The sequence below is a fragment of the Brevundimonas sp. CEF1 genome, assembly GCF_051353055.1.
Lineage (GTDB): Bacteria > Pseudomonadota > Alphaproteobacteria > Caulobacterales > Caulobacteraceae > Brevundimonas.
On sequence record NZ_CP195593.1, the window covers coordinates 74468 to 129721 of the forward strand.

Here is a 55254-nt window from a genome sequence, read left to right on the forward strand (position 1 = left end):
CACCTTCCGCATGCCGCGCAAGGACGCCTTCACCGTGACCATCACGCGCGAGGGCTATGTGGCGCAGACCCATTCGATCGAGAGCGGCATGTCCGGCGGCGGCGGGGCGGCTCTGGCCGGAAACATCCTGGTCGGCGGGCTGATCGGCGCGGGCGTGGACGCCACCTCGGGCGCTCTGAACGATCTGACGCCGAACCCGCTGATCGTGACGCTGGAAGCCGAAGGTGCGGCGACGGCCCAAGCCGCCGCTCCCGCCGCTCCCGCTCCGCAGGCCCAGCCGTGAGCCGCGCCGTCGTGATCCGTCGCGCCGCCGTCGTCGCCGTTTCCCTGGGGCTGCTGTCGCTGGGCGCCTGCGCCTCGGCCGCCCGTCCCGAGGCCATGACCGTCCTGCCGTCGAGCGTGACCGCGGCCAAGGCCGGCGACGTCGGCTATCAGGCGGTGAAGATCGTCAATGTCTCGGGCGGCACCGAGACCAACCCCCTGCTGTGGTCCGAGGTCGCCAGCGGCGACTTCCGTCAGGCCCTGGAAGCCTCGCTCAAGGCGACGGGTTATCTAGGCGCGACGGACAGCGCGCCCCTGTCGCTGACGGCGGCCATGCTTGAACTGAAGCAGCCCCTGGCCGGCCTGGACCTGTCGGTGACCAGCCGTGTGCGCTACTCGGTGACCGACGCCTCGGGGCGCCTGGTGTTCGACGAGACGGTGGCGGCGACCGGCACCGCCAAGATGGGCGAGTCCCTGATGGCCACCGAACGTTTGCGCCTCGCCAACGAGTACGCCATCCGCGAGAACATCAAGGCCTTCATCGAACGCTTCCGCGCTCACGTCGCGCGCTGATCGGTCGAAACGGCAGGCAGGGGGCGGGACGGGCGCAGGCCGGTTCCGCCCTTTTGTTTAGCGGCCGATCAGTCCAGCCAGCTGGGCGCCCTGGAAGGCGGCGAGGAAGAGCAACAGGAAGCCGACCGCATAGGCCAACACCTTGCGCGGCACCTTCTTGACGATCAGCCCCGCGAAGGGGGCGGCGATCAGTCCGCCGACCACCAGGCCCGCCACGGCGGCGAAATGGTTCTCCAGCGCCCCGGCCTCTTCCCAGTGGCCCGTCACGAGAGCCCAGACGAAGGTGGCCGAGATGGCGACGGTCAGGAAGAATTCGGCGGTGTTGACCGTGCCGATGGCCTTGCGCGGATCGTGACCGGCGCCGACCATGGTCGAAGACACGGTCGGCCCCCAACCGCCGCCGCCCACGGCGTCGAGGAAGCCGCCGACCACGCCCAGCGGGGCGGTGATCCAGGCGGGCAGATGGCGATGCGGCACGTCATGCCCCGCGCGCCACAGAATCCAGGCGCCGATCAGAGCCAGGTAGCCGATGATGAAGGGCTTGATGATCGCGCCGTCGATTCCGGTCAGGACATAGGCCCCCAGCACCCCGCCGATCACGCCCGCGATGGCCAGCGGCAGGAACAGCCGCCACTCGACATTCCTGTGCCAGGCGTGGCTGCCCGCCGAAGCGGCGGTGGTGAAGACCTCGGCCGCATGGACGCTGGCCGAGGCCGTGGCCGGCGGCACGCCGAAGGCCAGCAGAACCGAGGATGAGATGACGCCATAGGCCATGCCCAGGGCGCCATCGACCGCCTGGGCCAGGACGCCCACCAGCAGGAACAGGAAAAAGGTGTCCATTCAGCCCTCAGCCTTGCTTCGCATCAGGCGCATTGCGCGGCCGTCTTGGCAATGGCCGCGCATCGCTTTTGGGCGCCGGCTCCCGGACGGATCAGGCCGCGGGCTCCAGGCGCGCCAGGGCGTCCAGCACGTCGCGTCCCGTATAGGGCTTGATGACCATTGCGGCGGCCAGTTCGGCATTGGCGGCGGCCGCACTGACGTCGCCCGACAGGAAGATGACCGGGGTGCCCCAGCGCGCCTTCAGGTTGCGGGCCAGATCGACGCCTGTGGCTTCGCCCGACAGGTTGATGTCCAGCAGGGCCGCGTCGATGGGGTGCAGGGCGGTGGCGGCCTCAGCGGCCTCGGCGCTGTGGAAAGGGCCGACGATCCGGTGTCCGGCGGCGTCCAGCGCCTCGGTCAGGGCGGCGGCGGCCTCGGCGTCGTCCTCGACCAGAAGCACGGTCAGGGGCTCGACCTGCGGCGCGGCGTCGGGCGTGGCGGCCGGGGCCTGACGCACCAGGACGGCGCGCAGATAGGGCCAGAGTTCGGCGGCGGGGCGGTTGGCGTCCAGGTCGAAGATCTTGGCCAGAGCCTTCAGCTCGGTCTCGGCCTCGGCGGACACGGCGGCGTCAGGACGCTCCAAAAGTCCGTCGTAGAGGGCGCAAAGCCGCGCCACATTGGCGTCCGCCCCGACGCTGGAATCCGCGTTTCCATCGAACATGCCTGTCTCCTGTCAGTTTCAGCCCAGGTGGAGCTAGGGTGTTTGCAGTTGCGAAGAAACCGACCTGACGGGCTTGTGACGACTGTTCACAATCGCTCCATCTGTGCGTGTTCGGGCCTTTTCATCGACAGGGAGCGGTCCGGCGGGTAAGGCTCCGCGCTCGATTTTTCCTTCGAAGGACGCTCCCTTGCGACTGCCCCAGGCCCGGCTCGATCAGGTGCTCGACCGCTTCCATCAGGTGGAGGCCCGCATGGGCGCGGCGTCGGACGGCGCCGAGATCGTGCGTCTGTCGAAGGAGCACGCCGAGATGAAGCCCGTGGCCGACGCGGTGCAGACCCTGGCGCGCGCTCGCGCCGAGGTCGAGGACCTGCAGGCCATGGCCTCGGACCCGGAAATGGCCGCCATGGCCGCCGACGAACTGGAGACCCTGAACGCGCGTCTGCCCGAGCTGGAACGCGAGGTCGCCCTGCTGTTGGCCCCGCGCGATGCTGACGAAAACGCCTCGGCCGTGCTGGAAGTGCGCGCCGGCACCGGCGGGGACGAGGCGGCCATCTTCGCCGGCGACCTGTTCCGCATGTATTCGCGCTACGCCTCCTCGCGCGGCTGGCGGGTCGAGGTCGACAGCGCCACCGAGGGCGAAGCCGGCGGCTACAAGGAAATCATCGCCACCGTCACCGGCGAGGGCGTGTTCGGGCGGCTGAAGTTCGAAAGCGGCGTTCACCGCGTCCAGCGGGTTCCGGCGACCGAGACCCAGGGGCGCATCCACACCTCGGCCGCCACCGTCGCGGTCCTGCCCGAGGTCGAGGACGTGGAGATCGAGATCCACGACAAGGACATCCGCATCGACACCTTCCGGGCCTCGGGCTCGGGCGGCCAGCACGTCAACAAGACCGACTCGGCGGTGCGCATCACCCACTTCCCGACCGGGATCGTCGTGACCTCGTCGGAGAAGTCGCAGCACGTCAACCGCGACAAAGCGATGAAGAATCTGCGGGTGCGCCTTTACGACATGCAGCGCCAGATGAAGGACACGGCCCGTTCCGACGCGCGCAAGTCGCAGGTCGGTTCCGGCGATCGGTCCGAGCGCATCCGCACCTACAACTATCCGCAAGGGCGGGTCAGCGATCACCGCATCAACCTGACCCTGCACAGCCTTCCCCAGATCATGGAAGGCGACATCGATCCCCTGCTGAACGCCCTGATCGCCGAGGATCAGGCCGCGCGCCTGGCCGATCTGGAAGCCGAGTTCAGCTAAGCCTCTAGCGGCGTTTGATACGCCGCTTCAGCACCCGGTCTCCCAGGGCCTCGGCGTATTTCAGGGTAAAGGCCAGGGCCGCCGGATTGCCGCGGCGGGGGCCGACGGAGTCCGCCATGACCGCGCCGCGTTCGCCGATCGGCCGCGGCTTGCCCGTGGTGGTGTCCCGCGCCGTCTGGTGCTCGATCTCGGCGTTTAGGCGGGCGCCCATCAGGATCACCTGCACCGAGAACCAGGTCCACAGCAGGAAGCCCATGGCCGCCGCCAGGGGGCCGTAGGAATCGGTGCGCACGAAGTTGCTCAGGAACCAGCTGAACAGGAAGGAGACCAGCAGGCTCAGCGCCGCCGCGAACAGGGCGCCCGGCGTCAGCCAGCGCCAGCGCGCCCGCGCTCGGCACGGCCCGATGCGATAGATCAGGGCCAGGGCCGCCACATAGCCGAGATAGAGCAGGGGCCAGCGCAGGGGCGCCAGATGCGCCCATTCCTCTTCCAGGCCGAAGACGGACAGGACCACGGGCACGCCGACCACCAGGGCCGAGCTGAGCAGCACCGCCAGCAGACCCGAGACGGTGACCCCCATGCACAGCAGGTTGTAGGTCAGGATATTGCGCCGCTCGACCTCGTGATAGGCGAGGTTCAGCCCATAGAAGAGGGTCTTCACCCCGCCGTTGGCCGCCATCAGCGACAGGGCCAGGGTCCAGACCAGGGTGAAGGTCAGCTGCCCAGTCGAGCCGCCCGCCAGACGGGTCATCTCGGCCCCCAGGAATTGGGCCACGTTCGAGGGCAGGACCTCGTAGAGGAAGCTCAGCTGGTTCCAGGCGTCGGCCGGATCGGCGAACAGGCCATAGATGGTGACGAAGGCGCCGAGCGTCGGGAACAGGGCCAGCAGCATGAAGAAGGTCACGCCCCCGGCGACGAAGCCGACCCGGTCGCCGAAATAACCCATGCCCGTTCGCCAGGCGATGTCGGTCCAGCCCTTGCGTGGAATGCGGGTCGGATGCTGCGCCAGCCGCCCGCGTCCGGGCTCCTCGGCGTCATAGTCCTCGGGCGTGGGGTCGCGCGGGGGCAGGGGCTCGGGGCGTTTGGGCCTCAACTCGACGCCGTACTTATGACCCTGGGTATAGAGCAGGTGCGCCGCCGTGGCCCCGGCCGCCAGCCCGCCCGCCGCCGCGCCCAGATAGCGCCAGACCGCGCCGCCGCCATCGCGCCGACGTGGCGCGCGTTTCAGAAGGTTCTGCATCCCCATCCGCCCCTCAACGGCCACGCTCCGACTGCGTTCCGTCTTGAAATCGCCCGCAGCAAGGGCCAATCAGCGATCATGTCCGAAAACGCTCCCGCCGCCCCGACCCTGCTCACCGCCTGGAAGGGCGCGCAAGCCCAGTTCAAAGCCGCCGGCATCGACAGCCCGTCGATCGACGCCCGCCTGCTGCTGGAGGCCGCGACCGGCGCGGGCCGCGTCGACATTCTGACCGACCCCTACCGCGTCATCGACGCCGACAAGTTCGCTGCTATGGAGGCCATGGTCGCGCGTCGCCTGAAGCGCGAGCCGGTGTCGCGCATCCTGGGCAGGAAGGGCTTCTGGAAGATCATGCTGAACGTCACCCCCGACGTGCTCAGCCCGCGCCCGGACACCGAGACCCTGCTGGACGTGATTGTCCGCACCTATGCGCCGCAGCGCGCCTTCGACTTCATCGATCTGGGCACCGGCTCGGGCGCCATCCTGCTGGCGACCCTGATGGAGCGTCCTGGCGCGCGCGGCGTCGGCACAGACATCTCGACCGAGGCCCTCGCCGTGGCGCGCGAGAACGCGGCCAACCTGGATCTGAACGACCGCTGCACCTTCATCCGCACCGAGTGGGCCGCCGGATTCGCCGACGACAGCTTCGACCTGGTGGTGTCCAACCCGCCCTATATCCCCACCGCCGACATCGCCGGTCTGGACCCGGAAGTGCGCGAACATGATCCGCATCTGGCGCTGGACGGCGGCCCGGACGGCCTGCAGCCCTATCGCGACCTGGCCCCCGAGATCGCGCGCATCCTGCGGCCCGAAGGCGTCTTCGCCGTCGAAATCGGCTGGGATCAGGGCGAGGCGGTCAAGGCCCTGTTCGAGGCGGCGGGCTTCACCGGCGTCAAGGTGGTCAAGGACCTGGGCGAGCGCGACCGCGTCGTCACCAACGGCCCTGACCCGCGCGTCGATCCGATCCCTGAGGCCTGATCCGGGTCGCAAGGGCCGCGCAACAAAAGCCTTGGAAACCGCTTCGTCGCGCGCTAAGTCCTTTCTTGTCTCCCACTCAAACGCATCCTTTTCGGGCAGGTTTGCTCGCTCAAGCGCGTCTGGGCCAGTGACGGTCGGGCCGGTCGGCCCGGCGGACCACAGGGCGGCGAACGGTTTTCCGAGCACATCGATACGGGGATTGGCCCCGACCGAACGGAACGACGAACTGGGTCCTGCCCGTCCTTGAACGACGGCGGCCCGCACCAGCACGGTAAGCTCCGATGAGAGATTTCAAGGGCATGAAGCGTCAGCGCGGACGCAACCGGAAGCCCGGCGGCGGCGGCAACAACGCCAATGCGACCAACCCGAACCGGTCGTGGGATTCGCAAGGCCCTGAGAACATCAAGGTCCGCGGCAACGCCCAGACCGTCTATGAGCGCTACATGCAGCTGGCGCGCGACGCCTCGGCCGCCGGCGACCGCGTCCTGGCCGAGAACTACACCCAGCACGCTGAACACTATTTCCGCGTCCTGCGCGCCCTGCAGCCGCAGCGCCCGGTGAGCGAGATCGCCCAGCGCGAACTGGCCGGTCAGGGCTTCGACATCGACTTCGAGGACGAGTCGGGCGCCCAGGCCGCCGCCATCATCGCCGCCGCCCAGGCTGAACAACAGAAGGCCGAGGACGACGCCCGTCGTCAGGCCGAGCGCGCCGAACGCGACGCCAATCGCGACCGTGACCGCGACTACAACCGGGACCGCGACAACAATCGTGATCGTGATCGCGAACCGCGCGCCGAACGTGAACCGCGTGAGCCGCGCGCCGACGACCGCGAGCCCCGCGCCGAGGGCGACCGCGAAGGCGGCCGCCGCGAAACCCGCCGCGAGCGCTGGGAGCGTCGCCGCGAAGAACGCAACCGCCGCTTCGAGGCTGGCGAGGCCACGCCCGAGGACGAAGCTCGCGCCCTGGCCGAGGCTGAATACGTCCCCGACGCCGCCGCCGAACCGGCCGCTGGCGAGCCCGCGCCTGTCGCCGAAGAGGCCGAGGCCCGTCCGGCCCGCGCCCCGCGCCGTCCGCGCGCCGAACGCGTCCCGGCCGAAGCGCCCGCCGACAGCGACGTCAGCGACGGCATGGGCCTGCCCGGCTTCCTGACCCGTCCCTCGACGCCGGCTGCGGACGAGGCCGAGGTTTCGGAAGAGGCGCCGGCGCCCAAGCGTCGCGCCCCGCGTCGCAAGGTCGAACCCGCCGCCGACGAGGGCTGATCCTCGACGCGCAACTTTAGCGCGTATATTTACATAACCGCAATCTATAGGCGTCATTCTCGAGGCATCGGGAGGACGTGCGATGGAACTCGTTCTGGTGGTGGTCGCTCTGGCCTTGTCCGGCTGCTGGGCGGGGATAAGGCTCGCGATCAGGGCCAGGCGCGAGGCGGCGACCCTGCGGCGGCTGAACGCCACCCTGGAGGCGCGGACTGAGCAGCGCGCGCGCGAGCTACAGACCGCCCTGACCGTCGCCGAGGGCCAGGCCGCCCAGGTCGAGGCGGCGCACCGGGCCAAGACCGAGTTCCTGGCCAGCATGAGCCACGAACTGCGCACCCCGCTGAACGCCGTCATCGGTTTTTCCGACCTGATGCGCCTGAACGAGGCGCACGAGCCCCTGACCCATCGCCAGCATCAGGCCCTGGAGCAGATCCGCGCCGCCGGCGCCCGGCTGCTGACCCTGGTCGACGAGGTGCTGAACCTGGCCGACATCGAGGGCGGGCGTTTGGCTCTGAACGTGGAGCGCGTCGATCCCCTGCTGGTGGCGCGACAGGTCTGCGAGACCCTGCGTCCCATGGCCGAGGCGGCGGGGATCGAACTGCGCGAGCCGCCGCCTGTCGCCGGCCTGGCGGCCCTGGCCGATCGCGAGCGCCTGCGGCAGGTGCTGACCGCCCTGGTCGCCAACGCCGTCAAATACAATCGCCCCGGCGGCGTGGTGCTGATCGAGGCGCGTCAGTCGGCCGAGGGGGTCAGCCTCAGTGTTCATGACACCGGGCCGGGCCTGCCCGCCGCGCACATGGACGGCCTGTTCCAGCCCTTCAATCGCCTCGGCCGCGAAGCTTCGGAGGTCCCGGGCGCGGGTCTGGGCCTGGCCGTGGCGCGGCGTCTGATCGAGGCCATGGGCGGACAGTTGGGCGGCGACAGTCGCGAGGGCGAAGGGGCGGTTTTCACCGTCCGCCTGCCGGCCGCGACCGAGGCGCCGCGCACCGTGACCGCATCCTTCGCGCCGAGGGTGACCCTGCCTGACGCCACCCTGCTCTATGTCGAGGACAATCCGTCCAACATCGCCCTGATGCGCCATGTGATCACGGCCCTGGGCGGGATGCGGCTGCATGTCGCCGAAACGGGGCCGGAGGGGCTGGCCCTGGCGCGCGACCTGAGGCCCGACGTCGTCATCCTGGACATCAACCTGCCGGGCATCGACGGGTTCGAGGTCAAGGCGCGGCTGGCCGAAGACCCGCTGACGCGCGGCCTTCCCGTCCTGGCCCTGTCTGCGAGCGCCGCCTTCGCCGACATCCGGCGCGGACGCGAGGCGGGCTTCCTCGAATACCTGACCAAGCCCCTGCAGATCCCGGCCCTGGCCCAGGCCCTGTCGCGGGCGCTGACGTCGGATGTCGAGGCTCCAGACGCATGCGGAGACGCCGACGCGGACGCCGCCTGACGCGGTCGGGCGAACGGTGTCGCCGCCCGCCGGGGTTGACGCGGCGCGCCGGTAGGGCTTCCTAGGGGCGAGGGGCTTTTTCGACCCTGTGTGAGGGAGAGCCCATGTCACGCTCGTCGGCCGGTATTTCGCGATCCAAGGCGAGGGGGCCTCGCGCCCTGATCCCGAGTCTGTTGGCGACGGCCCTGCTGGCGAGTTGCGCGACCACGCCTCCGCCGCCGCCCCCTCCGCCGCCGTCTGTGCCGGATGCGCCGAGCGGCGCCGTTCTCAGCGACTGGCGCGGGGTCATCACCGCTTCCGACCGTGATCGTTACCAGCGCCGCGACGCCGCCTGGACCCTGGCCCTGCAGCAGGCCAGGCGTCAGCCTGGCTCGGGCGACCTGTCCGCGCTCGGGGATCTGATCGTTCCCGGCGCGGCGCGGCCCTCGGTGACGCCGCCGGTCGGCGCCTATCGCTGCCGCACCATCAAGCTGGGGTCGCAGGGCGGCGAAGAGGGGCTGGGCTATGTGGTCTACGGCTGGTTCGCCTGCCGTATCGAACAGACCGCCGGCGGCCTGAAATTCTCCAAGCTGACGGGGTCCCAGCGGCCGAGCGGTTTGCTGTATCCCGAGAACGACCGCCACATGGTCTTCCTCGGTTCGATGGCCCTGGCTTCCGAACCCGCCGCCCGCGCCTATGGTCGGCGACCCGATCGCGACATGGTCGGCGTGGTCGAGCGCATCGGCGAACAGCGCTGGCGTCTGGCCATTCCCTGGCCCGCGAACGAGTCCAATCTGGACCTGATCGAGCTGGTTCCGGCCGCGCGCTGAGGCCGAGCGTCGCCCCTTGACCGGGGCTGCAGGCGGCGTCCACCCTGAAGCCTGTTCAGAATTCAGGGGAGGCGCGCATGCGCGGCATTGGTTTCACTATCGGTTCGATCATCGCCATCGGCGTCCTGATCGCCGTCGTCCTGGTCGGCTTCCCGACCTACAACGTCTATTCCAAGCAGATGGCGGGCAAGGCGGCCTACGAAGAGGCGGTGCAGAACCGCCGCATCCGCGTGCTGGAGGCCCAGGCCGCCCTGGACTCGGCCAAGCTGACCGCCGCCGCCGAGATCGAGCGCGCCAAGGGCGCCAACGAGGCCAACCGCATCATGGCCGAGGCCCTGGGCGGCCCCGAGGCCTATCTGCGCTGGTCCTACATCAACATGCTGCAGGAAACCGCCGGCAAGGAAGGCCGCCAGACCATCTACATCCCGACCGAGGCGGGGATGCCGATCCTGGAAGCGGGTCAACGTCCGGCGCGCTGACCTGAGCCCTTCTCCCCTTGTGGGAGAAGGTGGCCCGTCAGGGCCGGATGAGGGGTCTTGCGACGGTGGATGAGGGTGATGTGGCTGCTCGCCAGAAACCCCTCATCCGTCTCGCTTCGCGAGCCACCTTCTCCCACAAGGGGAGAAGGGTTAGGGCGTTCAGACCCGCGTCAGCCGCAGGTCCTGGTAGTCGTAGCTGAAGTCGATGTCCGGCGAGACGCCCTTGACCGTCGCCGTCGCGGGCTTGGCCGTGGCGATGCTGAAGGTGATGAAGGCGTCTTCCTCGCGCTTGTCGGGGAAGCGGGTGCGGAAGGTCTCGCCGTCATAGGGCTCCAGCCAGCCCTTCAGCGCCGGGGTGTGGGTGAAGCTGAGCCACAGGCCGGTCTTCCTGTTGCGCCCGCGTCCCTCGGTCTTCTGCTCGATGGTGATGTCGCCGTACCAGGGGTCGCGCCAGGTGCCGACATAGGCGTCCAGCGGCATGGAGGGCGGGGCGCCCGCCGCCTGCTTGGCGTCGATCTCGACGGCAGCCTTCAGCGACTTCTCGGTCCCCTCGGCCTCGCGCTTCTTGGAGTCGGCGATCCAGTCGACGTCGACCTGGTTCATGGCGATGTCCGACAGGCCCGAGCGCAGGGCGCGCAGCAGGAAGCTCTCTTCGGCGTTGGTGAAGACCGAGAAGCCGATCTTGCGGCCGGGGATCAGGACGGTGGAGGAAATGCCGCCCGGCGAGCCGCCGCCGTGGGTGGCCAGTCGCTCGCCGCGATAGTCCTGCACCTGCAGGCCCATGGCGTAGGTCGAGGCCACGGCGCGGTTGGGCAGTTCCGCCGTCGGCCCGTTCGACGACGAGACGATGATGTTGGGCTTGTACATCTCCTTGGCGGCGGCTTCGGAGAAGAGGCGCGAGCCGTCGGCCAGTCTGCCGTCGTTCAGACGCACGGCGATCCACTTGGCCCAGTCCGTCGCGCTGGCGCAGATGCCGCCCGCCGCCGCCGCCGAATCCCAGTTCCACACCTCGGCGATGGAGGCCGCGATCTGGGTCATCGGTCCTTGCAGCCGCAGCGGCGGCCCGACGCGGGCGTGGGGCAGAGCGGACTTGGCCGGATCGGCCAGACGCGCCAGAGGCACGCTCTCGCTCATGCCCACCTTGTCGAAGATGCGGGTCTGGACGAAATCCTCCCACGACAGGCCGGACACCTTTTCGATGACCGCGCCCGCGACCACGAACATCAGGTTGCAGTAGTGGTAATCCTCGCGGAAGCCGTCCTCGATCGGCACGAAGGCGGCCTGCGCCAGAACCTCGGCGCGCGTCCGGTCGCTGTTGGGCCAGAACAGCAGATCGCCGGCGCCCAGGCCGAAACCGGCGCGGTGGCTCAGTGTATCGCGCACGGTGATGCGCTCGCCCACCATCGGGTCCGACAGGGTGAAGCCGGGCAGGTAGGTGCGGATCGGCTCGTCCCACTTCACCTTGCCCTCATCGACCAGGATGGCCAGGCAGGCGGCGGTGACGTTCTTGGAGTTCGACGCGATGGCGAACAGGGTGTGTTCGTCGGCGGGCTCATTCTTGCCCTGACGGCGTACGCCGTAGCCCTTGGCCAGCACCGTCTTGCCGTCGCGCACCAGGGCCAGGGACACGGCGGGCTGCTCGGGCCAGGCGGCCATGCAGCGTTGCACCCAGGCGTCGGCGGCGGCGGCGATCTCCTCATCCGAGCGCGCGTCGGCGCGGGTCTGGGCCAGGGCCAGGCCGGGCAGGGCGGCGCTGGTCGTGGCGACGGCGGAGGAAATCAACGCCGCGCGGCGCGACAGGCGGATGGACATGGGCAGACTCCCGAAAACTGAACGGCGACGCTAGCGCCGCCGCTCCGCCGGGCCAAGTGCCTAGGCCGCCAGCCGCCACCTCTGCAGGTGGTCCAGCACGTCGGCGACGATCTGCGTGCGGGTGAAGCCGGTCAGGTCGCGCGGCCGGCTGCCGTCTCCGGTCTGGGCCGTCATCCGCCATTCCAGGGCGCGGCGTCCCTCGGGCGCCTCCAGCGCCGTCAGGGCCGGCAAGGGGCGCGAACGGGCGCCGATGCGATAGAGGAAGTCGCGGCCGTTGGCGTGCTCGACCACCAGCCAGACCCCGTTCTCGTCGGCCTCGACGCGACTGTGGTCCACCCCTTCATTGGACAGGGCGTCGCGCACCTCGACCAGGGCGGGGGCGGCCTGGCGCTCGATCTGACGGGCGATGTCCTTGCGACTGGCAGGCGAGAAGATGCGCTTCAGCCGTTCGCCGATCGGCGGGGCCTCGGTCTCGAGCGCCTCGCCCCTGAGGTCGGCGTTCATCTGCCGCGCCAGACCGAAACAGGCCAGGATCATGATGACGGCGAAGGGCAGGGCCGCCACCAGGGTCGCCGCCTGCAGGGCGCCCAGGCCGCCCGCGAGCAGCAGCAGGGCCGCCGCCAGACCTTGCAGCACGCACCAGTAGATCCTCTGCCAGCGCGGGGTGTCCTCGGCCCCGCCCGAGGCCAGGGTGTCGATCACCAGCGACCCCGAATCCGCCGAGGTGACGAAGAAGACCGCCACCAGGGCGATGGCCAGGAGCGAGGTGACGGCCGTGCCCGGCAGGTATTCGAAGAAGTGGAACAGGGCCGTCGACAGGTCGGTCTGGACCGCCTCCGAAATGGCTCCTGCCGCCACACCGAGGTCCAGGCTCATGGCCGAATTGCCGAAGACCGTCATCCACAGGAAGGTGAAGGCCGACGGGACCAGCAGCACGCCGATCAGGAACTCCCGCACCGTGCGCCCGCGCGAAATGCGGGCGATGAACATGCCCACGAAGGGCGACCAGGCGATCCACCAGGCCCAGTAGAACAGGGTCCAGTCCGCCATCCAGGCGCGCGGCTCATAGGCGTAGAGGGTGAAGGTGCGCACGAAGAAGTGGTCCAGATAGAGGCCGAAATTCTGCACATAGGCCCGCAGCAGGAAGAGGGTCGGCCCCGCGACCAGGACGAACAGCATCAGGCAGACGGCCAGGGCCAGGTTCAGTTCCGACAGCCGTCGCACCCCCTTGTCCACCCCGGTCAGGACCGAGATCGTCGCCGCGCCCATGACCACGGCGATCAGCCCGACCTGCATGATGACGTTGCTGGGCAGGCCAAAGACATAGTGCAGCCCCGAGTTCATCTGGGCCACGCCCAACCCCAGGGAGGTGGCTATACCGAACAGGGTGCCGCAGATGGCGAAGATGTCGACCGCATCGCCCAGCCAGCCATTCACCCGCTTGCCCAGCAGGGGATAGAGGCTGGAGCGCATGGTCAGGGGCAGGCCCTTGCGGTGGGCGAAATAGGCGAGGCTCAGCCCCACCACGGCGTAGATGGCCCAGGCGTGGACGCCCCAGTGGGTATAGGTGATGACCATGGCCTCGCGCGCGGCCGTCAAGGTGCCGGGCTGGGCCTCGGGCGGAGCGATATAGTGCTGCACCGGCTCGGCCACGGCGAAATACATCAGGCCGATGCCCATGCCTGCCGCGAACAGCATCGCCAGCCACGAGACATAGGGGAAGTCCGGCTCGGCGTCGTCCGGTCCCAGCTTCAGCCGCCCGGTGGGCCCCACCGCCAATACGGTCACGAACAGCAGAAAGCCGGCCACGGAAGCCACGTAGAACCAGCCGAAGGTGTCGATCACCCAGGCCTGGGCCGCGCCGAATATGAGGCCGGAGGTCGAGGGCGCGATCAGGGCGAGGAGAAGCAGGGCGCCCGCGATGGCGCTGGCCCCCCAGAAGACGCGGGGGTTCATCTTGGTCGTCAGCATGGGCCCCCAACGCAAGGCTACGCTTGAGGTTCCATCGGGTCGCCCCTTGCGTGTCCGATGGGCCACACCCACCTCGGTTTGACACAACTCAAGGCGTTGCTTCGCAGAAGGACGCCTTGTGGGTTTTCCGCCTTCCGAGGGGACTGCACACGATGAATCTCGACCTCTATTCCGACCGCGCCAAACAGGCCGTCCAATCCGCCCAGTCGCTGGCCCTGGCGCGCCGCCACCAGCAGTTCGCGCCCGAACACCTGCTGAAGGTGCTGCTTGAGGAACGCGACGGTCTGGCCCGCAAGTTGATCGATCAGGCCGGCGGCGATCCGTCCGCCGTCGAACTGGTGACCGAGGGCCTGCTGAAGAAGCGGCCCCAGGTCGAGGGCGGCTCGGGCCAGCTCTATCTGGACGGAGACACCGCGCGCGTCTTCAGCGCCGCCGAGCAAGCATCCAAATCGGCCGGGGACGCCTTCGTCACCACCGAACGCCTGCTGGCCGCTATCGCCAAGGAGGGCGGGGCCGCCGCCGAGGCTCTGAAGTCCGCTGGCGTCACAGCCAAGAAACTCGATGAAGCCGTCACTGAGATGCGTAAGGGCAAGACCGCTGACAACGCCTCGGCCGAGGACAGCTACGACGCCCTGAAACGCTACGCCCGCGACCTGACCGAGGCCGCGCGCGACGGCAAGGTCGACCCGGTCATCGGCCGCGACGAGGAAATCCGCCGCACCATCCAGGTCCTGGCCCGCCGCACCAAGAACAACCCCGTCCTGATCGGCGAGCCCGGCGTCGGCAAGACCGCCATCGTCGAAGGTCTCGCCTTGAGGATCGTCAACGGCGACGTGCCCGAAAGCCTGAAGGACAAGAAGGTCCTGTCGCTCGACATGGGCGCGCTGATCGCCGGGGCGAAGTATCGCGGCGAGTTCGAGGAACGTCTGAAAGCCGTGCTGAACGAGGTGGCCGCCGCCGAGGGCGGCATCGTGCTCTTCATCGATGAGATGCACACTCTGGTCGGCGCGGGCAAGGGCGACGGGGCGATGGACGCCTCCAACCTGCTGAAGCCTGCGCTGGCGCGCGGCGAGTTGCACTGCGTCGGCGCCACCACGCTGGATGAGTACCGCAAGCACGTCGAGAAGGACGCGGCCCTGGCCCGTCGCTTCCAGCCGGTCTTCGTCGCCGAACCGACCGTCGAGGACACGGTGTCCATCCTGCGCGGCCTGAAGGAGAAGTACGAGGTCCACCACGGGGTGCGCATCAGCGACAGCGCCATCGTCGCCGCCGCCACCTTGTCGAACCGCTACATCACCGACCGCTTCCTGCCGGACAAGGCCATCGACCTGATCGACGAGGCCGCCAGCCGCGTCCGCATGGCCGTCGATTCCAAGCCCGAGGCTCTGGACGAAATCGACCGCCGTCTGGTCCAGCTCAAGATCGAGCGCGAGGCCCTGAAGAAGGAGAGCGACAGCGCCTCGCAGCAGCGTCTGGAGAAGCTGGAGGACGAGATCGCCGACCTCGAAGGTCAGTCCGACGACATGACCGCCCGCTGGAAGTCCGAGAAGGACAAGGTGGGGCAGGGGGCGCAACTGCGCGAGACCCTGGACCGCCTGCGCGCCGAACTGGCCGCCGCCCAGCGCGCCGGTGATCTGGGCCGCGCCTCAGAGATCGCCTATGGCCAGATCCCGCAGTTGGAGAAGCAACTCGCGGACTCCGAATCCCCGGCGGCGGTCGCCGCCCCGCTGACGCCCGAGGTCGTCGACGCCGAGCAGATCGCCGCCGTGGTCAGCCGCTGGACCGGCGTGCCCGTCGACAAGATGCTGGAAGGCGAGCGCGAGAAGCTGCTCAAGATGGAGGAAGAACTGGGCCGCCGCGTGGTGGGTCAGGACGAGGCGCTGGAAGCCGTGTCCGACGCCGTCCGCCGCGCCCGCGCCGGTCTGAACGATCCCAACAAGCCGCTGGGCAGCTTCCTCTTCCTCGGCCCGACCGGCGTGGGCAAGACCGAGCTGACCAAGGCGCTCGCCGGCTATCTGTTCGACGACGACAACGCCATCACCCGCATCGACATGTCCGAATACATGGAGAAACACTCGGTCAGCCGTCTGATCGGCGCCCCTCCGGGCTATGTCGGCTATGACGAGGGCGGCGCCCTGACCGAGGCCGTGCGTCGTCGCCCCTATCAGGTCATCCTGTTCGACGAGGTCGAAAAGGCCCACCCCGACGTCTTCAACGTGCTTCTGCAGGTGCTGGACGACGGCCGTCTCACTGACGGGCAAGGAAGGACCATCGACTTCAAGAACACCCTGATCATCATGACCTCCAACCTGGGCAGCCAGTATCTGGCCGACCAGCCCGAGGGCGAGGACGTCGAGGCGGTTCGCCCTCTGGTCATGGAACAGGTCCGCGCCCACTTCCGGCCCGAGTTCCTGAACCGCATCGACGAGATCATCCTGTTCCACCGCCTCGGCCGCGAACAGATGGGCGGCATCGTCCGCATCCAGCTGGCGCGTCTGGAGAAGCTGATGGCCGACCGTCGCCTGACCCTGGCCCTGGACGACAGCGCCCTGACCTGGCTCGCCGACAAGGGCTACGACCCGGTCTACGGCGCCCGCCCGCTCAAGCGCGTCATCCAGAAGGAACTGGTCGACCCCATGGCGAAGAAGCTGCTGGCCGGCGAGATCGAGGACGGCAGCGTGGTGGCCGTGTCAGCCGGCGCCGACGGGCTGGAGATCGGGAAGGCGCGGGTGCATTAAGAACAATGAGAACCGTTACCTACACCATATTCCTTTCTCGACCGTCTGATGTCGAGAGCCACGTCGAAACCGTCAAGCAGGCGGTTGCAGACATCAATCTGGTTTCCGCACCTCTTGGTGCGCGATTTGACCTGTTTGACTGGAGAGAGAATGCAACGCCGGGCTTAGATGTGGAGCCTCAGGCGCGCGTAAATATTCAGTCTGAAAATCACGATGCTTTTATTGCTCTTGTCGGTGCGACATTAGGGACGCCAACGATAAATTATGAATCTGGAACCGTAGAGGAGATAGAGAGAACGATCAGTAAGGCCGAGGATTCTGTTTTTGGCGGAAATTCGGTGTCAATTTTGTTTAAAGATGTATCTTTAAACATAAATTCTGATCTTGATCAGGCCAAAAAGGTTCAAGCTCTTAGGTCAAGTTTGGGTCCTAGGGGAATTTTGTACAGAACTTTTGGCAATGATGACGACCTTAGGGATGTTGTTTTTAGGTGTCTTGGTGTCTTACTTTCAGGTCACGTAAGCATGCAGGCTGAGAATTTACCTGCGCCTAAAGTTGTTTCTAAAGTCGATGTGACTAGTTCGAATGTGGGTGTAAATCATTCTGCCGTAGATGATGCCGAAGAGTTGGGAATATTAGATTATTCACAGATAATTTCGGACAGAATAGAATCTGCGACGAATGCTTCTCTCTCTATATCTGAGGCAATGAAGGTGCTGACGTCTGCTACGTCAAAAGCCACCGACGAAATCTCGATTGCTACGAATATGGAGGATCAGTCAGCCAAGAAGAAAATAATAAATGATGTGGCTGACGCTATAAATATATGCGCCGATAATTTTGAACGGAGCGGCGATCAAGTTCACGTTGAATTTCGACGTGCTCTAGATGCGATTAGAGAGTTGATTGACATTCAAATGTCAGACATGAGCGGTGAGCACTTTGATAGTGAAATTGCTATAGTTTATGAAATGACAAAATCTCTTGATCCAACTATTACTGAAACAATGTCTCAAACAAAGAATTTTGGAGAGATGATAGCTAGTTTACCTAGGCTTACAAAGGAGCTAAATTCATCCAAAAGGAGATTGCAACGTAGTATTGAGTCATTGGTTGCCGGTCTTGCTGTTGTTAGGTCTGAAAATAATGCCTTGAATGAATATGCCGCTTCGAGGATTAGTGCTGGAACCTCGGAAAAGGTGGCTCTGGGCAACTAGGGCTAGCGTGACCTCCGGGTGACTGAGCCTCACCCCAGCACCGGCATCACCTCCACTCCGTCGCAGACGAAGATGCTCATGTGCGGGTGGCCCTCGAACAGGCGGGCCGCCGCTTGGTGGCTGTCGGCGCGCACCACCATGAAGACGGTCAGCAGGTTGACCATGTCCGTCACGGCGCCGTCGTCGCTGATGCGTTTGGTCGGGCCCAGCGGGCCGCCCTGATAGACGATGGAGTCGCGGTGCGCCTCTTCCCAGGCGGCGACGGCGGCCACGCCGATGCGGGCCGTCTCGGCCTGCTGGGCCTCGCTCATGGCGCGCCAGGCCCGCCATTTGGGGCCGGTCTTGTCGCTGGTGAAGACGGCCAGGTAATGGGTCTCGGCGCTCATCGAAGCCTCCCGTTTGCGGGAGGGTCGGACTTTCGCCCGGAGAGGGCAAGCGGGGCCGGTTCCTTCTCCCCTTGCGGGAGAAGGTGGCGACCGCAGGCCGACGGATGAGGGGTTTCGCTGCCGGTTGAGAGACCCCTCATCCGACCTCGCGACGCTCGGCCACCTTCTCCCGCAAGGGGAGAAGGAAGTTTTGCGCTCAAGGAGCGAGCGACCGCGTCGCGAGCGATAGCGCCCTTAAATATGAATGGCGTGGCCCAGGGCCCGCAGGCTGGCCTCGTGGAAGGCTTCGCCCAGGGTCGGGTGGACGTGGATGGTTCCGGCCACGTCTTCCAGAACGGCGCCCATTTCCAGCATCTGGGCGAAGCTGTTGGACATCTCGGAGACGTGCTGGCCGACGGCCTGGATGCCCAGGATGCGGTGGTCGGTCTTGGAGGCGATGACGCGGACGAAGCCGCCGTCCTCGCCGGCCTCGATGGCCAGGGCGCGGCCGATGGCGGCGAAGGGGAAGACGGACTGGATCACGTCGTCACGGCCCTCGACGTCCTGCGGACCGAGGCCCGCCGAGACGATTTCCGGCTCGGTGAAACAGACGGCGGCGATGGTGACGGGATCGAAAATACGGTCATGGCCGGCGATGATTTCCGCGACGACCTCGCCCTGGCTTGATCCCTTATGCGCCAGCATGGGTTCGCCGGTCAGGTCGCCGACGGCCCAGACGTTCTTCATGCTGGTGGCGCAGCGGTTGTCGATCTTCACGAACGGGCCGTCCATGGCGACGCCCATGGTCTCCAGACCCCAGCCCTGGGTGCGCGGACGACGGCCGACGGTGACCAGCACCTTGTCGGCGTCCAGCTGCATCGGATTGCCGTCCTTGTCGGTGACGTTCAGCTTGCCGTCGCCGAAACCACCCGCGCGGGCGCCGAGGAAGAGCTCGACGCCATGCTTCTCAAGCCACTTTTGAACCGGGTCGGTCAGGGCCTTGTCGTAGAGGGGCAGCAGGCGGTCGGCCATCTCGACGATGGCCACCTCGGCGCCCAGCTTGCGGAAGGCGATGCCCAGTTCCAGGCCGATATAGCCGCCGCCGACGACGACCAGCTTCTTCGGCACGTCCGGCAAGGACAGGGCCTCGGTCGAGGAGATGACGTCGCCGCCAAACGGCAGGAAGGGCAGTTCGACCGGCTCCGACCCCGTGGCCAGGATGACGTGTTCGGCGGTGATGAGAATGGGGCCGTCGGCGGTCTCGACGCGGCAGGTCTTGGCGTCGGTGAACTCGGCCCAGCCCTTGATCACCTTGACCTTGGCCTTCTTCAGCAGGGCGGCGACGCCCGCGTTCAGCTTCTTGACGATGCCGTCCTTCCACGCGACCGTCTTCGACAGGTCGATGGACGGGCTTGATGCCGTGATGCCCAGCGTGCCGTCGCCGGAGGCCTTGAGCACCGTCTCATACTTGCTCGCGGCGTGGATGATGGCCTTGGACGGAATGCAGCCGACGTTCAGGCAGGTCCCGCCCAGGCCGTCGCCGCCGTCCACCAGCACGGTGTCCAGGCCCAGCTGGCCGCAACGGATGCCCGCCACATAGCCGCCGGTCCCGGCGCCGATGATCAGGACTTTGGTTTTCAGGGTCTGGGTCATTAAGTGCTCACACGGGAGGATGCGATATGGAACCAAGCGAACAAGTTAAGAAACTTATGGCTGACGGCTGGAGCCGGTATAGCGAGTTCATTCTCGGCCTAGGCGGCTTGCAAGGCGAGGTTCTTGCAGCTCATCTTGCGATTGAAGCTGAAATTGAGCTGGGGCTGCGTAGAATGCTCCATCATCCCGATCGCGCCCTTACAGACGCAGGGTACATGTCGAAGTTGAGACTGCTGCAAGCTGTCTGGCCAGCATCAGATCCGATCAACGGAGCGCACTTCAGCTTCATGATCCTTCTCAACAAGGCGCGCAACTCAATCGCTCATGTCGGCATGAGAGAAAACTTCCCTTCAGCCTTCGAAAAGTTAGCTCGCTGCGCAAGCTCAGAGCTCAAAAACGATGGCGACTGGGTTGGCGAGCCGTCGGAGGCTCTCCGGGGTGCCACAATGAGGGTGTGTGGCTACCTCACCGGTCTTACGTCGGGGCCAGATGGTGAACCGATAAAGTTGTCTTTTATCACCCCATCCACAACGTCGCTGGATGCTCCAGCAACCCCTTGATGCGCGCCACGAAGACCGCCGCGTCATGGCCGTCGACGATGCGGTGGTCGAAGCTGGAGGACAGGTTCATCATCTTGCGCACGACCATCTGGCCGTCCTTGACCACCACGCGTTCGGCGATCTTGTTCGGGCCGACGATGGCGACCTCCGGGTGGTTGATGATGGGGGTGTGAACCACGCCGCCCAGCGTCCCCAGCGAGGTGATGGTGATGGTCGAGCCAGACAGTTCCTCGCGCTTGGCCGAGCCGTCCTTGGCCGCGCCCGAGACGCGGGCGATTTCCAGGGCGGTGGCGTAGGGGTCCAGCGCCTCGGCGTGGCGGACGACCGGCACCATCAGGCCGTTCGGCGTCTGGGCGGCGATGCCCAGGTGGACCGGGGCGTGCGTCGTCAGCACCCCGGCCTCGTCGTCATAGTGGCTGTTGATCGTCGGCTGGTCGCGCAGGGCGACGACGATGGCGCGGGCGATGAAGGGCAGGACGTTCAGCTTGGGCTGGTCCTTGGCCTTGGTCGCGTTGAGGTGAGCGCGCAGCTCTTCCACCGCCGTCATGTCGATTTCCTCGACATAGGTGATGTGCGGGATGCGACGCACGCTCTCGGCCATCTTCTCCGCGATCTTGCGGCGCAGGCCGATGATCTTGGTCTCGGTGGTCCCCTCGGCGCGGGCATAGGTCGAAGACGCCGTGCCGCCGGTCGCGACGGGCAGGCTGCCCCCGCGCGCGACGAAGGCGTCCAGGTCTTCATGCTGGATGCGGCCAGCGGGGCCCGAGCCCGGCACGAAGGCCAGGTCGACGCCCAGATCGCGAGCGCGGTTGCGCACGGCGGGTGAGGCCAGGGCGCGCTCGCCCGGCTGGCGGCCGGTCATGGCGGGGACGGGCTTGGCGTCCGCCTTGGGCGCGGCGACCGGAGCGGCCTTGGCGACCGGCGCAGGCGCGGCCTTCTCGGCCTTGGCGACGGGCGCAGCGGCGGCAGCGGGAGCCGCGGCGACATTGCCCTTGCCCTCGACCTTGAAGCTGACCAGAGGCCCGCCGACGGGGACCTGTTGGCCGGGCTCGCCGTGCAGGGCGACGACCACGCCGTTGATCGGGCTGGTGATCTCGACCGTGGCCTTGTCGGTCATGATGTCGGCGAGGATCTGATCCTCCTCGACCGTATCGCCGACCTTGACGTGCCAGCCGACCAACTCGGCCTCGGCGGTGCCCTCGCCCACGTCCGGCAGCTTGAAGACGTAGTTGGCGCCGGCCGCCGTCGGGGCGCTGGCCTGGGCGGCCTCGACCTTCGGCGCTTCAGCGACGACGGGCGCGGGCTCGGATTTGGCGACCACAGGGGCCGGCGTCGGCTCGGCGTCGGACGCATTGCCCGCGCCCTCGACCTCGAACTCGACCAGCGGGCCGCGCACCGGCACCATCTCGCCGGCCTGACCGTGGATGGCGAGCACCTTGCCGCTGACCGGGGCGGTGATTTCCACCGTGGCCTTGTCGGTCATGACGTCGGCGACGATCTGGTCTTCCTCGACCATGTCGCCGACCGCGACGTGCCAGGCGACCAGTTCGGCCTCGGCGGTGCCTTCGCCCACGTCGGGCAGTTTGAAGACGAAACGACCCATATCAACGGCCTCCCGACATGACGGCTTTCAGGGCGTCGGCCACGCGTTGCGGGCCGGGGAAGTATTCCCACTCGAAGGCGTGCGGGTAGGGGGTGTCCCAGCCGGTCACGCGCGCGATGGGCGCTTCCAGATGATAGAAGCAGCGTTCCTGAACCAGGGCCGACAGCTCGCCGCCGAAGCCCGAGGTTTTTGGCGCCTCATGCACGATGACGCAGCGGCCGGTCTTCTTGACGCTGGCTTCGATGGTCTCGATGTCCAGCGGCACCAGGGTGCGCAGGTCGATGACTTCGGCGTCCACGCCGGCGTGCTCGGCGCCGGCCAGAGCGACCCAGACCATGGTGCCATAGGCCAGGATGGTGACGTCATTGCCTTCGCGCATGACGCGGGCCTTGCCGATCGGTTCGACATACTTGCCGGTCGGAACCTGGGCCAGCTCCTGGGTCTTCCACGGCGAAACCGGCTTTTCGTGCCAGCCGTCGAAGGGGCCGTTGTAGAGGCGCTTCGGCTCGAAGAAGACGACCGGATCGTCGTCCTCGATGGCGGCGGTCAGCAGGCCCTTGGCGTCATAGGGGTTCGACGGAATGACGACCTTCAGACCCGCGATGTGGGTGAAGAGGGCTTCGGGCGACTGGCTGTGCGTCTGGCCGCCGAAGATGCCGCCGCCGTAGGGGCTGCGGATGGTGATCGGCGAGGTGAACTGACCGCCCGAGCGGTAGCGCATCTTGGCCGCCTCGGAGACGATCTGGTCATAGGCCGGATAGATGTAGTCGGCGAACTGGATCTCGACGACCGGGCGCAGGCCATAGGCGCCCATGCCGATGGCGGCGGCGACGATGCCGCATTCCGAAATCGGGGCGTCGAAGCTGCGGGTCAGGCCGTGCTTCTGCTGCAACTGGTCGGTGACGCGGAAGACGCCGCCGAAATAGCCCGCGTCCTCGCCGAACGACAGGACGTTCGGGTCCTCCGCCATCTTGACGTCGATGGCCGAGTTCAGGGCCTGAATCATGTTCATGGGAACAGTGGTCATGGTCAGACTCCGACCTCGCGGCGCTGTTCGATCAGGCGCCAGTCCTCGGTCGCATAGACCTCTTCAAACATGGTCTTCACGCTGGGGCGCGATTGGCCGAGCGTGCCGATGGCCTCGGATTCCTTGCCGGCTGCGCGGACCTGTTCGACGGCGTCCTTTTCGGCCTCGACCTGTTGCTCGTCCGACCATTCGCCGAGGGCGATCAGGTGCTGCTTCAGGCGCTCGATCGGATCGCCCAGCGGCCACTTCTCGGCCTCGTCGCCGGGGCGGTAGCGGCTGGGGTCGTCAGAGGTCGAGTGCGGGGCGCCGCGATAGGTGAACAGCTCGATCACGGTGGCGCCCTGGTTGGTGCGGGCGCGCTCCTCGGCCCACTGGGTCGCGGCCCAGACGGCCAGGAAGTCGTTGCCGTCGACGCGCAGGGCCGGCAGGCCGTAGCCGATGGCCTTGGCGGCGAAGGTGGTGTCCAGACCCCCGGCGATGCCCATGAAGGACGAGATGGCCCACTGGTTGTTGACCACGTTCAGGATGACCGGGGCGCGGTAGACCGAGGCGAACGTCAGCGCGTTGTGGAAGTCGCCTTCCGCCGTGGCGCCGTCGCCGATCCAGCTGATGGCGATCTTGTCGTCGCCCTTGTAGGCGCTGGCCATGGCCCAACCCACGGCCTGCGGCACCTGGGTGCCCAGGTTGCCCGAGATGGTGAAGAAGCCGTAGTCCTTGGCCGAGTACATGATCGGCAGCTGGCGGCCTTTGATCGGGTCTTCGGCGTTGGAATAGATCTGGTTCATCATGGTCGCCAGCGGATAGCCGCGCGCGATCAGAAGGCCCTGCTGGCGATAGGTGGGGAAGCCCATGTCCTCGCGGCTCAGGATCATGCCCTGAGCCACCGCGATGGCCTCTTCGCCGGTGCACTTCATGTAGAAGCTGGTCTTGCCCTGGCGGTGGGCGCGGTGCATCCGCTCGTCAAAGGCGCGCGTCAGGATCATGGCCTTCAGGCCGCGACGCATGACCTCGGGGTCCAGCTTGGGGTCCCACGGGCCGACGGCCTTACCCTCGTCGTCCAGAACGCGCACCAGACGGAAGGCGTGGTCGCGCATCTCATAGGGGGCGGTCGACACCTCGGGCCGGCTCACGGCGCCGGCGGGATCGAACTGCAGGTGGCTGAAATCAGGCGCATCGCCCGGACGACCCGAGGGCTCCGGCACGCGCAGCGACAGGGTGGGGGTGTTCTTCATCATGCGTCCCGTCCGGTTGATCCGTCCGCGTTTCCTCTGTGAAGAGGGCATAGCATGGCGTGTGTCTGTTGGCTTTCCTAAAAATACCCTTGCCAAATGCTGATTTGGGGTATTTTATTGCGCCAAATCCCCTTTTGGAGAAACGCCTTTGGCCGATGAACTTGATCCTATCGACGCCCGCATCCTCGACATCCTGCAGCAGGACGCCGGATTGTCGGTCGCCGAGGTCGCCGATCGCGTCGGCCTGTCGGCCTCGCCCTGCTGGCGCCGGATCAAGAGACTGGAGGACTCTGGCCTGATACGCAAGCGGGTCACGCTTCTGGACGCCGGTCTGCTGGGTCTGGACTTCGAAGTCTACGCCATCGTCAAGCTCAGTCTGCCCTCGCGCGAGAACCTCGACATCTTCGAAAAGGCCGTGTCCGAATGGCCCGAAGTGGTGCAGTGCGCCACCATCACGGGGCGCGAGGACTATGTCCTGCGGATCATCACCTCGGACATGCACGCCTTCGACCAGTTCCTGCGCGACAAGCTGCTGACCCTGGGCATCGTCTCCGACTGCGCCAGCCACATCGTCACGCGCGGCGTCAAAAACGTCACCACCCTGCCGCTGGGCATCATCACGCCGCACGTCGGCTAGGACCACCACGAACAAGAAGAGGCGGCCATGATCGACCTGGTGATCGACGCGCGTCGCAAAGACCTCGGCGGGTTCGAGGTCGGGCGTGTCCTGCCCTTTCATTTGCGGCCGATGGTCGGCCCCTTCATCTTCCTGGACCAGATGGGGCCGGCCGAGTTCGCACCCGGCGCCGACGCCATCAATGTGCGGCCGCACCCGCACATCGGCCTGTCGACCCTGACCTATCTGTTCGAGGGCGAGATCATGCACCGGGACAATCTGGGCTATACCCAGCCTATCCGTCCCGGCGAGGTGAACTGGATGACCGCCGGTTCCGGCATCGTCCATTCCGAACGCACCGACCCGCTGAAGAAGGCGCAGGGCGGGCGGATGCACGGCATGCAGGCCTGGGTGGCCCTGCCGACCGAGAAGGAAGAGATAGCGCCTTCCTTCACCCACCTGGGCGAGGACGCCCAGCCCACCTATGAGAATAACGGCCTGTTCGCGCGTCTGGTGGCGGGCGAGGCCTTCGGCGCCAAGGCCGGCACCCCGGTCGAATCCCCGCTCTTCTACGTCCACTGGGACATGGCCGAGGGCGTCCGCGCCGTCCCGCCCCCGCCGCGCGCCAAGGGCGGCTACAGCGAACGCGCCCTGTTCGTGGCCAAGGGCGCGATCGAGGTCGACGACCGGACCTTCGTTGAGGGCCAGATGATCGTCCTGTCGGCCAAGGCCGAGCCGACCGTCACCGCCTTGCAGCCCTCCAGCGTCATGGTCCTCGGCGGCGAGCCGGTCGGCGAGCGCCTGATCTGGTGGAACTTCGTCTCCTCGTCGCAAGAACGCATGGACCAGGCCAAGGCCGACTGGAAGGCGGGCCGGATGAGCCTGCCCGCCGAGGACGCGCTGGAGTTCATCCCCCTGCCGGACGAGACGGCCTAGGCTGTGAGAATGCAGGCTCCGTCACCCTTTTCCTTTCAGGTGACGGGGCCGGACGGCCTGTGTTCGTTCCGCTTTCGACCCCTGGATGAATGGGACGGAGAATTCGCCGTGAGCATGGCGGGACGCACGATGACTTGGCGTGTCCTGACCATTGATCGTGAACCTGACGACGGGCTGAGCTTCAGCGGCATGACGGAGGGCGGCGTTTCTCTTTGGGGTGAAGATTTCTGGTTCGTCATTCGTGCGACGTCGGGCGCCGTCGCAGTCAGCTATTGGCGCGATCAGATCTGCTGGCGAACGGATGTTGCTGATCCGCTTTGAGGACGCTTGAGGCCTTGGATGACGGTGATTCCGCGCAGCCTTCGCGGCTGTTCTCATAGCCCGCGCAGGAACGTCACCAGAGGCGCGCTGACCTCGTCCGCCCGTTCCTGCTGCAGCCAGTGACCGGCGCCGGGCAGGACGATCTGGCCGCGCAGGTCGGTCAGCCAGTCCTTCTGCGCCGCCTCGTGCGGGCCGGCGTAGTGGCGGACGGGGTCGCGGTCGCCGACCATGAAGAGCGAAGGCTGGCGGATTGTCTGGCCTTGCAGGAAGGCGGTCAGGCTCCAGTTGCGGTCCAGGCAGCGATACCAGTCCAGCGGCCCCTTGAAGCCTGAGGTGGTGAAGGCGGCGACGTATTCATCGAAGTGCGCCTCGCTCATCCACGGCGGCAGGGTCGCCTGGTCGGAGATGCTCTCGAGGAGGGATACGCCCTCGGGCATGAAGCCGGTCGACTGGTCGGCCGGGGCGGTGGCGCCGTCGTAGGACCAGAACATCTTCCTCAGGGCCGTGGCCGGATCGGCGTCCAGTTCGACATGGGCCTCGGGCGACTGGAAGCGGTTGATGTAGAGGTCGCCCAAGCCTGCGCGTTTCGTGATCGCCGCCATCGCCGCCGTCGGAGCTCCCTTGGGGCGGCGCGGCTGGAAGGGCACGGATAGACCGGCCACGGCGCGGAAGACGTCGGGCCGCATCAGGGCGCAGTGCCAGGCCACGGCCGCGCCCCAGTCATGGCCGACGACCACGGCCTCGGTCTCGCCGAGCGCGCGGACCAGATCGACCATGTCGCCAACCAGATGCAGGATCGTATGGTCCTCTTGATCGGCGGGTTTGTCGGTCCCGCCATAGCCGCGCATGTCGGGGGCGACGGAGTGGAAACCGGCCTCGGCCAGGGCCTGAACCTGCGCCCGCCAACTGATCCCCAGTTCGGGAAAACCGTGCAGCAGCAGGACCAGGGGGCCTTCTCCGGCCTCCAGCACCTGTTGCGTCAGGCCGTCGGTGGCGATGCGGCGGGTCTGCATGGGCGGTCCTCCCTTTGAAACGAGCCTATCGCGTTTTTGCTCTCTGGCGAGAGCGTTCCCGTTCCGTTTCGCGGCGCGGGGCGCTATGGATCAGGCGTGACCGACGTCTCCGCCCCTTCCACCGTCCAGCCTGCGACTGCGTTCGCGGCGGACCTGCCGCCCGCCCTGGCCACCCCGCCGGGCGCAGGCGCGGTGTGCGACGCGGCGGGCGCCAGGAAGATCGGGCGCGGCGCAGCCGAAGGCGTCTTTCTGGGCGGCGCCGTCATGGTCGCCCACGCCAGCCTGACCGCGCGCCGTCTGGGCCTCAGCCCACCGCCGCGCTCCACCGAGATGCTGGACGTGCCGGAGCTCTACGCCTTCGTGCGGCCCGCCCGGTTCTGCGCCCCGTCGCCGTCGGGACTGGCGCTCGCTCTGGGACGCACCGAGCCGAAGGGGGCCGAGGCTCAGGCCCAGGCCCTGCGCGACGCCGCCGCCGACCTGCTCAACGAACTGACCGACCCGGCCTATCCGGGACGCGAGGACGCCTACACCCTGGCCGGGACGCTGGACCGGGCGGGCTGGTCCTGGGGTTCGCGCGTGCTGACCGCGCTTCAGGCCGGGCCCCTGCGCGATCGGCGCGAGCGCGGCACGGGTCTGGACGTCTGGTCGCGCCTCGCCGAATGGGAGGACGAGGCCCCGCGCGGCGAGGCCGGGTCGGCGCCCGTCGATTCTGAAAGCGCCCGCATTCGTCTGGACAAGCTGTTGCAGGCCTCGGGGCTGGACGAGACCCGTCCGGCCCAGTCCGACTACGCCGCCGAGGCCGCCTACGCCTTTTCGCCGCGCAACGAGGAGGGCCGCCCGCGCGTCCTTCTGGCCGAGGCGGGCACCGGCACGGGCAAGACCCTGGGCTATCTGGCCCCCGCCAGCCTGTGGGCCGAGCGCAATTCGGGCGCGGCCTGGGTCTCGACCTATACCCGCGCCCTGCAACGCCAGATCGACCGCGAAAGCCGCGCCCTGTGGCCCGACGAGGCCGAGCGCCGCAAGAAGACGGTGGTGCGCAAGGGGCGCGAAAACTACCTCTGCCTGCTGAATCTGCAGGACATGATGCAGGCGGCCCAACTGGGCAACGGCGACCTGATCGGCATGGGTCTGGCCAGCCGTTGGGCCGCGCACAGCCGCGACGGCGACATGACCGGCGGCGACTATCCCGGCTGGCTGCCCGGCCTCTATGCGACCGCGCCCAGCCATCAGGCCAGCCCGGCCAATCTGGTCGACCGGCGCGGCGAATGCGTCCACGCCGCCTGTCCGCACTATCGACTTTGCTTCGTCGAGAAGACCATCCGCGCCAGCCGCCGGGCCGATCTGGTCGTGGCCAACCACGCCCTGGTCATGACCCAGGCCGCCTTCGACGGGGCCCGCTCGGCGCGCGGCCTGAAGCAGGACGGCGAGACGGCGGCGCTGAAGCGCATCGTCTTTGACGAGGGCCACCACCTGTTCGACGCCGCCGACAGCGCCTTCTCCGCCGCCCTGTCGGGTCAGGAAGCCGCCGAGCTGCGCCGCTGGATCAGAGGGCCCGAGGGACGCGGTCGTCGCGGGCGGGGGCTGGAACAGCGTCTGGGCGACCTGTGCGCCGACAACGAGGCCGCCGCCAAGGCCCTGAAGGACGCCATGATCGCCGCCGCCGCCCTGCCGGGCGAAGGCGTCTCGGGCCGCATCGCCCCCGCGTCCGGCGAGATCAATCCCATCGGCCCGATCGAGGCCTTCCTCGTCGCCGCCCTGGAGCAGTTGCGCGCCCGCAGTCAGGAAGCCGGCGGGAGCGAGTTCGGCATGGAATGCGCCCTGCGCCCGGCCACCGAGCCGGTGCTCGAGGCCGCCCGCGCCGCCGCCCGCGCCATCGCCGCCGTCGAGGCGCCGCTTCTGGCCCTGTCGCGTCACCTCGAGGACATTCTGGACGAGGAGGCCGCCGAGCTGGACGGCGCCGCCCGCGCCCGCATCGAGGGCGCGCTGCGCGGCATGGACCGGCGCGCGCGCATGACCCTGCCCGGCTGGCGCTCCATGCTGGCGGCGCTCGAAGAGGGCGGCGACGAACCCGACCCTGATTTTGTGGACTGGCTCAGCGCCGAGGCCGCCTTCGGCCGCATCCACGACGTCGCCCTGCGCCGCCACTGGATCGACCCCACCGTGCCGCTGGAAGCCGCCGTCGTCATGCCCGCCCACGGCGTGCTGGTGACCAGCGCCACCCTGTCGGACCCCGCCGCCGAGGACCCCTTCCAACTGGCCCGGATGCGGACCGGTGCGGCGCGCCTGATCGAACCGGCGCGGACGTTGAAGGTGGAGAGCCCCTTCGACTACGCCGCCAACAGCCGCATCATCGTCGTCAACGACCTGATGAAGGACGATCCGCGCCAGATTGCGGCGGCCATGCGCGAGCTGTTTCTGGCGGCGGGCGGCGGGGGGCTGGGCCTGTTCACCGCCATCCGCCGGTTGAAGACCGTCTATGAGCGGCTGGGGCCGGACCTGGCCAAGGCGGGCGTGCCGCTCTACGCCCAGCACGTCGATCCGCTCGAAGTTGGGGCTCTGGTGGACGTGTTCCGCGCCGAACAGGACAGCTGCCTGCTCGGCACTGACGCCGTGCGCGACGGGGTGGACGTGCCGGGCCGGTCCCTGCGGGTTCTCGCCTTCGACCGCGTGCCCTGGCCGCGCCCCGACCTGCTGCACAAGGCGCGGCGCGAGCGCTTCGGCGGCAAGACCTATGACGACGCCCTGGCGCGCGGCCGCATCGCCCAAGCCTTTGGCCGCCTGATCCGCCGCGCCGACGACAAGGGGGTCTTCCTGATGTTGGACGCCGCCTGTCCGACGCGCCTGTTCGCCAGCCTGCCGCCCGGCACGGAGGTCCAGCGCATGGGGCTGGCTGATGCGGTGGAGTTGACCAAGAGCTTCCTCAATCCCGAGGCGAGCTGAAGCCTCCGCCTCTCTTCCTTCCGTCATCCTCCGGCGAGCGGAGCGAGACCGGGGGACCCAGCGGCGCCGAAGGCGATCTTTAACGCGAGCGCGGTGCGTGGGTTTTTCACCCTCCGGGCGCCGCTGGGTCCCCCGGTCAGCGCCGCTGCGCGGCTTGCCGGAGGATGACGAAAGAGTAGGGCCCGGCTATGCACCTGCGCCTTTCACTGGCATCGGTAAGCCATGTCCAAGACCACCCCCGCGACCGTCGCCCTGACCCAGGCCGGCGTCGCGTTCGACCTCTTCCCCTACGACTACGACCCCGACGCCCCGCGCGTGGGCCTGCAGGCGGCCGAGGCGCTCGGCTGGGCGCCGGAGCAGGTGTTCAAGACCCTGATGACCCTGGTGGACGGAAAAGCCGCCTGCGTCATCGTCCCGTCCGACTGCGAGGTCAGCATGAAGAAGCTGGCTGCGGTCCTCGGGGCCAAGTCGGCGCAGATGATGAAGCCCGCCGACGCCGAGCGTCTGACGGGCTACAAGGTCGGCGGCGTCAGCCCCTTCGGCCAGAGGAAGGCCGTGCCGACCGTGATGGACGAGACGGCGATCCTGTTCGACCGCATCCTGATCAACGGCGGCCAGCGCGGCCTGCTGCTGGGCCTGACGCCCGACGAGGCGGCGCGGGCGGCCAGCGCGAAACTGGCCGACCTGACGGCGTAAGCCTTACCCTTCGAAGGTCACAACCACGCTGTCGGCCGAGCGGTCGGCCTCGCCGTGGAAGACCGCCTCGATATTGTTGCCGTCCGGGTCCAGCAGGAAGGCGGCGTAGTAGCCGGGGTGATAGGGCCGCTCGCCCGGCGCGCCGTTGTCGGTCCCGCCCGCCTCTAGGCCCGCCGTGTGGAAGGCCTCGACCATGGCGCGGTCCTTGGCCTGGAAGGCCAGATGACAGCGGCCGGTCGGAGCGCCCTGCGCCGCTACGCTGTCCACGGCCGAGACGAACAGTTCGTCGGCCCAGAAGAAGCGTTCGGCCTCTCCGCCGATCGGCACGCCGAGCGCCTCAAGCACTGCGCCGTAGAAGCGGCGGCTGGCCTCAAGGTCGGGCGTCACCAGTTGCAGGTGGTCGATCAGCCGGCCGCGGTGAATCTGCTGGGTCTCCATGGACCTGGTCTCCTGTCGGGTTGTGTTTCGAACGGGCGGCAGACTGGCCCGTTCCTGCTGACAGGGCGTGTCAGCAGCCGCGCGCCCTGCTAAACCGCGCCCATGACCGACGCATCCGCTCAACCTGTCCGCCACAGCCGCAAGGGACTGCTCGTCCCCTTCGCCATCGTCTTCGTCGGCCTGGCCCTGTGGACTGGCTGGTGGTTCGTCCTGACCCAGCAGATCGAGAAGAGGCTGGAAGGTCGCATCGCCCGGCTGGAGCAGTCGGGCTGGACCGTGAGGCATGCGGGCGTGACCACGACCGGCTGGCCGCTGCGGGCGCGGGTGGCGATGAAGCATGTCGATGTCATCGCCCCCTCGGGCCATGCCGTCGCCGCGCCCGAGATCGTGGCCGAGGCCAATGCCTATAATCCGACCAAGTGGGTCATCGCCGCGCCGGACGGTCTGGTCATGACGCGCGGCGCCAAGGGCAAGACCGCGGTGCGGGCCGAGGCCATTCGCATGAGCATCCACGGCCTGACCCAGCGCTGGCCCAATGTGGCGGTCGAACTGGCCAAGCCGGTCTTCACCGCCCTGCCGGACGCCGAGCCCTTCCCCCTGTCCAAGGCCGGTCTGGTTCAGTTCTACATGCGGCCCCACGTGGCCGGCTCGAACGCGCCGACCGACGACGTCGACGTCCTGTTCCGTCTGGTCGATGGCGAGGGCCGTCCCAATGGGCCTGTCGAGGGCCTGACACAGTCCGGCAAGCTGAACGCCCAGGTCGAGGCCGTGGTCGAGAAGGCCAGCGCCCTGAAGGGGGCCGACGCGCATGGCCTGCTGTCGGCCTGGACCGCCGCCGGCGGCCGCTTCATCGACATGAAGGGCGAGCTGGGCGCGGGTGAAAGCAAGACCTTCCTGTCCAGCCCGGCCCTGTCGGCGGACGACAAGGGGCGTCTGGAGGGCGAGGTCTTCCTGCGCGCCGAGAAGCCTCTGGCCGCTATCGTCGGTCTGGCCGGGGCTACTCAGGGCGGATCGGTGGATCGCGCCGCCGCCGCCCGCGCCGCCGCGGCCACGCCGCAGGGCGGGAGCGGCGATCAGGGACAGGGCGTCGATCTGGTGCTGAACTTCAAGGGCGGACGCACCTATCTGGGGCCCTTTGCCCTGGCCCCGGCGCCCCAGCTGTTCTGATGCTGGTCGAGCCGCCCGAGGACGCGGAACGTCTGGCCCTGGACCGCGCCCTGATCGCGGCGGCGCGGGCGCGCATCGCCGCCGGAGCGCGCGGTTCCGCCGACGCCGACGCCATCGCCCTGCGTGAGATCCTGGCCGAGATCCCGGCGACGGAACGTCCGGCCCTGCGCGCCGTGCTGGGCCGCATCGAGGCCGCGACTGGCCCAGCCCTGGCTGTCTGCGGGCCTCTGTCGCAGGCCCTGGCCGCCAACCGCTGGGGTCTGATCGGACGTCCGATGGCCGAGCCGGATCAGGCGCTGGCCACCGCGCGGCAAGGCGGGCGCGCCTTGATCGATCTCGGCGCCCGGCCCTGGTGGGGGCGGCTTCTGGCCCTGCCCATGCTCAAGGTCATCGCCGCCCTGCCGGACGATGCGGCGGGCGTCCCGCGCGCCCTGCTGGTCTCGACCGAGGCCCCAGGCCCGACCGGCGACGACCGCACCTTCTGGGTCACCGACAGCCCCCTGCCTGACGCCCGCATCGTCGGCGCCCTGGGCGAGGCGGGGCTGATCGCCGCGCCCCTGACGGCGGGCGGCGGCTTGAAGCTGTTTACCCTGACAGGCTATGTGCAGGCCGAGGACGGGCGGTTGTTCGACGCCCCCGGCCAGATGAGCGGCGTCATCGGCGCCGCCCCCGTTTACTGACCACTTCGAGGATGACGCCCATGACCGACGCGACCAAAACCGCGCCCGCCCCCAAGCCCGGCATCCTCGACATCGCCCCCTATGTGGGCGGCAAGGGCGCCATCGCCGGCTTCGCCGAGCCGATGAAGCTGTCGTCGAACGAGAACGCCCTGGGCGCCGGAGAAAAGGCGCGCGAGGCCTATGCCGCCGCGCTCAAGAACATCCACGTCTATCCCGACGGCCGCGCCACCAAGCTGCGCGAGGCCGTGGCCGCCCATCACGGTCTGGAGCCCGAGCGCCTGATCTTCGGCAACGGCTCGGACGAGGTCTTCGCCCTGCTGAACCAGGCTTATCTGAGCGCGGGCGACAACATCGTCACCGGCCAATACGGCTTCCTCGCCTACCGCATCTCGGCCAAGGCCTGCGGCGCCGAGGTCAAGCTGGCGGCCGAGCCGAACATGAAGGCCGAGGTCGAGGCCATCCTCGAGCAGGTCGATGAGCGGACCAAGATCGTCTACGTCTCCAACCCGTCGAACCCGACCGGCAGCTGGAACGCGGGCGAGGAAATCCGCCGCCTGCACGCCGCCCTGCCGGCCCACATCATCCTGGTGGTGGACGAGGCCTATGCCGAGTTCGTGGTCGAGCCGGACTGGGAGACCAGTTTCGGTCTGGCCCGCGAGGCGTCGAACATCGTCGTCACCCGCACCTTCTCCAAGATCCACGGCCTGGGCGGCCTGCGCATCGGCTTCGGCTACGCCCCGCTGGCCGTCGAGCAGGCGGTGGACCGCATCCGCCTGCCGTTCAACGTCTCGGTGCCGGGTCTGGACGCCGCCACCGCCGCCCTGTCGGACGAGGCGCACCAGAAGGCCTCGCGCGATCTGGTGCTGGACTGGCGCCCGCGCATGACCCAGGCCATCCGCGGCTTCGGCTTCGAGGTCTTCCCTTCGGCGGGCAACTTCGTCCTGGTGCGGTTCGCGGACGACAAGCGCAACGCCGCCGCCGCCAACGACTATCTGAACTCCAAGGGCATCATCGTGCGCCCGGTCGGCGGCTATGGCCTGCCCGACTGCCTGCGCATCACCATCGGCACGGAAGACCAGAACCGCGCCGTGATCGACGCCCTCAGCGAGTTTGCCGCCAGCTGATCCGGCGGGGCGTCAGTCGCCGCTGTTGAAGCGGACGACCCCGATCAGGCCCGCGCGCCAGACGTGGTCGTCCTTCAGCAGGGGGCTGTCCTTGATGTCGCCCAGGCGCTGTTCGTAGTTGACGAAGGCGCCCATGCCGAAGCGGTCGCCGATCGGCATGGCCAGCAGGGCGGCGGCCCCGGCGCCGGCCGCGCCGCCAGACGGCTCAAAGGCGGTGAAGCCGCTGCCCGGAACCGCCTCCGGAGCGATGCCGAAATAGCGTTTGGCCCGCGCGTCGTCGAAGGCGCGACCATAGGCCATGACCTGCAGCAGGCCGACGGGCGTCACGCGCTGGTGGCCGACCGAGGCCATGTATTCCATGCCCGCGTCATCGCCGGTGGCGTCATGCTGGATGCGGCCGCCGACCACGATGTTCCCCGGCAGGCGTTTGTAGGCGTAGACGGCCGCGTCGGCGCCCAGGTCGGGGCGATCCAGGGTCGAGCCTTCGATATCGCCGGCGGCGAAGCGCGGGCGCAGTTGCACCCCGGCGTGGAAACCGTCGCGCTTGATCGCGTTCCAGCCCAGGCCGTCCAGCCCGTTGGCATAGACCACGTCGCGATAGGAGGCCGAGCCCCAGGCGGTGAAGTTGAACTGATCGCTCTTGCTGCCCGTGGCGCTGAAACCGCGCACCACGCCGCCGCCGATGTCGACCTTCCACGTCTTGGCCGCCTCGACCGCCTCATAGGGCTGGGCCTGGGCCAGGGCGGAGGCGGCGGGCAGAGCGACGAAGGCGGCCGCGGCCAGAGGAAGGGTCAGGGCGGCGAAACGGCGGACGGCGCTTGAAGGCATGAAGAGATCGCAGGTCAACGGCTGATGATATCGCCGTCCTGCAGAGCCTAGATTTTGGGCGGCAACAAGGCGCTGGAGGCCGTTTCGATGCGGTTTTCCAGTTCAGCCATGAACTCGGCGCGCTTCAGACCCGCCGGGATGGGCGGCAGGAACTCGAAGACGATGGTGCCCGGATAGCGCTTGAAACCGTGGGCGGGCCAGTGAACGCCCGAGTTGGTGGCGACGGGCCAGCAGGGGCTGTCGAGGTCGCGATACAGGGCGGCGATGCCGGGTTTGTAGTCGGGGGCGGCGCCGATCTCGCCGCGCGTGCCCTCGGGGAAGATCAGGATCTGGCGGCCCTCGGCGTGACGGGCGCGGGCCTGTCGCACCATGTCCTTCAGCGCCTTGGAATGGGCCGAGCGGTCCACGGCGATCATCTTGGTCTTCCAGGCGAACCAGCCGAAGAAGGGCAGGACCATCAGCTCCTTCTTCATGATGAAGCAGGCGTCGTCGAGGAAGGCGAAGGGGGCGATGACGTCCAGCATGCCCTGATGCTTGGCGGCGATCAGGGCGGGGCCGACGGGGCGGTGCTCCAGCCCGCGCACCTCGACCTTGACCCCGGCGATCCAGCGCAGGCCGAACAGGACGAATTTCGACCACAGCTTGATGACCCCGACCGCGACCCGGTGCGGCATCAGCAGGGCCGGCGACAGGCCGACGGCGAAGATCACCATCGACAGATAGAGCCAGATGACAAAGATCAGGGAGCGCAGGGTGGTCATTCAGGCGGCCTCGGGCTGGGTCTGCGGCGCCGATCGTTCCGGGTGGTGGCCCCGCAGGCGGTGCATCCCCTCGCGGCCCAGCACGGCCAGGTATTTCATGTATTCCAGCGTCATCCGGCGGGCGGTGACGGCGGCGCGCCACCAGCCGGAATTGTCCAGCGACGGCGTCGAGACGGCATAGGGCGTCAGCTTGACGCCGGGGGCCGCCCCGCGGATCTCCAGCAGGCTGCGCGGCATGTGATAGTCGGAGGTGACGACGATCAGGCTGTCATAGTGTTTGGCGCGGGCCCAGGCGGCGATCTCCTGGGCGTTGCCGACGGTGTTCTCGGCCTCGAAACCCAGGTCGACGCAGCAGTTGAACAGCTTGCTGGAGCCCGGCGTCAGGGCGCGCAGTTCCTGACGGCGCACGTCGCGGTTGACGCCCGAGATCAGCACCCGACGGCCCTTGTCCTGTTCCAGCAGGCGGATAGCGGCGTTGACGCGCTCGGCCGAGGGACCGGTCAGGGCGACGATGGCGTCGGCGCGCGCGGGCTCGGGCGCCGGCGTCAGGCCGCGCACGCGCTCGGCGAAGGCGAACAGCCCCACCAGCCACATCAGCGCCACCACGGCGATCAGCGTCACGAACTTCATGATGCTTAACTAGCCACGACCGCCCAGCTTCGCCAGCGCCGTAAAGCGCGCGGCCAGCAATGCGACGCCGAACGCCAGCAGCGGACAGGCGATCAGGATGGCCAGATCGCTGAAGGCCAGGGGCAGGGCCGGGGTCAGTCCGGCCTCGCCGCCGATCAGGCGCAGCAGGGCCAGCAGCAGGGCGGCGACGCCCGCGCCCAGGGCTCCGGCCTTCGCCGCCAGCCCGCCGAAGCGCCGCTGGAACAGGCCGGCGACATAGAAGTCCGAGGCGCCGTTCAGGCTCAGGGTTTCGATCACCGAGGCATGGGCCGCCATGCCCGCGCGGGTGGCGTAGGCGATGACCGCCGCCGTGGCCGCCGCGATCAGCAGGAAGGCGGCGCCGGCCAGGGCGGTGATCACCCCCGCCGAACGCTCGACCTCGCCGCGCCACAGGCTGTGGTCGTCGACGGTGGCGTCCAGGCCGGCCTCGGCCAGGGCGCGGCTGAGTGTGGGCGCGCTGGCGGGGGCCTTCGGGTCCAGGCGGACGGTGACCAGATAGGGCAGGGGCAGGTCGGGCAGGGCCGCCTCGCCGACCCAGGGGCGCAGCAGGCTCTCGGCCGCCTTGCGGTCCATGGCCTCAGCCTCGGCCACGCCCGCAACCCCGGCCAGGGTCTCGGCGGCGCGGGCGGCGGCGGCGGGGCCGGTCTCGTCGACGCGGGGGCGGACCTGAACCGTGGCTTCGGCCCGCAACTGGCGCGCCCAGCCGTGGGCGGCGCGATCGGCGGCCACGGCCCCGACGGCAGTGATGGAGGCCAGGAAGCAGAGGACGGCGACCACCACCATCAGCCAGCGCTCGCCGCCGGCCTCGCGCGACAGCAGGCCCGGCCCGCGTGTGAACAGGGCGCGGATCATGCGGCCTCTCCCGCCGGCGCCGTCTGGCTCAGGCAGCCGTTCTCCAGCCGCAGGACGGCGGCGCCGACCCGCTCGGCCAGGGCCTCGTCGTGGCTGGCGATCAGGACGGTGGCGCCCAGCTTGTTCAGCGACTGGAACAGCCGCATCAGCTTCTCGCCCATGGCCCGGTCGACGCTCCCGGTCGGCTCGTCGGCCAGGATCAGGCGCGGGCGGGTGATGACGGCGCGGGCAATGGCCAGTCTCTGTTTCTCCCCGCCGGACAGGGCCGGGGGCAGGGCGTCCATGCGCTGACCCAGACCGACCCAGCGCAGCATCTCGGCCACGTCGGCGGCGTGGTCGGCGGGACGACCGCCCGCCAGGGTCAGGGGCAGGGCGGCGTTCTCGAAAGCGCTCAGATGGTCCAGCAGGCGGAAGTCCTGGAACACCACCCCCATGCGGCGTCGGAAGGCCGGGACGCCGCCGCGCGGAAGATCAGTGACCTCGCGGCCGAACAGACTGATTCGCCCCGACTGCGGCCGCTCGGCCAGGGTCAGGAGCCGCAAAAGCGAAGACTTGCCCGCGCCCGAGGGTCCGGTAAGGAAGTGGAAAGAGCCCTGCGGCAGACTAAGGTTAACGTCGCGCAGGACGTCGAGCCTGTCCGCATAGCCGAAACCTACGCCCCGCAGGCGGACGGTGTCGGGCGCGGAATCAGGGTCGGCGGCGCGTCGGGTCGAGTGTGGCATCAGATTTCGTATTGGACCGGGGCGTTGCGGGCGCCTCGACAGGAGGGGGCGTCGAGCCTCGCAGTCAGCCGACATGATACTGACCTGCCCCGCCTGCGCCACCAGCTATTTTGTTCCCGATGAAGCGATCGGCCCGAACGGCCGCCGCGTGCGCTGCAAGTCCTGCGGTCACGACTGGCGCGCGACTCTGGAGGACGAGCCTCTGGAACTGTCCGCCGCCGAAGATCCCGTGGCGGAAGGAGGCTTCGGCAAGCGCGAGGAGGCGCCGGAAAGTCTGGCGGAAACCCCGGCCCCCGAACTGCCCCGCGCCTTCCGCGCCAAGGCCGAGCAGAGGCGCCGAATGAAGAAGGCCGCCGCCCAGGGCGCCGCCTGGGCGGCCTTGGCCGTCATCCTGCTGGCCCTGATCGGCGCCGCCTTCGCCTTCCGCCTGCAGATTGTTCAGGCCTGGCCCCAGGCCGCCGCCGCCTACAAGCTGGTCGGCGCGCCGGTGAATCTGGCCGGGCTGGATTTCGAGGCCGTGGGCGCCAAGACGGCCGCCCATGATCCGGGCAAGGTCATCGTGTCCGGCGCCCTGCGTAATATTCGCGACAATGAGGTCGTCGCCCCGCCGGTCCGCGTGGCCTTGCTGAACGCCGCCGGCGCCGAGGTGGCGCATCGCATCGTCCGCCTGGAAACCGCCCCGGTCCTGCCCGGCAAGGTCCAGGGGTTCGCCGTCGTCATCCCCGACCCCGAGCGCAAGGCCTCGGGCGTCGGCGTCGATTTCGTGCTGGAGCCGAAGAAGACCGCGCAGGCCGCGCCGCCGCCTGCGCCGCGCATCGAGCAGGCCGCCGCCCGCCCGGCGCGACGCGCACCGCCGCCGGCCCCGGAGGAGGGGCTGCGCCGCGCCACGGCCTATGATCTGACGCCGGTGGACGCGACGCCTCTCGACAGCCGCCCCGCCTAGGGGGTATCCGCCGGGCATGGCTGATCACGACCCGACGCCCGCTCCGACCGTTCTTTTGCCGCAAGCCGAGATCGAGGCGATCGTCGCCGATCTGGCGCGGCGCATCGCCCCCGTCATCGACGACGAGACGGTGGCCGCCGTCCTGTTGACCGGCGGGCTGTGGTTCGGGGCCGACCTGACCCGCGCCTTGTCGCGCGAAGGCCGCAACGTCCGCTTCGACGCTCTGTGGCTGGCCTCCTACGGCGACGAAAAGACCAGCCGCGGCAAGATCGACGTCTACGCCCCCTATCAGCGGCCGATCGCGGGCAAACGCGTCCTGATCCTCGACGACGTCTTCGACACCGGTCTGTCGCTGGCCGAGGCGGTGCGGATCACGCGTGAGGCCGGAGCAGCCGAAGTCCTGACCTGCGTCTTCGCCCGCAAGCCCTGGCCCGAGGCCCGCGCGCCCGAGCCGGACTTCGTCGGCTGGGAGGCCCCCAACCGCTTCCTCGTCGGCTACGGCCTGGACCACAGGGGCGGGATGCGCGGCCTGCCCGACATCTGCGCCCTGGACTGATCCCTAAAGCCAGTCCGCCATCGGTTCGCGGGCGAACATCTGCTCATAGGTCGGGCGCGGGCGGATGACAGCCTGGCGCTCGCCGTCGACCAGAACCTCGGCGGCCAGAGGGCGGGTGTTGTATTCGCCGCTCATCACCGCCCCATAAGCGCCTGCGCTCATGAAGACGACCAGATCGCCCGCTTCGAGCGGCGGCAGGTCGCGGTCGCGGGCGAAGGTGTCGCCGGTCTCGCAGACGGGGCCGACCACGTCATAGGGGCGATCCGCGCCGTCGCGCGGACGCACCGCCTTCAGGTCGTGGAAGGCGTCATAGAGGGCGGGACGCATCAGGTCGTTCATCGCCGCGTCCAGCACCAGGAAGCGGCGTCCGTCGGTGCGTTCGTTGACCTGGATGACCCGGCTCAGCAGCACGCCCGCATTGGCGGCCATCAGCCGGCCCGGCTCGAAGGCCGCCTCGACGTCAAGGCCGTCCAGCACCCGCGCCGCCATGGCGACATAGTCGGCGGGCGAGGCGGTTTCGGCGTCGCCGTAATAGGGCACGCCCAGACCGCCGCCGAGGTCCAGACGGGTGACGCTGTGGCCCTGGGCGCGCAGGGTCTCGGTCATCTGGCGCAGGACGCGGAAGGCGCTTTCCAGCGGGGTCAGGTCGGTGATCTGGCTGCCGATGTGGCAGGCGAGGCCGACAGGCGTGACGTGCGGCGAGGCGGAGGCGCGGGCGTAGAGGGCCAGGGCCTCCTCGACCGGCACGCCGAACTTGTCGCCGGCGCCGCCGGTGGTGATCTTGGCGTGACCGCCCGCGCCGATCTTGGGATTGACGCGGATGGCGATGGCCGGAGAGGCGGACTTCTCGGCCGCCACGAGGATCATCCGCTCCAGCTCCGCCGAGGACTCGACGTTGATCTGGCGCACCCCGACCTCGATGGCGAAGGCCAGTTCGGCGTCGGTCTTGCCCACGCCCGAGAAGATGATGCGCTCGCCCGGAACCCCCGCCGCCAGGGCGCGACGAATCTCGCCCTCGGAGACGGTGTCGGCGCCGCAACCCAACTGGGCCAGGGTCGCCAGCACCGACAGGTTGGAGTTGGCCTTGACCGCGAAGGCGATCAGGGCGTGGCCCAGAGCCTCCCTATGCGCGTCGCACGCGTCGCGCAGCAGGCCGTAGTGACGGCGCAGGGTGGCCGAGGAATAGACATAGGTCGGGGTGCCGACCTCCGCCGCCAGCGTCTCCAGCGAGACGCCCTCGGCGTGCAGAACGCCGTCCTTCAGGTCGAAATAATGCACCGGCGGGGAGTCCAGTCAGGAAAAGGAGGGGCGATCAGCGCGACGGCGGGCGGCCGAACGGGTCCGAGGCGCCGCTGTCGATGGGGTTGTTCCGGGGGGCGGTGTTGATGGTCGCCGGTTCGGGCATGCGCTCGGCGTTCTTGTCGCGAGGCGCGCGCTCGGTCTGACGCGGGGTCGCGCCGGGCGCTTCCAGATCGGCCATGCGGCCGCAGCCCGACAGCAGAAGGGCGGCGGCGCCCGCGAGGATCAGGGTCTTTTTCACAGGCGGCTTCTCCAGTCGGCGATGCGGGCGCGGACCTGTTCCGGCGCCGTGCCGCCGAAGCTCTGGCGGCTGGCGCAGGAGGCTTCGGGCGTCAGGACTTCATACACGCCTTCGGTGATGCGGCCATCCAGAGCCTGCAGTTCCGTCAGCGGCAATTCGCCCAGACCGATCCCCAGGGCCTCGGCCCGCTTCACGGCGGCGCCCGTGACATGGTGGGCCTGGCGGAAGGGCAGGTTCAGTTCGCGCACCAGCCAGTCGGCCAGGTCGGTGGCGGTCGAGAAGCCGGCGCCGGCGGCGGCGGCCATGCGCGGGGTGTTGGGGATGATGGCGGCGACCATGGCGGTCATGGCGGTCAAGGCCAGATCGAGGGCGTCAAAGGCCTCGAACACTGGCGGCTTGTCCTCCTGCATGTCCTTGGAATAGGCCAGCGGCAGGCCCTTCATCACCGTGGTCAGGGCGATCAGGGCGCCGTTGATGCGGCCCGTCTTGGCGCGCACCAGCTCGGCGGCGTCGGGGTTGCGCTTCTGCGGCATGATCGACGAGCCGGTGGTCAGGTCGTCGGGCAGGGAGGCGAAGCCGAACATCGGCGTCATCCAGACCACGATCTCCTCGGCCAGACGCGACAGGTGGCCCGCCGCGATGGAGGCGGCGGCCAGGCTTTCCAGCGCGAAGTCGCGATCCGACACGGCGTCGAGCGAGTTGGCCATCGGGCGGTCGAAGCCCAGGGCCTTGGCGGTCATATGGCGGTCGATGGGGAAGGGCGACCCGGCCAGGGCCGCGGCGCCCAGGGGGTTCTCGTTCATGCGGGCGCGGGCGTCGGCAAAGCGGCTGGCGTCGCGGCCGAACATCTCGACATAGGCCATCAGATGGTGGCCGAAGGTGACGGGCTGGGCCGTCTGCAGATGGGTGAAGCCGGGCATGAGGTCGCCGGCGTGCTGCTCGGCCCGGTCAAGAAGGGCGGCCTGCAGATCCTTCAGCTGCGCCACGGTGCGGTCGCAGGCGTCGCGCACCCACAGGCGGAAGTCCGTCGCCACCTGGTCGTTGCGGCTGCGGGCCGTGTGCAGACGCCCCGACGGCTCGCCGATCAGCTCCGACAGCCGGGCCTCGACGTTCATGTGGATGTCTTCATAGGCGTCGCGGAAGGGGAAGGTCCCGCCCGTGATCTCGCCCTCGATGACGTCCAGTCCGCCCAGGATGGCCTCGGCGTCGGCCTGCGCGATGATGCCCTGCTGGGCCAGCATGCGGCAATGCGCCCGCGACCCGGCCAGATCCTGCGCCCACAGGCGTTTGTCGACGCCGATGGAGACGTTGATGGCCTGCATGATGTCGGCGGGCTTGGCGCTGAAGCGTCCGCCCCATAGAGACTGACCTTGAGGGGTGTTGGAAGGCGTGTCGGACATGAGCGGCTCTAAACGGACTTTGGCGGGCGTGGCGACGGCTGTGCTGCTGATCGGCGCGATCGGCGGCGCGGCGATGCTATACGCCAATCGCGACGGCGGGGGCAAAGAGTCCGCGTCATCGACCCTGTCGGTCTATGCCAAAGGCTCGCTGGCCAAGCTGCTGACCCCCGCCCCGACGCCCGCGCCCGACTATGTCTTCAAGGGCGCGGAGGGCCGCGATGTGCGCTTTGCCGACTTCAGGGGCAAGGTGGCGGTGGTCAATCTGTGGGCCACCTGGTGCGCGCCCTGCAAGATCGAGATGCCGACCCTGGCGGCGCTGGCCGAGCACTACAAGGACCGCGACGACGTGGCCGTCGTCACCATCAGCATGGACGTGGACAAGGCCGTGCCCGAGGCCCGCGCCTTCATCGCCGAGCATGCGCCGCTGGCCTATTACGCCGATCCCAAGTTCCAGCTGCCGTTCGAGTTCCCCGGCAAGGGAGCCATGCCCCAGACCATCCTGCTGGATCGGCAAGGGAAGGTGCGCGCTGTCCTGACCGGCGAGGCCGACTGGGCCAGCGATGAGGCGAAGGCGCTGGTCGAGGCTCTGCTGGCCGAGAAATAGATCCAGTTTTCCTCCCCATTCCATGGGGAGGTGGCGCGGGCGCGCTGGCGTCCGTGACGGAGGGGGCGTCTCGACGGCTGATCTCTGTGCCGCCCCCTCCACCACTGCGTGGTCCCCCTCCCCATTTCATGGGGAGGAAAGTCGAACCTAGCCCCAGGGGCGGAAGTGCTTGCTGAGCTTCAGCCCTTGGCTCTGATAGTGGCTGCCGCCTTCGCCATAGAGGCGGGTCGGGCGTTCCGTCAGGGGCTCATAGACCAGGCGGGCGACGATCTGGCCATGTTCCAGCAGGAAGGGGGTGTCGTGGGTGCGAACCTCCAGCACGCCCTTGGAGCCCGCGCCGTGCGCTTCATCCGTGCCGAAACCGGGGTCGAAGAAGCCGGCGTAGTGGACGCGGAACTCGCCGACCGAGGGGTCGATCGGGGTCATCTCGGCGGCCTGATCGACCGGGATCTCGACGTCATCCGAGGAGGCCAGGATGTAGAACTCGCCCGGATCCAGCAGTAGTTCGCCGCGACGCAGGGTCAGGGGCTCCCAGAAGTCGCGCGGGTCGTGGCCGTCGATGTGGTCCATGTTGACCACCCCCGCGTGGCGACGGCCGCGGAAGCCGACGATGCCGTGATCGCCCGCGCGCAGATCGACGCCGACGCTGCGAGTCTCTAGCTTGGGCGGATCGCCGGCTTTGAGGCGCAGCTGGTTCAGGCGGGTGCCCGGCTTGACCAGGATGGAGAAGGTCTGGGGCGCGATCTCGAGATAGAGAGGGCCGTCATAGCCCTCGTCCACGTCGTCGAAGCTGCCGCCCTGATCGGTCAGCAGACGGACGAAGACGTCCACGCGGCCCGTCGAGCTCTTGGGGTTGGCGCGGGCGTTCAGGCCGCGCGGCAGGCTGAGGCGCTCCTGCAGCCGGGCGATATAGACGCAGCCCTTTTCCAGCACCACGCCGCCCGACAGGTCGACGGCGTGCATCTCCACGTCCTTGATGCGGTCCTCGACCTTGCGTTGGCCGGGCAGGAAGGAGGCGCGCACGCGCCAGGCCTGGTTCGACAGGCGCAGGTCCAGGCTGGCGGGCTGCACCTGGTCAGGATCGAAGGGGGTGTCGGACGTGATCGCGCCGGTCGCGATCAGGGTCTCGATGCCCTGGAAGGGCAGAATGCCGGGCTGGGCGGGAATCTCGAAGATGCTCATGCCGTCCTGTCTCACACGGATTTTCCTATCTGTCTCGCTTCGGAATGCGACATCCGAAGCGCCAGACGGGTTGAACCCCGAGGTCGGCGGGCTGCATATAGCGCATGCACGCCGCTCCTGCCTATACCGCCGAAACCGAAGGCGTCGTCGTCCGCGTCCGCCCCTCCTATCTGGCGGCCCAGTCGGACCCTGACGGCGGGCGCTGGGTCTGGGCCTATCAGATCGAGATCGTCAACCTGACCGGATCGCCGGTGCAACTGGTGGCGCGGCGCTGGACCATCACCGACGCCTACGGCCATGTCGAGGAAGTGCGCGGCCAGGGCGTGGTCGGCGAGCAGCCGGTGATCGAGGCCGGCGACAGCTATTCCTACGCCTCGGGCTGCCCGTTGGGCGCGCCCTCGGGGTCCATGGTCGGAGCCTACTACATGACCGACGCCGAGGGGCGGATGTTCGAGGCGGCCATCCCGGCCTTCAGCCTGGATGTGCCGGATACGCGGCGGGTGCTGAACTAGGGCTTCGCCTCTTAGCCGCCGTCATCCTCGGGTCAAGCCCGAGGATGACGGAGTGAGTGAGGGGGCTGTCGCACCCAAAGAAAAACCCCCGCCGTGAGGCGAGGGCGATAGGGCTGCGTCAACCCGGATGAACCGCAGCCCCCTGATTTCATCCGGCTTGCCGGACGAAATCAGTTTCCTTGCGGGCCGCGGTCAAAAGGCTCCGCCTTTTCGACCCGACGCGGCCTGGCGCTTCGCGCGCGCTCAAGCAGCGAGCGACCGCGCTCTTAAAGCTTAGATATAGCGCCGCAGGCTGCGGGCCAGTTCGCTGGCGCCGTCCTTGGAGGCGCCGCGGCGGACCTGAGGCTGATAGGCGACGCGGGCGTGTTCGACGCAATAGACGCCTTCCGAGGCGCGGCGGCCGCAGAAGCTGAACTCGCGCGAGGACGGGTCGCCGATCGGCCATTTGCACATGTGGGCGCCGAGGGTCATCACCGTGGCCGTGCCGGGCAGTTCCGGGGCGGGCGCGGGGGCGACGGGCTGGGCGGTCATGACCGGGCGCGGGGCGGCGGCCTCGATGCGGCGCGGGGCCGAGGGGGCTTGGACCGGCGCGGCGGGCGCGGCGGGGCGCGGACGGGTGGCGGCGCGGAAGGTGGTGCGCGCCGGTTGCGACGGCGCGGCGCGGCCCGACAGGCCCAGACGGTGCACCTTGCCGATCACGGCGTTGCGGGTCACGCCTCCGCCGAGGGTCTTGGCGATCTGGCTTGCCGACTGGCCTTCCAGCCAGAGCTTCTTCAGCGCGCCGACGCGGTCTTCAGTCCAGCTAGCTGTGGTCATGGCCACCCTCCCGGGGATCGGATTCAATATCTTGGGTCGCCGACGAATTTCCCCGCCTCGACCTGCTACTAATCGTAAAGCAGGCCTTAAAACACGCAAGATGTGGCAATTAGGCTGTCCACAGAAACCAGATGTAGTGTGGTTAACGTCCCGTTTTGAATCAGTTTTGCGGCGCCTCGAAGAACGTCGGGCGCCTTGCGAAACCAGCTTTGCGGGCGCATCTGGGGCCGCATGACGACCGATCTCGCCTCCACTCGCCCCACGCAACGCCCCGGCGACCTGCCCCAGCCGCGTCGCTATGACGGGATCAACTGGGTGGGGCTGCGCACCCTCTACCTGCGCGAGGTGCGCCGTTTCTGGAAGGTGGGCGCCCAGACCGTGGCGGCGCCGGTGGTGACGACCCTGCTCTACATGCTGGTCTTCGTGGTGGCCTTGAAGGGCGCGCGGCCGCCGCTGCACGGCACCCCCTTCGCCGAGTTCGTGGCACCCGGCCTTATCATGATGGCCATCCTGCAGAACGCCTTCGCCAACGCCTCGTCCAGCCTGATCCAGGCCAAGATCATGGGCACGGCCACCGACTTCCTGACCCCGCCGCTCAGTCCGCTGGAGCTGACCATCGGCTTCACCCTGGGCGCCGCGACGCGCGGGGTGGCGGTCGGTCTGGTGACGGCCCTGTGCGTCCTGCCCTTCGCCAAGCTGGGCGTGGCCAATGTGGCCCTGATCGTCTGGTTCGGCCTGATCGCCTCCCTGCTGATGGGGATGACGGGCGTGCTGGCGGGCCTGTGGTCCGAGAAGTTCGACCACCTGTCGGCGGTGCAGAACTTCGTGGTCATGCCGATGACCTTCCTGTCGGGCACCTTCTACCTGATCGACAGCCTGCCCGAGCCCTTCGCCAGCCTCAGCCGTTTCAACCCCTTCTTCTACCTGATCGACGGCTTCCGGGCCGGCTTCATCGGCCACGCCGAGGGCAATCTGGTGATCGGCGTCGTCATGAGCGCCGTGCTGACGGTGGTCATGGGCGCCGCCTGCTGGCTGGTGTTCCGTTCGGGCTGGCGCCTGAAGAGCTGAGCCTCAGATTGTCGAGGCAGGACTGGCTGCTGACTCGCTTTGCATTCGCGCGGCAACATGTGTGGGGCGCTAGGTCATCGGCGTCCAGCAATAGCGCGTTCTTTCGTACAAGCGTTGAACCCACGGCGCGATATCGCCTCCAGGAGAGCTCCAGGTTACATCGGCAGGATCGCCATTTTTTTGCCGCGCGCCAAAGACCGTGATTGCGCTGTTTTGGTGAGCGAGAACTGGGTTGGCCAGGCCCTGCAAGGGCAGGGTCCCGGGAACAATCACCTCGGGCGCGGGCAAGGTTCTGAGCTCGTCCATGCTTTCAGCGAAGGCGCAGTGGCGGGAATCGGCTTCTTCCAATCGCTCAGCGGTCTGTCGCATTGCGATGAAGTAGACCCGCTCTGCCACGGGACGCGTCTGGTCGAAATTGTAATCGTATCTGACCGCGATTTGATACCCCCAACTGGAAGACCACGCGACGAGGAATGGTCGCTTGCCTGCGGGCACATTGACCAACCACCTGGCTGGAGACTTGTCATCCGAAGGCCAGTTGCCTCGGGTGTTGCGGGCAGCAACTTGCACGGCGTTCTCTGGCGGTGCCGGTTCACTCTGCAAAACAGCAGCCGCAAGCATGGCGAGAAGCATGTGCAGTTTTCCTGCCTGTGATGTCGGAGATTGACCTTTTCGGGCAACCTAGGTCAACAAAGCAAGGAGTCGGGTGCGAGGCATGAGTCTCGCGAGAGGAGCTTCGCCATGTCGTTTCGTCTTTGTTTGAAAGCCTTTGCGGGTGGGTCCTGTTTGGTTGCTGCTTGTCTCGCAGCCGCACCATCTCTTGCCCAGGACATAGGCGCAGAGCTGCGCGAACAGGTCGGCGCCTATGTGCAGCCGTCCAACGCCGAGCGGATGAACGTCGTGGTCAGCCAGCTGCGCGCCGCCGGCTTCAACCCGACCATCGAGACCTTCGAGGGCGGCGGCCGCGCCGGGCCGATGCAGGGCTCCAATGTCATCGTGACGATTGGCGACGGTCCCAAGGAAATCCTGCTGACCGCCCACTATGACGCGGTGAAACTGCGCGACGGGACCATGTCCCAGGGCGTGATCGACAACGCCGGCTCGGTGGTGGCCCTGATCGAGGCGGCCAAGATCCTGCGCGACAAGCCGCTGTCGCATCGCGTCCGCGTCATCTTCTTCGATCAGGAAGAACTGGGCCTGATCGGCGCCAAGAAATGGATCGAGGCGCACGGAATCGCCAATGTCGCCGCCGTGGTGAACTCGGACGTCGCCGCCTATGGCGACACCCTGATGTACGGCCAGAACAACGGGACGCAGTCGGCCTTCGTCACCCGCGCCGTGCAGGAAGTGTGCGCCGAACGCGCCATGCAGTGTGTCGGCTTCCCCGAGTATCCGCCGTCGGACGACCGCGCCTTCTCGGCGGCGGGCGCGCCGGTGGTGTCCCTGGGCTTCCAGGATCAGGTCGGCGCCCACCAGATGTGGCTGGCCTTCAACGGCGGCGAAGCCAACGGCCTGGCCGAGGGCTTTGTCCCCCAGGTCTTCCGCGTCATCCACTCCAAGGGCGACGCCATCGAGGCGGTCGAGGGCGCGACCATCGCCACGGCCGGCGCGACCTACGCCGCCCTGATCCAGAAACTGGATGCGCAGCTGCGCTGACGCGCGGTCGGCATGGTGTTGACTAAGCGGGCATAGCGCCCGACAAGTCCCTCACCCTTTTTGAAGCGGTCCCGTCGCTGATGCGCCGGGGCCGTCTCGCTTTATGGAGTCTGCCTGTGTCCGGTCATCTGATGGGTGTCTACAATCGCGCGCCGCTGGAAGTGGAGCGCGGCCAGGGCGTCCGCCTGTGGTCCACCGACGGGACCGAATACCTGGACTGCGTCTCGGGCATCTCGACCAACGCCCTCGGCCACGCCCACCCCAAGCTGGTGCAGGCGGTCAAGGATCAGGCCGAGAAGCTGTGGCATGTCTCCAACATCTTCAAGATTCCGGGCCAGGACGCCCTGGCTGACGCCCTGTGCGCCAAGTCCTTCGCCGACGTGGTCTTCTTCACCAACTCGGGTACCGAGGCCGTCGAGTGCGCCCTGAAGACGGCGCGCAAGTTCCACTCGGCCAACGGCCAGCCGGAACGCATCGACATCTACGGCTTCGACGGTTCGTTCCACGGCCGCACCTATGGCGCGATCAACGCCGCCGCCAACCCCAGTTACACCGAGGGCTTCGGGCCCAAGATGGAAGGCTTCCATCAGCTGAAGTGGGGCGACAAGGAGGCCCTGACCGCCGCCTTCGAGAACCCGACCACGGCGGCGATCATTCTGGAGCCGGTTCAGGGCGAGGGCGGCTGCCGCTCGACGCCGGAAGAAGACCTGCGCTGGATGCGCGAGATGGCCGACAAGCACGGCGTCCTGATCATCTTCGACGAGGTCCAGTGCGGCATGGGCCGGACCGGCAAGCTGTGGGCCCATGAATGGGCCGGCATGACCCCGGACATCATGGCGGTGGCCAAGGCGCTCGGCGGCGGCTTCCCCATCGGCGCCTGCCTGTCGACGGCCGAGGCGGCCAAGGGCATGACGGTCGGCGCCCACGGCTCGACCTTCGGCGGCAACCCCCTGGCCATGGCCGTGGGCCAGGCCGCCTTTGACGAGGTGTCGTCGGATGCGATCATCGCCAACGTCAACGAGGTCGCCGGCTATCTGAAGCAGCAGCTTCACGGCCTGGCCGAGCGCTTCCCCGACGTGATCGTCGAGGTGCGCGGCAAGGGCCTGCTGGTCGGCGTCAAGCTGGTCCCCAATAACCGCGAATTCATGGGCTGGGCCCGCGACGAGGCCAAGCTGCTGGTCGCCGGCGGCGGCGACAACCTGGTCCGCATCCTGCCGCCGCTGAACATCACCCTCGAAGAGGCCCGCGAGGCCGTCGAGAAGTTCGAAACGGCCTGCGAGTTCGCCCGCACCAAGCTGGCGGCGTAAGTGCTTTCACCCTCCCCTTCATGGGGAGGGGCCTAGCCCCTGAAGGGCGAGGCGGGTGGGGACGCTGTCCCTCAATCTGAGGTTTCTGCAAGGCCGTCCCCACCCGGTCCCTGCGGGACCACCCTCCCCGAAGCGGGGAGGGAGAGGCTCTGTCATGGTCCGCCACTTCCTCGACATCCACCGGCTCGACGCCGCCGATCTGCGCGCCATCCTGGATGACGCCCACGCGCGCAAGCAGGCGCGAAAGGGCTGGCCGCAGGGGCGTCCCGACGCCGACGCGCCGGGCAAGGACCGCGTCCTGGCCATGATCTTCGAGAAGAACTCGACGCGCACCCGCTTCAGCTTCGACGCGGCTATCCGTCAGCTGGGCGGCTCGGCCATCATCGCGACGGCTTCCGACATGCAGTTGGGCCGGGGCGAGCCGGTCGAGGACACGGCGAAGGTCCTGTCGCGCATGGTCGACGCCGTGATGATCCGCGCCAACAACCATGAGGACGTCGAGCGCTTCGCCCGCGTCTCCACCGTGCCCGTGGTCAACGGCCTGACCGACCGCAGCCACCCGTGCCAGATCCTGGCCGACCTGCTGACGATCGAGGAGCACATGGGGCCGATCGAGGGCAAGACCGTCGCCTGGGTCGGCGACGGCAACAACGTCTGCCACAGCTTCATGCATGCGGCGGCCAAGTTCGGCTTCCGCCTGAACGTCGCCTGCCCGGCCGAATACCACCCCGACCTGCGCGACCTGGAAAAGGGCGGCGCCCACGTCCACCTGACCAGCGACCCGCGCGAGGCCGTGGTCGGCGCCGACGTCGTGGTCACCGATACCTGGGTCTCGATGGGGGACCAGGACTATGAGGCGCGTCTGGCCGCCTTCGAGCCCTATACCGTCGACGAGGCTCTGATGGAGCTGGCCAACAATGACGCCGTCTTCCTGCACTGCCTGCCGGCGCACCGGGGCGAAGAGGTGACGGACGCCGTCATCGACGGCCCGCGCTCGCTGATCTGGGACGAGGCCGAGAACCGCATCCACGCCCAGAAGGCGGTGTTGGCATGGTGTTTCGCAGGCGACTGAAAGTCGCCTGCTTTCTTGAGTGGCCCTATCGCGCTTTGCGCTGCTTGAGGGCTGTTTGCCGCTTTCCTCCCCACTTGTGGGGAGGGGGACCGCGTAGCGGTGGAAGGGGCGGCGCCGACATCAGCCGTTGAGCGCCCCCTCTGTCACGTCGCCAAGGCGCCGCGCCACCTCCCCATGGAATGGGGAGGAAAGGATGGGCGCGCGCCTCAGTAGGGCGGGGGCAGGGTTCGGCCGCTCAGGGTCGAGGCTAGGTGGATCAGCAGCAGGAAGGTCAGGGCGCCGGCCACCAGCATGATGAAGCGCCACGGCATCATGCGCGGCCCTTTCGACAGGTCCGGCGGACGCGCCCCGTGCCAGCCGGAGAAGACGGCGACGGCGATGGCGGCGGCCAGCAGGGTCAGGGTCAGGGAAGGGCTCATGGCGAGGGCAGGTGGCGCTTGCGGCGCGGCTTCGCAAGCCGGAAATCCGCGAGAAGATGAATCTAAACGCGACGTTAACCATGTCGGGCTGAAAAGCACGGAATCGCGATCAAGCGCTGCCGGTGATTCTGTCGCCTCAGGCGCCAGATATTGCGGTTAACGACACGTTTACACGCTTGATCTGGAGCGGTAGCGTCCCACAAAGACTCGGGAGGCGAATCAGTGAGCGCAGCAGCGCCGTGGAGCGTGAAGGGGATAGACCCCAAGGCTCGCGAGATCGCCAAGGACCTTGCGCGCCGTTCAGGCATGACGCTGGGCGAGTGGCTGAATTCCATGATCATGGACGAGCCGGACGAGGACGAGGGCGTCACGCCCCTGCCGCGCCGCACGCCCATTCCCGACCCTTATGATCGCCGCAGCCGCTCGCGTCGGCTGGACGACGTCTATGGCGCCGACGAGGACGACGTGCGCGTCGGCGCTTCGCTGGAAATCATCGCCGGCCGGCTGGAAGCGGCCGAGCGCCGCTCGACCATCGCTATCCAGGGCATTGATCAGGCCGTGGCCGGCCTGGTGCGGCGGATGGAGAAGCAGGACGAGATCGGCCTGGGCTATGCGCGCCGGATTGACGACATCGCCGACGAGCTGCGCGAGGGGCACAAGCGCCTGCGTCGTTTCGAGCAGGAGACCGGACCCAAGAGCGAAGAAGGCTTCGCCCGACTGGACGCCGCCCTGGGCGCCGTCTCCAGCCGCCTGTTCGATCTGGACGAACGTCAGCGGAACACCATCGGCGAGCTGCGCGAACGGATGGAGGCGGTCGAGAAGGCCGCCGGCCCCGGTCCCGGCACGGATGTCCTGGCCCAGGTCGGCGTTCGGCTGGATGAGGCGCAGGAGCGCACCTCGGACGCCCTGAAGGGGCTGGAGCGATCCTTCGCCGCCCTGGACCAGCGGCTGCGCGCCGCCGAGAGCCAGGTCGAACCCGAACACAGCCGCGAGGCCGCCCGCTTCGAGAAGCTGGCTGAGACCCTGACGCGTCAGGTCGAAGGTAGCCGCGTCGAGATGATGCGTCGTCTCGACGTGGCCGAAACCGAAGGCCGCGTGGACCGCATCGAGCGCGCCCTGGCCGCTGTGGGCGACCAGACCCGCGCCGCCGAGCAGCGCTCGGCCGACGCCGTCGAGGCCATGGGCCGCGAGGTCCTGCGCATCGCCCAGAACCTGAATCAGCGGGTCGAGAAGGTCGAAGTCGGCGCCGTCGGTTCAGGCCCTGACATTGAGGCCCTGGGCCGCGAGCTGAACGAGAAGCTGGATCGCGAGATGCAGCGCCACGCCCAGGCCGTGGATCAGCGCATCACCCGGTCGGACGACCAGCACGCCCTGGCGCTGGAGCGCCTGGGCGGCGAGATCACCCGCATCTCGGATCGCCTGTCCGAACGCATCGCCCAGTCTGAACGTCGCTCGGCCCAGGCCCTGGACGACATCAGCCGCCGTCTGACCGAGCAGCGCCACGACCGCGCCTCGGGCGAACTGGGCGAGCGGATGCGCCAGAGCGAGGAGCGCACGGCGCGCCTGCTGGCCGAGGCTCGCGACAGCATGGAGCAGCGCGGAAGCCGCGCGGCCCGCCGCGAAACGCCGCTGGAAAGCCCGGAGCCGACGCCGTGGAGCCCGGCCGAGAGCCCGAGCGGGGACTGGCGCGCCGCCGCCTTCGCCGATCCCGTCGCCGACCTGTGGTCCGAGGACAGCCTGGGCGGGGTGCTGGACGCCGCGCCCTTCCCGAGCCCGCAGGTCAGCGATCCCGAGCCGGTCTTCGCCGACCCGCTGGACGCCGAACTGAACGTCTTTGCCCCGGCGGAGGAGCCTGAGGCGCCGCCGTCGGCCCTGTTCGGCTCGAGCCCTGAACGCGCCCGCTTCGGCGCGGTGTCGATGGAACTGGTCGACGAGGTCGAACCGAATTTCGCGGAGCAGATGTTCGCCGGATCGGCGGGCGATGATTTCGGCGGCGCCGACGTCAGCGATGTCCTGGCCGAGCCCGACCAGGGCGCGGTCGGCGGCTTGCCGCCGCTGGTGGACGGACCCGCGGGCGACGACGAGGACGGCTTCTCGGCCGACATCGACTTCATCGACCCGGCCGCCCTGAAGGCGGGCGCCGCCGCCGGCCGGGCCACGACCCGAGACACCCTGGACGCCGCGCGCGCCGCCATGGCCGGCGCCGAGGAAGCCCCGCGCAAGGGCTTCGGATTGAAGCGCGGCGGCAAGTCCAAGCTGCAGGAACGTCTGGACAAGCAGGCCAGCCGCGAAGGCTCGACCATGCGCAAGGCCCTGGGCGCCTCGGCCGTGGCGGCCCTGGTCATGGGCGGCGGATACGCCTCGCTGCAACTGGCCGAAGGTTCGGGTCTGATCCTGCCCGACATGGCGACCCTGACCGGCGGCGCGGCCCCGACGGCGGGAACGCCCGAGGCGCCGATCGCGGCCGTGGCCCTCGACGCGACGCCGACCGAGGCCGTGCCGTCGCCGGATGTGGCGGCGAGCGAAGGCGCGGCCCTCTATGCGCGCGGCGTGCAGTTGATCGACAACGGCGACGACAGCGGTCTGGAAACCCTCAAGCGCGCGGCCAACCTGGGCTACGGCCCGGCGCAGATGCGTCTGGCCGGCCTCTACCAGGAAGGCGGCGCCGGTCTGACCCCCGATCCGGTCGAGGCGCGGACCTGGGCGCGACGCGCGGCCGAGGGCGGCGAAGCGCGGGCCATGCATTATTACGCCATGCAGCTGTATGACGGCGAAGGCGGCGCACGGAACCGCGTCGAGGCCCTGGCCTGGCTCAAGAAGGCGGCCGAGGCCGGTCGCGTCGACAGCCAGTACAATGTGGCGCGCCTCTACGAGAAGGGCGACGAGGGCGTGGCCCCCAATGCGACCGAGGCCTTCAAGTGGTACATGATCGCGGCCCGACGCGGCGACCAGCAGGCCCTGGCGGCGGTGCAGCGGCTGACGCCCCTGACCTCGGCCGAGACGCGCCGTGTCGCGCGCGAGGCCGCCGACGCCTTCACGGTCGCGCCGCTGGCCTGACGGGCGGGGTGAAGGCGCGGCGGGGGTGGCGGTTCGCCGCAGCCGCCGCTAAGACCGGGTTGTAGTCGCCTTTCCGGCGCAGTTCTGCGTTCCCTTCCAGCCGAAGGCGCGTGCCGTGGATATTTACCTGCCGATCGCCGAGGTTTCGGTGAACTGGCCGTTCCTGGTGATGCTGGGGGCGCTGGTCGGCTTTGTCTCGGGCCTGTTCGGCATCGGCGGCGGCTTCCTGATGGCGCCCGTCCTGGTCTTCATGGGCATTCCGCCGACCGTGGCCGTGGCCAGCCAGGCCAGCCACGTCGTCGCCTCTTCGACCTCGGGCGTGATCCGCTATTCGGGCATGAAGGCGGTCGATTACCGCATCGGCGGCATCATGGCCGTGGGCGGGGCGCTCGGCGCGCTCGCAGGCGTCGAGCTGTTCCGCTACCTGCGCCTGCTGGGCCAGGCCGATCTGGTGGTGGCCGTCTCCTACCTGGTCTTCCTCGGCGCCATCGGCAGCATGATGCTGTACGAGAGCCTGACGCAGATCCTGCACCGGGTGCGCGGCGAGACCCCGCCAAGGAAAGAGCGCCGCCGTCCCATGTGGCTGTACGGCCTGCCGTTCCGCATGCGTTTCCCCCGTTCGGGCCTCTACATCAGCGCCATTCCGCCGTTTGGCCTAGGCGTCTTCGCGGGCGTCCTGTCGGCCATCATGGGGGTGGGCGGCGGCTTCATCCTGGTGCCGGCCATGCTCTATGTGCTGCGGATGAAGGCCAATGTCGTGGTCGGGACCAGCCTGTTCCAGATCATCATCACCACGGCCATCACCACCATCCTGCAGGCCGGGCGCAATCAGACGGTGGACATCGTCCTGTCGACCATCCTGCTGCTGGGCGGGGTGGTCGGGGCGCAGTTCGGGGCCAGGCTGTCGGGTCGCTTCCGCGCCGAGGAGATGCGCGCGGCGCTCGGCCTGATCGTCCTGCTGGTCGGCATCCAGATGGGGCTGGAGCTGTTCGTGCGGCCCAGCGACCTCTTCCTGCTGGCGCCGGGGGTCTCGGACTGATGTTCCAGGCCCTGCCGCCCGAACCCGCGCCTGTCGTCGCGCCCGCTCCGGCGCCAGGCGTGATCGAACGCTCGGTCGCCACCGAGGGCGAGGTGCGCGTCGCCGCCGCCTTGACCGACGCCCAGGTCAAGGTCGACTCCAGCTTCCGCGGCGCCTCTATCGTTCTGTATGGCGCGGTGTTCAATCCGACCGACACGCCCGCCGACGTGGTGGTGGTGGTGCGCGGTCCCGACGCTCCGGTGCGTCTGGTCAAGAAGACCCGCAACATGGGCGTCTGGCTGAACAGCCGCCCGGTCCTGTTTGAGGGTGCGCC

Annotated in this window: 54 protein-coding genes (2 of these 54 only partly in view); 30 read left to right on the forward strand and 24 right to left on the reverse strand. The window is 68.4% G+C overall.

Annotated features, from left to right (window positions below; translation table 11 throughout):
- Nucleotides 1–283, forward strand: partial view of a translation initiation factor 2 gene (locus ACR9FL_RS00370; RefSeq protein WP_436356683.1) — the 3' portion only. 182 nt of this gene lie to the left of the window's left edge; only the last 283 of its 465 coding nucleotides appear in the window; its start codon lies beyond the left edge, outside the window; it ends in the stop codon at nt 281–283.
- Nucleotides 280–834 carry a hypothetical protein gene (locus ACR9FL_RS00375; RefSeq protein ID WP_436356684.1) on the forward strand — a complete coding sequence of 185 codons (555 nt, stop codon included), beginning with the start codon at nt 280–282 and terminating at the stop codon, nt 832–834. The genes ACR9FL_RS00370 and ACR9FL_RS00375 overlap by 4 nt, the downstream gene beginning before the upstream one ends.
- Before the next feature lie 57 nt (nt 835–891).
- Here the strand turns inward: ACR9FL_RS00375 and ACR9FL_RS00380 are convergent, their stop codons facing one another.
- Complete coding sequence (locus tag ACR9FL_RS00380) at nt 892–1674, reverse strand: sulfite exporter TauE/SafE family protein (RefSeq protein ID WP_296176778.1); 783 nt, start codon at nt 1672–1674, stop codon at nt 892–894.
- Between the two features lie 91 nt (nt 1675–1765).
- Nucleotides 1766–2374, reverse strand: a complete 609-nt coding sequence (locus tag ACR9FL_RS00385) for a response regulator (RefSeq protein WP_296176781.1) — start codon at nt 2372–2374, stop codon at nt 1766–1768.
- Between the two features lie 187 nt (nt 2375–2561).
- Between ACR9FL_RS00385 and prfA the strand changes: the two genes are divergently transcribed.
- The gene (gene prfA / locus ACR9FL_RS00390; RefSeq protein WP_296176783.1) at nt 2562–3629 is read left to right on the forward strand and encodes a peptide chain release factor 1; all 1068 of its coding nucleotides are present in this window, start codon (nt 2562–2564) and stop codon (nt 3627–3629) included.
- Between the two features lie 4 nt (nt 3630–3633).
- Here the strand turns inward: prfA and ACR9FL_RS00395 are convergent, their stop codons facing one another.
- The gene (locus ACR9FL_RS00395) at nt 3634–4869 is read right to left on the reverse strand and encodes a YihY/virulence factor BrkB family protein (RefSeq protein ID WP_436356685.1); all 1236 of its coding nucleotides are present in this window, start codon (nt 4867–4869) and stop codon (nt 3634–3636) included.
- A 78-nt stretch (nt 4870–4947) separates the two neighbouring features.
- Between ACR9FL_RS00395 and prmC the strand changes: the two genes are divergently transcribed.
- The 5 genes from prmC (at nt 4948) to ACR9FL_RS00420 (ending at nt 9829) form a co-directional block, all read left to right on the forward strand.
- Complete coding sequence (gene prmC, locus ACR9FL_RS00400) at nt 4948–5844, forward strand: peptide chain release factor N(5)-glutamine methyltransferase (protein WP_436356686.1); 897 nt, start codon at nt 4948–4950, stop codon at nt 5842–5844.
- 281 nt (nt 5845–6125) lie between these two features.
- A complete protein-coding gene (locus ACR9FL_RS00405; protein WP_436356687.1) occupies nt 6126–7103 on the forward strand; it encodes a DUF4167 domain-containing protein in 978 nt (325 codons plus the stop codon).
- Nucleotides 7104–7185: 82 nt separating this feature from the next.
- Nucleotides 7186–8541 (forward strand): hybrid sensor histidine kinase/response regulator, encoded by a 1356-nt coding sequence (locus ACR9FL_RS00410; protein ID WP_436356688.1) that lies wholly within the window; start codon nt 7186–7188, stop codon nt 8539–8541.
- Between the two features lie 104 nt (nt 8542–8645).
- Nucleotides 8646–9350: a DUF4893 domain-containing protein gene (locus ACR9FL_RS00415; protein ID WP_436356689.1), complete on the forward strand. Its 705-nt coding sequence runs from the start codon at nt 8646–8648 to the stop codon at nt 9348–9350.
- Nucleotides 9351–9427: 77 nt separating this feature from the next.
- Nucleotides 9428–9829 (forward strand): hypothetical protein, encoded by a 402-nt coding sequence (locus ACR9FL_RS00420; protein ID WP_436356690.1) that lies wholly within the window; start codon nt 9428–9430, stop codon nt 9827–9829.
- A gap of 159 nt (nt 9830–9988) precedes the next feature.
- Here the strand turns inward: ACR9FL_RS00420 and ACR9FL_RS00425 are convergent, their stop codons facing one another.
- Both ACR9FL_RS00425 and ACR9FL_RS00430 read right to left on the reverse strand, forming a co-directional pair.
- Nucleotides 9989–11641, reverse strand: coding sequence for a serine hydrolase (locus ACR9FL_RS00425; protein WP_436356691.1), 1653 nt, complete (start codon nt 11639–11641; stop codon nt 9989–9991).
- A gap of 60 nt (nt 11642–11701) precedes the next feature.
- On the reverse strand, nt 11702–13612 hold the full coding sequence (locus ACR9FL_RS00430) for a BCCT family transporter (RefSeq protein WP_436356692.1): 1911 nt from the start codon (nt 13610–13612) through the stop codon (nt 11702–11704).
- 152 nt (nt 13613–13764) lie between these two features.
- Between ACR9FL_RS00430 and clpB the strand changes: the two genes are divergently transcribed.
- Nucleotides 13765–16350, forward strand: a complete 2586-nt coding sequence (gene clpB, locus ACR9FL_RS00435; protein WP_436356693.1) for an ATP-dependent chaperone ClpB — start codon at nt 13765–13767, stop codon at nt 16348–16350.
- Nucleotides 16351–16355: 5 nt separating this feature from the next.
- Nucleotides 16356–17567, forward strand: coding sequence for a hypothetical protein (locus ACR9FL_RS00440; RefSeq protein WP_436356694.1), 1212 nt, complete (start codon nt 16356–16358; stop codon nt 17565–17567).
- A 29-nt stretch (nt 17568–17596) separates the two neighbouring features.
- On the opposite strand, the gene ACR9FL_RS00445 is transcribed toward ACR9FL_RS00440, so the two are convergent.
- Nucleotides 17597–17953 (reverse strand): hypothetical protein, encoded by a 357-nt coding sequence (locus tag ACR9FL_RS00445; protein WP_436356695.1) that lies wholly within the window; start codon nt 17951–17953, stop codon nt 17597–17599.
- A gap of 234 nt (nt 17954–18187) precedes the next feature.
- Nucleotides 18188–19585: a dihydrolipoyl dehydrogenase gene (lpdA, locus tag ACR9FL_RS00450; protein WP_436356696.1), complete on the reverse strand. Its 1398-nt coding sequence runs from the start codon at nt 19583–19585 to the stop codon at nt 18188–18190.
- Nucleotides 19586–19611: 26 nt separating this feature from the next.
- Between lpdA and ACR9FL_RS00455 the strand changes: the two genes are divergently transcribed.
- Complete coding sequence (locus tag ACR9FL_RS00455) at nt 19612–20145, forward strand: hypothetical protein (protein WP_436356697.1); 534 nt, start codon at nt 19612–19614, stop codon at nt 20143–20145.
- Here the strand turns inward: ACR9FL_RS00455 and ACR9FL_RS00460 are convergent.
- From ACR9FL_RS00460 to ACR9FL_RS00470, 3 genes are read right to left on the reverse strand one after another with little or no spacing between them, the layout of a single operon-like run.
- Nucleotides 20102–21748, reverse strand: coding sequence for a 2-oxo acid dehydrogenase subunit E2 (locus ACR9FL_RS00460; protein ID WP_436356698.1), 1647 nt, complete (start codon nt 21746–21748; stop codon nt 20102–20104). The two genes, ACR9FL_RS00455 and ACR9FL_RS00460, sit on opposite strands and share 44 nt — an antisense overlap.
- A gap of 1 nt (nt 21749) precedes the next feature.
- Nucleotides 21750–22775: an alpha-ketoacid dehydrogenase subunit beta gene (locus ACR9FL_RS00465; RefSeq protein WP_436356699.1), complete on the reverse strand. Its 1026-nt coding sequence runs from the start codon at nt 22773–22775 to the stop codon at nt 21750–21752.
- A 2-nt stretch (nt 22776–22777) separates the two neighbouring features.
- A complete protein-coding gene (locus ACR9FL_RS00470; protein WP_436356700.1) occupies nt 22778–24010 on the reverse strand; it encodes a 3-methyl-2-oxobutanoate dehydrogenase (2-methylpropanoyl-transferring) subunit alpha in 1233 nt (410 codons plus the stop codon).
- Nucleotides 24011–24155: 145 nt separating this feature from the next.
- Here ACR9FL_RS00470 and ACR9FL_RS00475 point away from each other — a divergent pair, with 145 nt between their 5' ends.
- The 3 genes from ACR9FL_RS00475 to ACR9FL_RS00485 are packed head-to-tail and all read left to right on the forward strand — an operon-like array spanning nt 24156 to nt 25880.
- The gene (locus ACR9FL_RS00475; RefSeq protein WP_105563200.1) at nt 24156–24644 is read left to right on the forward strand and encodes an Lrp/AsnC family transcriptional regulator; all 489 of its coding nucleotides are present in this window, start codon (nt 24156–24158) and stop codon (nt 24642–24644) included.
- A gap of 27 nt (nt 24645–24671) precedes the next feature.
- Nucleotides 24672–25559 carry a pirin family protein gene (locus ACR9FL_RS00480; protein ID WP_436356701.1) on the forward strand — a complete coding sequence of 296 codons (888 nt, stop codon included), beginning with the start codon at nt 24672–24674 and terminating at the stop codon, nt 25557–25559.
- Between the two features lie 9 nt (nt 25560–25568).
- On the forward strand, nt 25569–25880 hold the full coding sequence (locus tag ACR9FL_RS00485) for a hypothetical protein (protein ID WP_436356702.1): 312 nt from the start codon (nt 25569–25571) through the stop codon (nt 25878–25880).
- 53 nt (nt 25881–25933) lie between these two features.
- Here the strand turns inward: ACR9FL_RS00485 and ACR9FL_RS00490 are convergent, their stop codons facing one another.
- Entirely contained in the window at nt 25934–26893 is a 960-nt protein-coding gene (locus ACR9FL_RS00490) for an alpha/beta fold hydrolase (RefSeq protein ID WP_436356703.1), read from the reverse strand.
- Between the two features lie 264 nt (nt 26894–27157).
- On the opposite strand from ACR9FL_RS00490, the gene ACR9FL_RS00495 reads away from it, so the two are divergent.
- Nucleotides 27158–29833 carry an ATP-dependent DNA helicase gene (locus ACR9FL_RS00495; RefSeq protein ID WP_436358102.1) on the forward strand — a complete coding sequence of 892 codons (2676 nt, stop codon included), beginning with the start codon at nt 27158–27160 and terminating at the stop codon, nt 29831–29833.
- 222 nt (nt 29834–30055) lie between these two features.
- Entirely contained in the window at nt 30056–30529 is a 474-nt protein-coding gene (gene ybaK, locus ACR9FL_RS00500; protein ID WP_436356704.1) for a Cys-tRNA(Pro) deacylase, read from the forward strand.
- A 3-nt stretch (nt 30530–30532) separates the two neighbouring features.
- Here ybaK and ACR9FL_RS00505 read toward each other — a convergent pair whose 3' ends face one another.
- Nucleotides 30533–30967 (reverse strand): VOC family protein, encoded by a 435-nt coding sequence (locus tag ACR9FL_RS00505; RefSeq protein WP_436356705.1) that lies wholly within the window; start codon nt 30965–30967, stop codon nt 30533–30535.
- Nucleotides 30968–31069: 102 nt separating this feature from the next.
- Here ACR9FL_RS00505 and ACR9FL_RS00510 point away from each other — a divergent pair, with 102 nt between their 5' ends.
- The 3 genes from ACR9FL_RS00510 to hisC are packed head-to-tail and all read left to right on the forward strand — an operon-like array spanning nt 31070 to nt 33938.
- Nucleotides 31070–32134 (forward strand): DUF2125 domain-containing protein, encoded by a 1065-nt coding sequence (locus ACR9FL_RS00510; RefSeq protein WP_436356706.1) that lies wholly within the window; start codon nt 31070–31072, stop codon nt 32132–32134.
- Nucleotides 32134–32814 (forward strand): hypothetical protein, encoded by a 681-nt coding sequence (locus ACR9FL_RS00515; protein WP_296178259.1) that lies wholly within the window; start codon nt 32134–32136, stop codon nt 32812–32814. Before ACR9FL_RS00510 ends, ACR9FL_RS00515 begins: the two co-directional genes overlap by 1 nt.
- A gap of 20 nt (nt 32815–32834) precedes the next feature.
- Entirely contained in the window at nt 32835–33938 is a 1104-nt protein-coding gene (hisC, locus tag ACR9FL_RS00520) for a histidinol-phosphate transaminase (protein ID WP_436356707.1), read from the forward strand.
- Nucleotides 33939–33950: 12 nt separating this feature from the next.
- Here the strand turns inward: hisC and ACR9FL_RS00525 are convergent, their stop codons facing one another.
- From ACR9FL_RS00525 to ACR9FL_RS00545, 5 genes are read right to left on the reverse strand one after another with little or no spacing between them, the layout of a single operon-like run.
- Nucleotides 33951–34766 (reverse strand): MipA/OmpV family protein, encoded by an 816-nt coding sequence (locus ACR9FL_RS00525; RefSeq protein WP_436356708.1) that lies wholly within the window; start codon nt 34764–34766, stop codon nt 33951–33953.
- Between the two features lie 47 nt (nt 34767–34813).
- Nucleotides 34814–35527, reverse strand: coding sequence for a lysophospholipid acyltransferase family protein (locus ACR9FL_RS00530; RefSeq protein ID WP_296178270.1), 714 nt, complete (start codon nt 35525–35527; stop codon nt 34814–34816).
- Complete coding sequence (locus tag ACR9FL_RS00535; protein ID WP_296178273.1) at nt 35528–36157, reverse strand: YdcF family protein; 630 nt, start codon at nt 36155–36157, stop codon at nt 35528–35530.
- Nucleotides 36158–36166: 9 nt separating this feature from the next.
- Nucleotides 36167–37048, reverse strand: a complete 882-nt coding sequence (locus ACR9FL_RS00540) for a cell division protein FtsX (protein WP_436356709.1) — start codon at nt 37046–37048, stop codon at nt 36167–36169.
- Complete coding sequence (locus ACR9FL_RS00545) at nt 37045–37770, reverse strand: cell division ATP-binding protein FtsE (protein ID WP_436356710.1); 726 nt, start codon at nt 37768–37770, stop codon at nt 37045–37047. Before ACR9FL_RS00545 ends, ACR9FL_RS00540 begins: the two co-directional genes overlap by 4 nt.
- Nucleotides 37771–37843: 73 nt before the next feature.
- Between ACR9FL_RS00545 and ACR9FL_RS00550 the strand changes: the two genes are divergently transcribed.
- Nucleotides 37844–38713, forward strand: a complete 870-nt coding sequence (locus ACR9FL_RS00550; RefSeq protein ID WP_436356711.1) for a DUF3426 domain-containing protein — start codon at nt 37844–37846, stop codon at nt 38711–38713.
- Between the two features lie 16 nt (nt 38714–38729).
- A complete protein-coding gene (locus ACR9FL_RS00555) occupies nt 38730–39269 on the forward strand; it encodes a phosphoribosyltransferase (RefSeq protein WP_296176324.1) in 540 nt (179 codons plus the stop codon).
- A gap of 3 nt (nt 39270–39272) precedes the next feature.
- On the opposite strand, the gene lysA is transcribed toward ACR9FL_RS00555, so the two are convergent.
- From lysA to argH, 3 genes are read right to left on the reverse strand one after another with little or no spacing between them, the layout of a single operon-like run.
- A complete protein-coding gene (gene lysA, locus ACR9FL_RS00560; RefSeq protein WP_436356712.1) occupies nt 39273–40547 on the reverse strand; it encodes a diaminopimelate decarboxylase in 1275 nt (424 codons plus the stop codon).
- Nucleotides 40548–40581: 34 nt separating this feature from the next.
- The gene (gene lptM, locus ACR9FL_RS00565) at nt 40582–40809 is read right to left on the reverse strand and encodes an LPS translocon maturation chaperone LptM (protein ID WP_436356713.1); all 228 of its coding nucleotides are present in this window, start codon (nt 40807–40809) and stop codon (nt 40582–40584) included.
- Nucleotides 40806–42209, reverse strand: coding sequence for an argininosuccinate lyase (argH, locus tag ACR9FL_RS00570; RefSeq protein ID WP_296176317.1), 1404 nt, complete (start codon nt 42207–42209; stop codon nt 40806–40808). Before argH ends, lptM begins: the two co-directional genes overlap by 4 nt.
- Here argH and ACR9FL_RS00575 point away from each other — a divergent pair.
- Nucleotides 42208–42813, forward strand: coding sequence for a TlpA family protein disulfide reductase (locus tag ACR9FL_RS00575; protein ID WP_436356714.1), 606 nt, complete (start codon nt 42208–42210; stop codon nt 42811–42813). The two genes, argH and ACR9FL_RS00575, sit on opposite strands and share 2 nt — an antisense overlap.
- 147 nt (nt 42814–42960) lie before the next feature.
- Here ACR9FL_RS00575 and ACR9FL_RS00580 read toward each other — a convergent pair whose 3' ends face one another.
- The gene (locus ACR9FL_RS00580; RefSeq protein ID WP_436356715.1) at nt 42961–43995 is read right to left on the reverse strand and encodes a 2'-deoxycytidine 5'-triphosphate deaminase; all 1035 of its coding nucleotides are present in this window, start codon (nt 43993–43995) and stop codon (nt 42961–42963) included.
- Nucleotides 43996–44099: 104 nt separating this feature from the next.
- On the opposite strand from ACR9FL_RS00580, the gene apaG reads away from it, so the two are divergent.
- Nucleotides 44100–44507, forward strand: a complete 408-nt coding sequence (gene apaG, locus ACR9FL_RS00585) for a Co2+/Mg2+ efflux protein ApaG (RefSeq protein ID WP_296176312.1) — start codon at nt 44100–44102, stop codon at nt 44505–44507.
- 273 nt (nt 44508–44780) lie between these two features.
- On the opposite strand, the gene gcrA is transcribed toward apaG, so the two are convergent.
- The gene (gene gcrA, locus ACR9FL_RS00590) at nt 44781–45323 is read right to left on the reverse strand and encodes a cell cycle sigma 70 cofactor GcrA (protein WP_436356716.1); all 543 of its coding nucleotides are present in this window, start codon (nt 45321–45323) and stop codon (nt 44781–44783) included.
- 231 nt (nt 45324–45554) lie between these two features.
- Here gcrA and ACR9FL_RS00595 point away from each other — a divergent pair, with 231 nt between their 5' ends.
- Nucleotides 45555–46391 carry an ABC transporter permease gene (locus ACR9FL_RS00595; protein WP_436356717.1) on the forward strand — a complete coding sequence of 279 codons (837 nt, stop codon included), beginning with the start codon at nt 45555–45557 and terminating at the stop codon, nt 46389–46391.
- Between the two features lie 69 nt (nt 46392–46460).
- Here ACR9FL_RS00595 and ACR9FL_RS00600 read toward each other — a convergent pair whose 3' ends face one another.
- Entirely contained in the window at nt 46461–47024 is a 564-nt protein-coding gene (locus ACR9FL_RS00600; RefSeq protein ID WP_436356718.1) for a hypothetical protein, read from the reverse strand.
- A gap of 108 nt (nt 47025–47132) precedes the next feature.
- Between ACR9FL_RS00600 and ACR9FL_RS00605 the strand changes: the two genes are divergently transcribed.
- The 3 genes from ACR9FL_RS00605 to argF all read left to right on the forward strand — a co-directional run bounded on the left by ACR9FL_RS00605 (nt 47133) and on the right by argF (nt 50426).
- Entirely contained in the window at nt 47133–48047 is a 915-nt protein-coding gene (locus ACR9FL_RS00605; protein ID WP_436356719.1) for a M20/M25/M40 family metallo-hydrolase, read from the forward strand.
- 131 nt (nt 48048–48178) lie between these two features.
- Nucleotides 48179–49354: an aspartate aminotransferase family protein gene (locus ACR9FL_RS00610; RefSeq protein ID WP_296176330.1), complete on the forward strand. Its 1176-nt coding sequence runs from the start codon at nt 48179–48181 to the stop codon at nt 49352–49354.
- 154 nt (nt 49355–49508) lie between these two features.
- The gene (gene argF, locus ACR9FL_RS00615) at nt 49509–50426 is read left to right on the forward strand and encodes an ornithine carbamoyltransferase (RefSeq protein ID WP_436356720.1); all 918 of its coding nucleotides are present in this window, start codon (nt 49509–49511) and stop codon (nt 50424–50426) included.
- Nucleotides 50427–50632: 206 nt separating this feature from the next.
- Here argF and ACR9FL_RS00620 read toward each other — a convergent pair whose 3' ends face one another.
- Nucleotides 50633–50845 carry a hypothetical protein gene (locus ACR9FL_RS00620; RefSeq protein WP_436356721.1) on the reverse strand — a complete coding sequence of 71 codons (213 nt, stop codon included), beginning with the start codon at nt 50843–50845 and terminating at the stop codon, nt 50633–50635.
- A gap of 222 nt (nt 50846–51067) precedes the next feature.
- Between ACR9FL_RS00620 and ACR9FL_RS00625 the strand changes: the two genes are divergently transcribed.
- The 3 genes from ACR9FL_RS00625 to ACR9FL_RS00635 form a co-directional block, all read left to right on the forward strand.
- The gene (locus tag ACR9FL_RS00625) at nt 51068–53902 is read left to right on the forward strand and encodes an SEL1-like repeat protein (RefSeq protein ID WP_436356722.1); all 2835 of its coding nucleotides are present in this window, start codon (nt 51068–51070) and stop codon (nt 53900–53902) included.
- Between the two features lie 115 nt (nt 53903–54017).
- The gene (locus ACR9FL_RS00630; RefSeq protein WP_436356723.1) at nt 54018–54941 is read left to right on the forward strand and encodes a sulfite exporter TauE/SafE family protein; all 924 of its coding nucleotides are present in this window, start codon (nt 54018–54020) and stop codon (nt 54939–54941) included.
- Nucleotides 54941–55254, forward strand: partial view of a TIGR02186 family protein gene (locus ACR9FL_RS00635; RefSeq protein ID WP_436356724.1) — the start only. The gene runs 511 nt beyond the window's last position; the window shows 314 of its 825 coding nt (coding positions 1–314); it begins with the start codon at nt 54941–54943; the stop codon falls past the right edge of the window. Before ACR9FL_RS00630 ends, ACR9FL_RS00635 begins: the two co-directional genes overlap by 1 nt.

Coding starts and splice junctions, on each gene's coding strand:
- ACR9FL_RS00380 (WP_296176778.1), bottom strand. CDS start 1,674: ATGGACACCTTTTTCCTGTTCCTGCTGGTGGGCGTCCTGGCCCAGGCG.
- ACR9FL_RS00385 (WP_296176781.1), bottom strand. CDS start 2,374: ATGTTCGATGGAAACGCGGATTCCAGCGTCGGGGCGGACGCCAATGTG.
- ACR9FL_RS00395 (WP_436356685.1), bottom strand. CDS start 4,869: ATGCAGAACCTTCTGAAACGCGCGCCACGTCGGCGCGATGGCGGCGGC.
- prmC (WP_436356686.1), top strand. CDS start 4,948: ATGTCCGAAAACGCTCCCGCCGCCCCGACCCTGCTCACCGCCTGGAAG.
- ACR9FL_RS00405 (WP_436356687.1), top strand. CDS start 6,126: ATGAGAGATTTCAAGGGCATGAAGCGTCAGCGCGGACGCAACCGGAAG.
- ACR9FL_RS00410 (WP_436356688.1), top strand. CDS start 7,186: ATGGAACTCGTTCTGGTGGTGGTCGCTCTGGCCTTGTCCGGCTGCTGG.
- ACR9FL_RS00415 (WP_436356689.1), top strand. CDS start 8,646: ATGTCACGCTCGTCGGCCGGTATTTCGCGATCCAAGGCGAGGGGGCCT.
- ACR9FL_RS00420 (WP_436356690.1), top strand. CDS start 9,428: ATGCGCGGCATTGGTTTCACTATCGGTTCGATCATCGCCATCGGCGTC.
- ACR9FL_RS00425 (WP_436356691.1), bottom strand. CDS start 11,641: ATGTCCATCCGCCTGTCGCGCCGCGCGGCGTTGATTTCCTCCGCCGTC.
- ACR9FL_RS00430 (WP_436356692.1), bottom strand. CDS start 13,612: ATGCTGACGACCAAGATGAACCCCCGCGTCTTCTGGGGGGCCAGCGCC.
- clpB (WP_436356693.1), top strand. CDS start 13,765: ATGAATCTCGACCTCTATTCCGACCGCGCCAAACAGGCCGTCCAATCC.
- ACR9FL_RS00440 (WP_436356694.1), top strand. CDS start 16,356: ATGAGAACCGTTACCTACACCATATTCCTTTCTCGACCGTCTGATGTC.
- ACR9FL_RS00445 (WP_436356695.1), bottom strand. CDS start 17,953: ATGAGCGCCGAGACCCATTACCTGGCCGTCTTCACCAGCGACAAGACC.
- lpdA (WP_436356696.1), bottom strand. CDS start 19,585: ATGACCCAGACCCTGAAAACCAAAGTCCTGATCATCGGCGCCGGGACC.
- ACR9FL_RS00455 (WP_436356697.1), top strand. CDS start 19,612: ATGGAACCAAGCGAACAAGTTAAGAAACTTATGGCTGACGGCTGGAGC.
- ACR9FL_RS00460 (WP_436356698.1), bottom strand. CDS start 21,748: ATGGGTCGTTTCGTCTTCAAACTGCCCGACGTGGGCGAAGGCACCGCC.
- ACR9FL_RS00465 (WP_436356699.1), bottom strand. CDS start 22,775: ATGACCACTGTTCCCATGAACATGATTCAGGCCCTGAACTCGGCCATC.
- ACR9FL_RS00470 (WP_436356700.1), bottom strand. CDS start 24,010: ATGATGAAGAACACCCCCACCCTGTCGCTGCGCGTGCCGGAGCCCTCG.
- ACR9FL_RS00480 (WP_436356701.1), top strand. CDS start 24,672: ATGATCGACCTGGTGATCGACGCGCGTCGCAAAGACCTCGGCGGGTTC.
- ACR9FL_RS00485 (WP_436356702.1), top strand. CDS start 25,569: ATGCAGGCTCCGTCACCCTTTTCCTTTCAGGTGACGGGGCCGGACGGC.
- ACR9FL_RS00490 (WP_436356703.1), bottom strand. CDS start 26,893: ATGCAGACCCGCCGCATCGCCACCGACGGCCTGACGCAACAGGTGCTG.
- ACR9FL_RS00495 (WP_436358102.1), top strand. CDS start 27,158: ATGGTCGCCCACGCCAGCCTGACCGCGCGCCGTCTGGGCCTCAGCCCA.
- ybaK (WP_436356704.1), top strand. CDS start 30,056: ATGTCCAAGACCACCCCCGCGACCGTCGCCCTGACCCAGGCCGGCGTC.
- ACR9FL_RS00505 (WP_436356705.1), bottom strand. CDS start 30,967: ATGGAGACCCAGCAGATTCACCGCGGCCGGCTGATCGACCACCTGCAA.
- ACR9FL_RS00510 (WP_436356706.1), top strand. CDS start 31,070: ATGACCGACGCATCCGCTCAACCTGTCCGCCACAGCCGCAAGGGACTG.
- ACR9FL_RS00515 (WP_296178259.1), top strand. CDS start 32,134: ATGCTGGTCGAGCCGCCCGAGGACGCGGAACGTCTGGCCCTGGACCGC.
- hisC (WP_436356707.1), top strand. CDS start 32,835: ATGACCGACGCGACCAAAACCGCGCCCGCCCCCAAGCCCGGCATCCTC.
- ACR9FL_RS00525 (WP_436356708.1), bottom strand. CDS start 34,766: ATGCCTTCAAGCGCCGTCCGCCGTTTCGCCGCCCTGACCCTTCCTCTG.
- ACR9FL_RS00530 (WP_296178270.1), bottom strand. CDS start 35,527: ATGACCACCCTGCGCTCCCTGATCTTTGTCATCTGGCTCTATCTGTCG.
- ACR9FL_RS00535 (WP_296178273.1), bottom strand. CDS start 36,157: ATGAAGTTCGTGACGCTGATCGCCGTGGTGGCGCTGATGTGGCTGGTG.
- ACR9FL_RS00540 (WP_436356709.1), bottom strand. CDS start 37,048: ATGATCCGCGCCCTGTTCACACGCGGGCCGGGCCTGCTGTCGCGCGAG.
- ACR9FL_RS00545 (WP_436356710.1), bottom strand. CDS start 37,770: ATGCCACACTCGACCCGACGCGCCGCCGACCCTGATTCCGCGCCCGAC.
- ACR9FL_RS00550 (WP_436356711.1), top strand. CDS start 37,844: ATGATACTGACCTGCCCCGCCTGCGCCACCAGCTATTTTGTTCCCGAT.
- ACR9FL_RS00555 (WP_296176324.1), top strand. CDS start 38,730: ATGGCTGATCACGACCCGACGCCCGCTCCGACCGTTCTTTTGCCGCAA.
- ACR9FL_RS00575 (WP_436356714.1), top strand. CDS start 42,208: ATGAGCGGCTCTAAACGGACTTTGGCGGGCGTGGCGACGGCTGTGCTG.
- argH (WP_296176317.1), bottom strand. CDS start 42,209: ATGTCCGACACGCCTTCCAACACCCCTCAAGGTCAGTCTCTATGGGGC.
- ACR9FL_RS00580 (WP_436356715.1), bottom strand. CDS start 43,995: ATGAGCATCTTCGAGATTCCCGCCCAGCCCGGCATTCTGCCCTTCCAG.
- apaG (WP_296176312.1), top strand. CDS start 44,100: ATGCACGCCGCTCCTGCCTATACCGCCGAAACCGAAGGCGTCGTCGTC.
- gcrA (WP_436356716.1), bottom strand. CDS start 45,323: ATGACCACAGCTAGCTGGACTGAAGACCGCGTCGGCGCGCTGAAGAAG.
- ACR9FL_RS00595 (WP_436356717.1), top strand. CDS start 45,555: ATGACGACCGATCTCGCCTCCACTCGCCCCACGCAACGCCCCGGCGAC.
- ACR9FL_RS00600 (WP_436356718.1), bottom strand. CDS start 47,024: ATGCTTCTCGCCATGCTTGCGGCTGCTGTTTTGCAGAGTGAACCGGCA.
- ACR9FL_RS00605 (WP_436356719.1), top strand. CDS start 47,133: ATGTCGTTTCGTCTTTGTTTGAAAGCCTTTGCGGGTGGGTCCTGTTTG.
- ACR9FL_RS00610 (WP_296176330.1), top strand. CDS start 48,179: ATGGGTGTCTACAATCGCGCGCCGCTGGAAGTGGAGCGCGGCCAGGGC.
- argF (WP_436356720.1), top strand. CDS start 49,509: ATGGTCCGCCACTTCCTCGACATCCACCGGCTCGACGCCGCCGATCTG.
- ACR9FL_RS00620 (WP_436356721.1), bottom strand. CDS start 50,845: ATGAGCCCTTCCCTGACCCTGACCCTGCTGGCCGCCGCCATCGCCGTC.